This is a genomic window from Variovorax sp. P1_H2, assembly GCF_056405295.1.
In genome coordinates, this window is the sequence record NZ_JBFUCJ010000029.1 from 1 (window position 1) to 56,506 (window position 56,506).

The window sequence follows — 56,506 nt, forward strand, 5'->3', positions numbered from 1 at the left end:
GCATGGCAGGACAGTGTGTGAAGCCTGAATTCAGGTCGCATGCACAGTGCGAAGCTGTACGTCAGCGGCAACGGCTCGAAGAGGAAAAGCGGAACCCGATGGCACCGTAAGTGGCCCTGTTGGCTAGCTCACCCGGTTGTCCAGCAGCACGATGGCTTCCCCGACGAGCTTGCCGGCCGCGTTGATCCGGGGATTCCTCAACAAGCTGCCATCCGAACTCAACTGGTAGCCCGTCGCGAAGACCGAGTTCCGCACATTGCCTCCGATCGCCCACGCCACCTCGGGGCCCACGGCCACCACGATGTCGCAGTGGCTGGGCATCTCGGGATTCGTCGAGGCGTTGAGGTAGTCGTCGTAGGTCGCAGGCTTCTCGCGCCAGCTGCCGACGATGTCTCCTATGTGGGGCTTGGCCTGCCCGAGCCGCACGCCCCAGAACGGCGCCGCCAAGTCGCCGCTCGCGCTCTTCTTGATCGCGTCCCACATGTACGCGGCATGGCCGATCGACTGCCTGAAGGCCTTGTAGCCGTCGAACTGTTTTGCCGCCGTCCGGACCATCAGCGAGATCGCCACCGCCGACCAGGGTTGACCGGTGGTGGTTCCGGTATGCGGCTTGCCGAACGCCTTCCACATCTCGCCGATGAAGCCGCTGTAGGGCTCCGTGGTTTCCTTCCCGGCGCCCCGGTCGAAGCGCAACCATTGTTCGACCGCAGCGGCAGCCAGGGCCTCGCGTGCCGGCGTCGCCGGGTCKCGCAAGSTAGGCTGCTCCGGCGGCTGCCAGGCGAACTTGGTGATGGGCAGAGTCGCCTTGATGAAGCCCTCGCTAGCTTTGCCGTCGACGGCCGCTCGAACGTGATGCCATCCCTCGGGACCGTCTTCCAGGTCATCGACGGCCTGCCCGAGGAAAAGGGTTCGGACCAAGGTTTCGGGCGCAACTCTGGCCTCGGTTCGCAGGTTGATCGCCTCGACGTTGACGAGTTTCTGCATCGAAAGCTCCTTGTTTTTATGGCCAACCGAGTTGGCCACGATCCGGCGGGCCTCGCAAACGTCTTACAAGCGAGGCTCACAGAGGGTGAGATTGTCGGCGCCTGGCTTCTAGATCGGCGAACACATGGACAGTCAGGATGGTCATGGATTCTCTGCCTCCGGCCCCGCTGTGCTTCTTGTGCCTGGGTGGGACGACGACGATCGGCAGTACCCCCATTGGTCAGCACGAAACTGACCACGGGCTGCTGGATCGTGTTGGAATCGATCCTGCCGTCCCTATCGAGGCGTTTCGCCGCGGCGCGCGCGCCGGTGACAGGGTCGCCGTCTCTCGCGCGCCGCGCGCGTGAACCTTCAAGGAGTCGAATCATGACCAATGACGAAGCCCCACCTCCATTGGAGGATTTCTTGAACCGCGATCCGCTTAGCGGTACGCCTGGAGCACATATCGTCGGCACCGGTCTGGGAGCGGCGGGTGGTGCGATGGCGGGCGCAGCGGTAGGTTCGGTGGCAGGGCCCGGAGGCGTCGCTGCGGGCTTGGTGGTGGGCGGCATCGCCGGAGGTTTGTGTGGCAAAGCAGTCGCCGAGCGCGTGAACCCCACGGCCGAGATTGACTACTGGCGCGAGCGCTACGCCGCCGAGCCGTACTACGAAGMTGGCCGCAGCTACGAGGACTATCGCCCTGCGTACGAATTGGGCTGGTCCGCCCGCGCGGTAAGCGAGGGCGACTTCGACACGCTGGAGCCGTCCTTGGCCGCGGAGTGGAATGCCCGGCGGGGCACCTCCAGCTTGGAATGGGAGCAGGCGCGGCCTGCCACCCGCGCCGCCTGGGACCGTGCGGACAGCACCTACTTCGGCAATGGCGATCCGGACGACAGTGTCGAGCCGGGCCAGGTGCTGGACAACGACGATGTGGTGGACGTGCTCAACGACCTGCTGGAAACCGTGCGGGACGGCGAGTTTGGTTTCCAGGCCTGCGCGGACGAGGTGGGGGCCTCGAATCTGCAGCAGGTGTCCTACCACCGCGCCGAGCAGTGCCACCAGGCCGCCGACGCGCTGGTCCAGCTGATCTGGCGTTTCGGCGGCACACCCGCTGAAGGTGGCACCGTCAGCGGCGCGATGCATCGCGGCTGGGTTCACGTGAAAGGCGCCGTCGGCGCCAACAGCCAATTGTCAATGCTCGAGGAATGCGAGCGCGGAGAGGACGCCGCGGTGGCGCGCTACCGCAAGGCGCTGAAACAGAATTTGCCGCCCGAGGTACGCAGCTTTGTGGAACGCCAGGCACAGGGCGCTCAGCGCAACCATGACCATCTCCGCGATTTGCGCAATGAGGCACGGGCGCGCGGGTGATCGCGGTGCGATCCGCCGACCGGAATCTGGCCTGCATCGGCGATTCTTCACCGCTGAGCGCGGCGCCTGCCAGCGACTAGCCTCGCCATGCGAAGGTCCCTTTCCTGCGACAGAGCCGGCAAGCCGGCAGCGAGCCGGGTCCTGACGGTGCTTGTCCTTGGGGCGCTCAGCTTGGCCCCTTCGTACGCGCACCTCCTGGAGGCGGCGCCAAACATCGTGGCCGCCTCGCCGGTCGGGATCGGAAGGCTCTTTGAGGCGCGGTCTGCCAATTCAGGGGGCGCCTCGGATCGTCTGCCCGGAACCGGCCGTTGGATGCCGGGCCCATCCTTGCCGCCTGAGCTTTGCGCGTGAACGTCAGCAATCAATCTGCTGCCAACGGCGCGAGGGTCCGAAACTTGCCCTGAACGGCTGTACGGCCCGCTCCGAAACGGCTGTTCGTTTCCGCTCTGGATGCTGCCAATGTTCAGATTCCTGCCGCGGTCGTTCGGCAGCGAAGCGGGACTCTACGAGTCTTCCTACCGCCCTTCTTCCATGCCCGGAAGCCTGCCGACAGTGCCGCAAGCCCCCTGCGGCTGTTTGCGCATCTATTGCCTTGTTTGCGCATTTAATGACCTAGAACAACAGCTGTGAAGGCCCACTCTCACCCGGGAATACCCTCAGAGCATTTCCCGTGTTCTTGCCTACATTGCTTGTATGCAAGACAACGTGAAGCTTGCATACAAACCTTTACGGGGAATCTCCATGCCACGTTTCGCCAAATCGCTCTTCGGTCAGGTGGTCATTGCGCTGGTGCTCGGCGTCGCGGCTGGCCTGTTCTTCCCGGACTTCGCCGTCAAGCTCAAGCCGCTTGGCGACGGTTTCATCAAGCTGATCAAGATGATCATCCCGGTGCTGGTCTTCTGCGTCGTGGTGCACGGCATCGCGGGCGCCGGCGACCTGCGGCGGGTCGGTCGCGTCGGCGTCAAGGCGCTGATCTACTTCGAGGTCCTGACCACCATCGCGCTGGCGCTCGGCCTGGTGCTGGCCTTCGTCTTCCAGCCCGGCGTGGGCATGAACGTCGACCCCTCCAAGCTCGACCCGGCGGCCATGAGCGCCTACGCCTCGAACGCCGACAAGCTCACCAGCGGCGGCACGGTCGACTTCCTCATGAAACTGATCCCGACCACCGTGGTCAACGCCTTCGCCACCGGGGACGTGCTGCAGGTGCTGCTGTTCGCGGTGCTGTTCGGCTGCGCCCTGACCCTGCTCGGCGAACGCGGCCGGCCGGTGGCGGTGGTGGTCGACGCGCTGTCGCTGGTGCTGTTCAAGATCATGGGCATCATCATCAAGCTGGCGCCGCTGGGCGTGCTCGGCGCGATCGCCTTCACGGTCGGCCAGTACGGCATCGGCTCGCTCAAGCAGCTGGGCATGCTGGTCGCACTGTTCTATGTGGCGGTGCTGCTCTTCGTCTTCGTGGTGCTCGGGCTGGTCATGCGCCTGTCCGGCTTCAGCCTGGTCAAGCTGCTGCGCTACCTGCGCGAAGAACTCACGATCGTCTTCGCCACCACCTCGTCCGACAGCGTGCTGCCGCAGATCATGGCCAAGCTGCGCCACATGGGCATCCGCGACTCGACCGTCGGCCTGGTCATCCCCACCGGCTACTCGTTCAACCTCGACGCCTTCTCGATCTACATCACGCTGGCCGCGGTGTTCATCGCCCAGGCCACCAACACGCCGATCTCGATGGCCGACCTGCTGACCATCCTGGCGATCGCGCTGGTCACCTCCAAGGGCGCGCACGGCGTGCCGGGCTCGGCCATCGTCGTGCTGGCCGCCACGCTGCACGCCATTCCGGCGATCCCGGCCATCGGGCTGGTGCTGGTGCTGTCGGTCGACTGGTTCATGGGCATCGCCCGCGCGCTCGGCAACCTGATCGGCAACTGCGTCGCCACCGTCGCCATCGCCGCCTGGGAGGGCGACATCGACCGCGAGCGCGCCCACGCGGTGCTGAACGGCACCCACTCGCCCGAGGACGAGCCGCTGGCCGAGCCCGGTTCGCCGGCCGCGATCTCGGCGGCCCATTGAGCACACCGATGACCGACGTCACGCCCACCCACATCGCGGAGCGCGTGGTGGAAGCGATCCTGGCGCAGAAGCTGGCGCCCGGCGAACGGCTCGGCGAACAGGCGCTGGCCGAGAACTTCGGCGTCAGCCGCACCATGGTGCGCGAGGCCCTGATGCAATTGCAGGCGCGCGGCTTCGTCGAGGTCCAGTCGCGCCGCGGCTGGTACGTGGTGGAACCCTCGGCCGACGAGGCGCGCGACGCCTTCGCGGCCCGCCGCATCGTCGAGTCCGGCATCCTGGCCGAGGCCGGCCGGCCGCTCTCCAAGGTGATCCGCAAGCTGCGCGAGCACATCGCCGACGAGAAGCGCGCCATCGCCGGCGCCGATGCCGCCACCCGCGCCTTCCTGCTGGCCGACTTCCACGTTTGCCTGGCCGACCAGATGGGCCACCGTCTGCTGTGCGACGTGCTGCGCGACCTGACCGCGCGCACCACGCTGGCCGCCACCCTGTTCCAATCCCGCCACGAGGCGGCCGAGTCCTGCGCCGAGCACGCCGCGATCGTGGCCGCGCTCGAAGCCGGCGACACGCCGCGCGCCCGGCAGTTGATGCTCGACCATATCGGCAACGTCGAGCAGGCGCTGCAGGTCGAGGTCCAGGCCGCCCCCGGTGCCGACGAACGGCTGCGGACTTCGCTGGCGCCGCTGACATGGCCCGTCGGCGGCCGGCGGAGCCCGGCCCGCTCGTAACACCGCGGAACCGGCTTTGCCGGGCCGTTGCTGTTGCCCCCGGCGAGGGGGTGGACGGCTGCACGCAGTGAGCCGACCTGGGGGTGATACATTCAATTCGCCTATGAATTCACCAGCCCTGCAGCGCGGCACCTTTCTCTTTCTGCTTGCGGTCGTCACGGTTGCCTTCGGCTGGATCCTGTTCCCCTTTTTCGGTGCCGTGATGTGGGGCGTCGCCCTGGCCATCCTGTTCACCCCGATCTACCGGCGGCTGGTCAGGAAGATGGGAGGCCGGCGCAACCTGGCCGCCCTCACCACGCTGCTGATGGCGATGGTGGTGGTGATCATTCCGCTGGTCGCGGTCACCGTTTCGCTGGTCGAGGAGGTGTCGGTGCTGTCGCACAAGATCCGATCCGGCGACATCAGCTTCGCCAGCTATTTCCAGCAGGTCGTCGACGTGATCCCGAAATGGGCGTTGAGCCTGCTCGACCGTTTCGGACTCGGCAACGTCGAGGGCCTGATCAAGCAGCTGTCGCTGGCCGCCGCCCGCGGCAGCCAGGCGATCGCCGCCCACGCGGTCGCGATCGGCCAGAACACCTTCGAATTCATCATCAGCTTCGGCCTCATGCTGTACCTGCTCTTCTTCCTGCTGCGCGACGGCGCGGAGCTGTCGAAGACGGTGCGTGCGGCCCTGCCGCTGGCCAGGCCGCACACGCACCACCTGCTGAACAAGTTCACCACCGTGATCCGCGCCACCATCAAGGGCAACATCGCGGTCGCAGCGGCGCAGGGATTGATCGGCGGCGTGACCTTCTCGCTGATGGGGCTGCAGGGTTCGCTGCTGTGGGGCGTGCTGATGGCCTTCCTGTCGCTGCTGCCGGCGGTTGGCGCGGCCCTGATCTGGGGCCCGGTGGCGATCTATTTCCTGGCCGTCGGCGCGGTGGGCAAGGGCCTCGGGCTGATCTTCGTCGGCGTCTTCGTGATCGGTCTGGTCGACAACATCCTGCGGCCGCTGCTGGTCGGCAAGGACACCCAGATGCCCGACTACGTCGTGCTGATGTCGACCATCGGCGGGATCGCGCTGTTCGGCATCAACGGCTTCGTGATCGGGCCGGTAATCGCGGCGCTGTTCATGGCGGCCTGGGATCTTTTCGCCTCTTCCGACGAGGTCGATGACAACGCTCCCCCGCTGCGCTGACGAAAACGCGCGGTTCCGCGGTGTTTCACCAACGGGCTGCGCCGGCCGGGGCTGCGCTCGTTCTTCGGCTGCGCGCAGCGCACGCCTGTTCGTGGGCAGTCGCGGAACCGGCTTCGCCGGGCCGCTGACTGCGCCCCCGGCAGGGGGTGGGCGGCTACACGCGGTGAGCCAACCTGGGGGCGAGCCTATTGCCTCCACCACTGCTCACCGAATCGCCCTTGCAGGAAGGCGATGAAGCTGGACACCTTGCCCGGCACCAGCTTGGGCGACGGAAACACCGCATGGATTTCCTGCTCGGCGAGCGCGTGGTCGGCCAGCACCTCCACCACCTGCCCTGAAACGAGCGAATCGCTCGCCACGTAGCGCGGCATCAGCGCGATGCCGAGCCCGGCGCGGGCTGCGGCCAACACGGCCGAGACGTTGTTGGAGCGCAGCCGGCCCGACACCGGCACCGTGACCGGCTCGCCCTTCGGCGTGTGCAGGTGCCAGACATCGTCGCCGACCACGCTGCTGTAGATCAGCGCCACGTGGGCGCTCAGTTCCTGCGCCTTCTTCGGCGTGCCGTGCTCGCGCAAATAAGCCGGCGCGGCCACCATCACCCAGGGATTCATGCCGAGGAAGCGCGCACCCAAGGACGAATCGGCCAGCTTGCCCATGCGGATCGCGACGTCGATGCCCTGCGCCACCAGGTCGACATAGCGGTCTTCGAAACTGAGGTCGACCTGCACCTGCGGATGCCGCGCCATGAATTCCAGCGCCAGGGGCACCACGATACGGCGGCCGAAGGCGGTCGAGGTGCCGATGCGCAGCAGCCCCTGGGCCTGCGACTGCCGCAGCTTGACGATGTTCTCGGCTTCCTCGGCGTCGCGAACGATCGCCTTGCAACGCTCGTAGTAGAGCGCGCCCGACTCCGTCAGGCTCACGCCGCGCGTATTGCGGTTGAGCAGCCGCGCCTTCAACCGCGCCTCGGTGGCGGCCACCTGCTTGGTCACGGTGGGCTGGGTGGTGTTGAACTCGCGCGCCGCCTTGGAGAAGCTGCCGGTCTCCACCACGCGCACGAACATCTCCATCGCCAACAGTCGGTCCATCCGCGCATGCTACTCACTTATTCCACCCAGGAATAGGCTTTATGGCTGTACGCCCTCTTCTGCCGGAAGCGCTGAATTCCTACAGTCGAGTCCAAACCCAAGGAGACTCGCATGGCAAAGATGACCGCGGCGCAAGCCGCCGTGCTCGTGATGGAAAAAGAAGGCGTGACCCAGGCCTTCGGCGTCCCCGGCGCCGCCATCAACCCGTTGTATTCGGCGCTGCGCAAGCAGGGCAGCATCGCCCACATCCTGGCGCGCCACGTCGAGGGCGCCTCGCACATGGCCGAGGGCTACACCCGCGCGGTGGCCGGCAACATCGGCGTCTGCATCGGCACCTCGGGGCCGGCCGGCACCGACATGATCACCGGCCTCTACTCGGCCTGGGCCGATTCGATCCCGATCCTCTGCATCACCGGCCAGGCACCGCGCGCCCGGCTCTACAAGGAAGACTTCCAGGCGGTCGACATCGAATCGATCTCCAAGCCGGTCACCAAGTGGTCGGTCACGGTGCGCGAGCCGGGCCAGGTGCCGCAGGTGTTCCAGCAAGCCTTCCACCTGATGCGCTCGGGCCGCCCGGGCCCGGTGCTGATCGACCTTCCCTTCGACGTCCAGATGGCGCAGATCGAGTTCGACATCGACAGCTACGAGCCGCTCCTGCCCTACAAGCCGGCCGCCACGCGGGCCCAGGTCGAGAAGGCCATCGCGATGCTCAACACGGCCGAACGGCCCTTGATCGTGGCCGGCGGCGGCGTCATCAATGCCGATGCCAGCGATCTGCTGGTGCGCTTCGCCGAAGCCACCGGAGTGCCGGTGATCCCGACCCTGATGGCCTGGGGCGCGATCCCCGACGACCATCCGCTGATGGCCGGCATGTGCGGCCTGCAGACCAGCCACCGCTATGGCAACGCGACCATGCTGGCCTCCGACTTCGTGCTCGGCATCGGCAACCGCTGGGCCAATCGCCACACCGGCTCGGTCGAGGTCTATACCAAGGGCCGAACCTTCGTCCACGTCGATATCGAGCCGACCCAGATCGGCCGCGTCTTCACGCCCGACTTCGGCATCGTCTCGGACGCCAAGGCGGCGCTCGAACTGTTCGTACAGGTGGCCGAGGAAATGAAGGCAAAGGGCCAGCTGCCCGACCGCGGCAAATGGGCCGGCGAGTGCCGCGGGCGCAAAAAGACCATGCTGCGCAAGACCAACTTCGCCGACGTGCCGATGAAGCCGCAGCGCGTGTACCAGTGCATGAACAACAACTTCAGCCACGACACCTGCTACGTCAGCACCATCGGGCTCTCGCAGATCGCGGCGGCGCAATTCCTGCACGTCTACAACCCGCGCCACTGGATCAACTGCGGCCAGGCCGGGCCGCTCGGGTGGACCATTCCGGCGGCCCTGGGCGTGCGCGCAGCCGACCCGACGCGCAAGATCGTCGCGCTCTCGGGCGACTACGACTTCCAGTTCATGATCGAGGAACTCGCCGTGGGGGCGCAGTTCAAGCTGCCCTACATCCACATCGTGGTCAACAACTCCTACCTCGGGCTGATCCGCCAGGCGCAGCGCGGCTTCGAGATGGACTACTGCGTGCAGCTCGGCTTCGACAACATCAACGCCGCCGAGGACGCCGGTGTCGAGCGCAGCTACGGCGTCGATCACATGAAGGTGGTCGAGGGCCTGGGCTGCAAGGCGATCCGCGTCTACAAGCAGGAACAGATGACGCCGGCGATCCAGCGTGCCGAAGAGCTCATGGCCGAGTTCAAGGTGCCGGTGGTGATCGAGGTGATGCTCGAACGGGTGACCAACATCGCGATGGGCACCGAGATCGATGCCATCAACGAGTTCGAGCCGCTCGCCGAAAGCACCGAAGACGCGCCGACGGCCATTGCGGTCGCGATGCTTGACTGAAACCTTGCGGGACAGATCAAGAAGCTGCGCAGCGGTTTTTGCTTTGTCCTCGACCTACTGAAACCTTGCAGGACAGACCAAGAAACTGCGCAGCAGTTTTTGCTCTGTCCTTAACTGAGACCTTGCGGGACAGACCAACAAACTGCGCAGCAGTTTTTGCTCTGTCCCCAACTGACTAGAGAGACACACATGCCCAAGTTCGCAGCCAATCTGACGATGCTGTTCAACGAGCTGCCTTTCATGCAGCGCTTCGAGGCCGCCGCCAAGGCCGGCTTCAAGGCCGTCGAATACCTGTTCCCCTACGCCTACGAGAAGAAAGAACTGGCGGCCGCGCTGCGCGACAACGGCCTCGCTCAGGTGCTGCACAACCTGCCCGCCGGCAACTGGGAGGCCGGCGAGCGCGGCATCGGCTGCCACCCGGACCGGGTGGCCGAGTTCCGCGAAGGCGTGGCGCGCGCCATCGACTACGCCACGGCGCTGGGATGTCCGCAGGTCAACTGCCTGCTCGGCAAGCTGCCCGAGAGCGTCACGCCTGCCGATGCGCGCAAGGTCGTGGTCGACAACCTGCGCTTCGCGTCGAAGGAGTTGCTGGGTGCCGGCATCCGGCTGCTGATCGAGCCGATCAACACCTTCGACATTCCGGGCTTCTACCTGAGCCGCACCGACCAGGCGCTGGCGCTGATCGACGAAGTGGGCTCGCCCAACCTGCGGCTGCAGTACGACATCTACCACGCGCAGCGCATGGAAGGCGAACTCGGCAACACGCTGACGAAGAACATCGCCCGCATCGGCCACATCCAGCTGGCCGACAACCCCGGGCGCGGCGAGCCGGGCACGGGCGAGATCAACTACCCGTGGCTTTTCAAGCACATCGATTCGCTGGGCTATGCCGGCTGGATCGGCTGCGAATACAAGCCGCGCGGCACGACGGTCGACGGCCTCGGATGGCGCACGGCGCTCACCCAGTAATTCAGGACAAGGACAACTCGCGAAATGACGCAAACCAACGCACAGAAAATCGGTTTCATCGGCCTCGGCATCATGGGTGCGCCGATGGCAGGCCACCTGCTCGACGCGGGCCATCAGCTCTGGGTGAACACGCGCGGCGACGTGCCGCAGCCGCTGGCTTCGCGGGCGGAAGTCTGCGCGTCGGCCACGGAGGTGGCGCGGCAGGCGGACATCGTCTTCATCATGGTCCCGGACACGCCGGACGTGGAGCAGGTGCTGTTCGGCGAAGGCGGCGTGGCCGAGGGATTGTCCAAAGGCAAGGTGGTGGTCGATTGCAGCTCGATCGATCCGATCGCGACCAGGGGCTTCGCGCAGCGGATCATCGGCCTGGGCTGCGGCTATGTCGATGCGCCGGTCTCGGGCGGCGAGGTGGGCGCGAAGGCGGCGAGCCTCACGATCATGTGCGGCGGCGACGAAGGCACCTTCGGGCGCGTGCGGCCCCTGCTCGAGAAGATGGGCAAGAACATCACGCTGGTCGGCAACGTCGGCGACGGCCAGGTCTGCAAGGTGGCGAACCAGATCATCGTGGCACTCAACATCGCGGCGGTGGGCGAGGCCCTGGTGTTCGCCTCCAAGGCCGGCGCGGACCCGGCGAAAGTGCGGCAGGCGCTGATGGGCGGCTTTGCGTCATCGCGCATCCTCGAGGTGCATGGGGAGCGCATGATCAAGCGCACTTTCGCGCCGGGCTTCCGCATCGCACTGCACCAGAAGGACCTGAACCTGGCACTGCAAGGAGCGCGCTCGCTGGGAGTGGCGCTGCCGCAGACCGCGAGCGCGGCGCAGTTGATGAACGCCTGCGCGGCACTGGGGCATGGCCAGGAAGACCATTCGGCGCTGGTGCGTGCGCTGGAGGCGATGGCGCAGCATCCGGTGGCTGGTGAGCTATAGGGCCTGTTCTCCCTAGTTCCTGGGATCGCGGAAATAGGGAGGCCCTACCTCATTTCCTCTATCGCCTCGCGCACGCAGCGCGTGATGCTGCGCACCGCCACCGAATCCGGCCGCCCGGCGACGCGCAGGGCGCGGATCGGCACCGGGATGTGCGGCTCGAGGGTCAGCACATCGACCTTGCCGCGGTCCGCCGAGCCCGCGGTGCAGCCGTCGACCAGCGCCACGCCCAGGCCATGGTGCGCCATCGCCAGCGCCGCATGGTAGGTCTGCACCGTGACCACCGCCTGCTGGAAGCCGACGCCTGCCTGGCGGCAGGCCTGGCTCAGGCTGGTGCCTACCGGGTCCCGGCTGTCGAGGCCGACCACCGGCAGCTTGACCAGGTCGTGCAGGGCCACCGAGCCGTTGCGCAGCAGCGCCCGCGGCAGCAGGCCCTTGGGCGCGATGCAGACCATGCGGCTGTCGGCCAGCGCCTCCTGCGTCAGCGAGGGATGGACCGCCGGGCTGAAGGCAAAGCCGACATCGGCCTCCTGCAGCAGCAAGGCCGACATGATCTGCGGCGAATGCAGCGATTCGAGCGTCACCGCGATCGACGGGTGCTGCTCCCGGAAGCGCTTCAGCGCCCGCGGCAGCACCTCGTAGCTCAGCGCCAGCACGCTCAGGATGCGCAGCTCGCCGGCATCGCTGGCCGTGCGCAGGTTGGCAGCCAGCCGCTGCACTTCGTCGAGCTGCGCGAACAGCCGCTCGATGTGCGGGTAGAGCGCCAGCGCTTCCGTGGTCGGCGTGAGCCGGCCCTTGGCACGCTGGAACAGCGGAAAGCCGAGCTGGATCTCGGCATGCTGCAGCGTGCGGCTGACCGCAGGCTGCGTGATGTTGATCAGCCGCGCCGCCGCGCTCACGCTGCCCGTGAGCATGATGGCGTTGAAGACCTCGATGTGGCGCAGGCGCATGGATCAGGCCCTCAGGGGAGCCTGCGCCCCCTCAGAGGGGCGTGACCCACAGCGGATGGAGCCGGCGCAGCGAAATGCCAGGGATACCGCGGAACCGGCTTTGCCGGGCCGCTGGTATTGCCCCCTCGAGGGGCTGAGGTCCGCGGCTCCAAGCCTGCCTGCGCAGGCTTGGACGGACCCGAAGAGCCGCTGCCTCTGGCAGCGACTCGGGGCGCCGCAGGCGCTTCGGGGGTGTTTCATTCTTACGGCGCAGCGACCTTGCCGCGCGAGATGTCCATGATCAGCTGCGCCGACAGGGTCAGCCGCGGCTCGATCGAATCGACCAGCACGTACTCGGCGTCGGCCGAGTGGGCGCCGAAGCCCTGCAGGCCGAAGCGCTCGACCACCGCCGCCTTGGTCTTGAGCGCCGCGAACGCCGCATCGGTGCCGCCGCCGGCAACCTTGTCGTCCGCGCCCAGCTCCCGGCCCAGCGCCTTGTAGATCTGCTGCGCATGCTGCGCCAGCGCACGCGAGGCATCGTTGGCCTCGAGCGGCGGACGGCGGCGCTCGAACTTCATCTCGACCTTGGCCTGCGGGATCAGCTGCTTCTTCACGCGCTCCTGCACCTGCTGTTCGATGCGGTCGTAGTCGCTGACCTTCAGCACCCGCACGTCGGCGCCGGCCGTGGCGCTGGCCGGGATCACGTTGCGGTTGCTGCCCGCGCGCGAAATGGTCCAGTTCATCTTGAGACCGGTCGCCGGGTCCGACAGGTCGCGCATCTGCAGGATCTGGTGGGACAGCTCGTACAGCGCATTCACGCCCTGCTCCGGCGCCGAGCCCGCATGCGAGGCCTTGCCCGTGACGTTCAGCGTGACCGAAGCGATGCCCGCGGTGGCCAGCGAGAGCTTGTCGCCCTGGACCGGGGCGCCTTCGTAAGACATCACGACGTCGTGCTCGCCGCCCAGCCGCGTGATCAGTTGGCGGCCGCCGGGCGAACTGATCTCCTCGTCGCCATTGATCAGCACCGTGAGCGTGCCGTACTCCTTGAAGTCCATCGCCTTGAGCAGCGCCAGCGTATGGGCGATCACCGCGATGCCCTGCTTGTCGTCGGCGATGCCCAGGCCATAGGCCTTGTCACCCTCGACGCGGAAGGGCTGCTTGTTCAGCATGCCGATCTGGTAGACCGTGTCCATGTGGGCGATCAGCATGATCTTCTTCGTGCCCGTGCCCTTGAAGGTCGCGCGCATGACCTTGCCGATCTTCTCCGGCGTATCTTCCATGCGGTAGGCCTCGGCCGAGGGATCGATCAGCTCGACCTGGCCGCCGAGCGCCCGGAACCTGTCGGCGATCAGGTTGGCGATCTTGCCGAGGCCCTCGAGATCGCGGCTGCCGGATTCGATCGAGACCAACTGGTTCAGCGTCTCGAGCAGCGCGGGCTTCTCCTTGGCGGCCAGCGCGGCGATTCGTTCATCGGGGGCGGCCGACGCCAAGGTGCATGCGGCGGCGAGCGCAGCGAGCGCGAAGCCCCCGCGAGCGAAAGCGATTGCATTCTTCATCAACTCAGTCTCCAAAAAAACAATTCCAGAAACACCGCGGAACCGGCTTCGCCGGGCCGCTGGTGTTGCCCCCGGCAGGGGGTGGGCGGGCTACACGCAGTGAGCCCAACCTGGGGGCGAGCCAGATCTAGTGCGCCTTGTCCCAGTTGGGACCAAAGCCGATTTCCGCGAGCAGCGGAACCCTGAGGTCCGCCACGCCCGCCATGAGGCGCGGGATCTCGGTACGGACCCACTCGACTTCCTCTTCGGGAACCTCGAACACCAGTTCGTCGTGCACCTGCATGATCATCTTCGTGCCGCGCTGCTCGGCGTCGAGCACCTGCTGCACCTTGACCATGCTGAGCTTGATCAGGTCGGCCGCGGTGCCCTGCATCGGCGCGTTGATGGCAGCCCGCTCGGCGCCGCCGCGGCGCGGACCGTTGGGCGAGTTGATCTCGGGCAGGTAGAGCCGGCGGCCGAACACGGTCTCCACATAGCCCTTCTGCTTGGCCAGCGCCTTGGTCTCGTCCATGTAGATCTTCACGCCCGGGTAGCGCGCGAAGTAGCGCTCGATGTAGGAGGCTGCGGCCTTGGTCTCGATACCCAGGTTGCGCGCCAGCCCGAAGCTGCTCATGCCGTAGATCAGCCCGAAGTTGATCACCTTGGCGTAGCGGCGCTGCTCGCTCGACACCTGGTCGACCGGCACGCCGAAGACCTCGCCCGCGGTCGCGCGATGGACGTCGATGCCCTCGGTGAAGGCCCGCAGCAGCGATTCGTCGCCGCTGATGTGGGCCATGATTCGCAGTTCGATCTGCGAGTAGTCGGAACTCGCGATCACGCGGCCGGCCGGTGCCACGAACGCCTCGCGCACGCGCCGGCCTTCAGGCGTGCGGATCGGGATGTTCTGCAGGTTCGGGTCGTTGCTCGACAGCCGCCCGGTCACCGCCACCGCCTGCGCATAGTGCGTATGCACGCGGCCGCTGCGCGGATTGGCCAAGAGGCCCAGCTTGTCGGTGTAGGTACCCTTGAGCTTGGACAGCCCGCGATGCTCGAGGATCTTCGCCGGCAGCGGGAAATCCTCGGCCAGCTTCTCGAGCACCTCCTCGTCGGTGCTCGGGGCGCCGCTCGGGGTCTTCTTGACGACCGGCAGGCCGAGCTTGGTGAAGAACACCTCGCCGATCTGCTTCGGCGAACCGAGGTTGAAGGGCTGGCCCGCCAGCTCGTAGGCCTCCTGCTCGAGCGCCATGATGCGCTTGCCGAGCTCGTTGCTCTGCGACGCCAGCGTCGGCGCATCGATCAGCACGCCGTTGCGCTCGATGCGGTAGAGCGTCTCGCTGGAGGCCATTTCGAGCTCATAGATGAAGCGCAGCTTCTCGTCGGCTTCGAGCCGCGGCCACAGCACGCGGTGCACGTCGAGCGTCTGGTCGGAGTCCTCGCAAGAGTATTCGGCCGCCTTGTCGATCGCCACCTGGCTGAAGGAAATCTGGTGCGCGCCCTTGCCGCACAGGTCCTCGTAGTCGATGCCGCTGCGGCCCAGGTGGCGCTCGGCCAGGCTGGCCAGGCCATGCGGCTTGTGGACCTCGAGCACGTAGCTCTGCAGCATGGTGTCGTGCGCATAGCCCTGCACCTCGATGCCGTGGTTGGCGAACACATGGCGGTCGTACTTGACGTGCTGGCCCAGCTTCTTCTTCGCGCCGTTTTCCAGCCAGGGCCGGAGCTTCTCGAGCACCGCCTCGCGCGGCAGCTGCGCCGGCGCGTCGGGGTAGTTGTGGGCCACCGGAACGTAGGCCGCCTCGCCGGGCTTGACGCTGAAGCTCAGGCCGACGATCTCGGCGCGCATCTCGTCGAGCGAGGTGGTCTCAGTGTCGAGCGCGACCAGCTCGGCGGCCTCGATCTTCGCCAGCCAGGCGTCGAAGGCCTCCCAGGTCATGACCGTGTCGTAGGCCAGGTTGCTGACCTTCTCGGCGGCCTCGAAGGCCGGGTCGCTGAACAGGTCCGGACCGGCCTCGGCGCCCTTGCGCTTCGGGGTCTGCCCGACCAGCTCGGGCGGCACCGCATGCGCCTCGAGCGTCTTCACCAGGCTCTTGAAGCCGTATTGCTCGTAGAACTCCTTGAGCGCATCGGTCTGCTGCGTGCCGATCGCGATCGCATCGAGCGCCGGCAGGCCGCTCACGTGCTCGCCGAGCTCGCAGTCGGTGCGGATCGTGACCAGGCGCCGGCCCTGGGGCAGCCATTCGAGCGCCTTGCGCAGGTTCTCGCCGGCCTGCCCCTTGACCTCGGCGGCGCGGGCGATCAGGGCTTCGAGCGAGCCGTATTCGAGCAGCCACTTGGCCGCCGTCTTCGGGCCGACCTTCTCGACGCCGGGCACGTTGTCCACGGTGTCGCCCACCAAGGTCTGGTAGTCGATCATCAGGCTCGGCGGCACGCCGAATTCGGCCGTCACGCCCGCCACGTCGCGCTTCTTGCCGTTCATGGTGTCGATGATCGTGATGTGCTCGTCGACCAGCTGGCTCAGGTCCTTGTCGCCGCTCGAGACGATCACCTCGATGCCCTGGCTCGCCGCCGTCCGGGCCAGGGTGCCGATCACGTCGTCGGCCTCGACGTCCGGCACGCAGAGCACCGGCCAGCCGAGCATCCGGACCACCCGGTGGATCGGCTCGACCTGGCTGCGCAGGTCGTCCGGCATCGGCGACCGGTTGGCCTTGTACTCGGGGTACCAGTCGTCGCGGAAGGTCTTGCCGGGGGCGTCGAAGACGCAGGCCGCGTAGTCGGCCCGCACCTCGCGCCGCAGCGCCTGCATCATGTTGATCATTCCGCGGATGGCCCCGGTGGCCGGGCTGCTGTTGTCGCCGGGAACGGCGCGCAGATCGGGCATCGCGTGGAAGGCGCGATAGAGGTAGCTCGATCCGTCGACGAGCAGCAGCGTTTTCTTGTCGGTCATCAAGGCATTTTGCCGTGCCGCGCGGCCTGCTCCCGAAGACGGAAAAGTTCGGCACATGCTTCTATCCCCCAACCGGTCACGGACCTACAATCCAAAACATGTCCTCCTCCCTGCTCCTCGTTCGCCGCGCAAGCCTCGCCACGCTGGCGCTGGCCTGCGCCGCGCCCTCGGCTGTCGTTCTTGCGCAGAATCCGGCGCCCCCGGCCCCGGCGCCCGCCCAGGAACAGCAAGACCCGGACAAGGCGGCCGGCCGCCAGAACCAGCGGATCCAGCGCATCCGCACCGAGGACAGCGGCGCCACCATCGACGAGCTGCGCGTCGGCGGCCAGACCCAGGACATCACGGTCAAGCCCAAGAACAACGCGCCGGCCTACCAGGTCATGCCCAACGCGGAGGAACGCGTGCGCAACCAGGGCCAGTCCGACTCCAGCGCGGGCGAAGGCGGCTCGCGCGTCTGGTGGAACGTCTTCAAGTTCTGAGCGCGCAGTGGCGGTTTTCACGGAAGTCGGATTCGACGAGGCGGACGCGCTCGTTCAGCGCCTGGGCCTGGGGCCGCTGACCGCCCTCAAGGGCATCGAGGGCGGCATCGAGAACACGAACTATTTCGCCAGCACCGAGTCCGGCGAGTTCGTCCTGACCCTGTTCGAGCGCCTGGGCGCCGAACAGCTCCCCTACTACCTCTGCCTGATGAAGCACCTGGCGGCCCGCGGCATCCCGGTGCCCGAGCCGGTGGCCGATCCGGCCGTCGCGCCGCCCCAGGGCCATCCGCTGTCGATCCCGGCCAACGCCCCCTGCGAGCTGCTGCACACGGTGGCCGGCAAGCCGGCGGCGGTGGTCCAGCGCCTGAACGGCAAGAGCGAACTGGCCCCGTCGGAAGCGCACTGCGCCGAACTCGGGCGGCTGCTGGCCCGCATGCACCTGGCGGCCCGGGATTACCCTCGCATCCAGCCCAACCTGCGCGGCCTGGCGTGGTGGAACGACACCGCACCGGTGGTGCTGCCCTACCTTGGCGCCGCCCAGAGCTCGCTGCTGCGCAGCGAGTTGGCCTACCAGAACCACGTGGCCGAATCCTCAGCCTATGCGGCGCTGCCGCGCGGGCCGGTGCATGCCGACCTGTTCCGGGACAACGCCATGTTCGACACCCACGCCAGCGCCGACGCGCCGCGGCTCACCGGCGTGTTCGATTTCTATTTCGCCGGCGCCGACAGCTGGCTGTTCGACCTCGCCGTGTGCCTGAACGACTGGGCGATCGAGCTCTCCACCGGCCGCCACGATGCCGCCCGCGCCGACGCCCTGCTGGCCGCCTACGGCACCGTGCGTCCGCTCACCGGCGCCGAGCGCGCACTGCTGCCCGCCATGCTGCGGGCCGCGGCGCTGCGCTTCTGGATCTCGCGGCTGTGGGATTTCCACCTGCCGCGCGAGGCCAGCATGCTGAAGGCCCATGACCCGACCCACTTCGAGCGCGTGCTGCGGCAACGCGCCCACGCCACTTTCGACATTGCGCCCGGCGCCAACGCGCTGGCTGCCTGACCGGACCCGATGAAACTCAACCTCGTACCGGCACGCACCGGCGTGCTCTGGGTCCGCGCGGGGCTCAAGGCCTTCGCGAAGCAGCCGCTGGCCTTCATCTCGCTGTTCTTCTTCTTCATGGCGATGGTGTCCATCGCCTCGCAACTGCCGCTTATCGGGGCCGCCCTCGCGCTGATGCTGCTGCCGACCATGACGCTGGGCCTCATGGCGGCCGCGCAGCAGGCCTCCGGCCCCGAGAAACCGCCCGCGGGCACCGTGTTCCTGGCGGCGCTGAATGCGGTGCGCGCCGACATCCGGCCGATGGCGGTGCTGGGTGCCCTGTACGCGGGATTGTTCCTGGGCGTGATGGCGATCTCGGCGCTCGCCGACGGCGGCCAGTTCGCCCGCGTCTACCTGCTCGGCGGCCCGCTCACGCGGGAGCTGGCCGAATCGACCGAATTCCAGGTCGCGCTGTGGATCGCCATGGGCCTCTACCTGCCCCTGTCACTGGCCTTCTGGCATGCGCCGGCGCTGGTCCACTGGCACCGCGTGCCGCCGGCCAAGAGCCTGTTCTTCAGCTTCGTGGCCTGCTTCAAGAACTTCGGCGCCCTCACCGTCTTCGGCCTGGCCTGGTTCGGCGTCTTCATCGGCGCCGGCATCGTGCTGAGCCTGCTCGCAAGCCTGCTGGTGGCGGTCGGCGCCATGGCCAGCGAAGGCGCCGCGGCGATCGGCGGTGCGCTGATGATCGGCGGCGCGCTGGTGATGGCCGCGATGTTCTTCACCAGCACCTGGTTCACCTTCAGGGACAGTTTCACGGAATAGGCTCGCCCCCCAGGTTGGCTCACTGCGTGTAGCCGCCCACCCCCCTACCGGGGGGCAACACCAGCGGCCCGGCGAAGCCGGTTCCGCGGTGTTTCACCAACGGGCCTGGCTGCGCCGGCCGGGGTCAGACGGGCGTGAGCTTGGCCACCGACAGGGCCAGCCACTTGATGCCGTGGCGCGGGAAATTCACCTGCGCGCGGGCGTCGTCGCCGCTGCCTTCGAGCGCGGTCACGGTGCCTTCGCCGAACTTGTTGTGGAAGACCTGCATGCCCGAGCGCAAGCCGTGCGAAGGTGCGGCCTTCTGCGGCGGGACCGGCGGGCTGGCGAAACTGTCCTTGCTGAAAGCTCCGGCGCCGCCCCGCGTGGTCGCGTAGCCGCCGCCGTAGCCGAAGGCCGAAGGCGTGAAGCCCATGTTCTTCGGCGTCAGCCATTTGAGCGCGCCCTCGGGTAGCTCGTCGAAGAAGCGGCTCTTGAGGTTGTAKCGGGTCTGGCCGTGCAGCATCCGGGTCTGCGAGTGGCTCATGTAGAGCCGCTGGCGCGCGCGCGTGATCGCCACGTACATCAGCCGCCGTTCTTCCTCGAGGCCCTCGTTGTCGCTCATCGAGTTCTCGTGCGGAAACAGGCCCTCTTCCATGCCGGTAATGAATACGCAGTCGAACTCGAGGCCCTTGGCCGCATGCACCGTCATCAGCTGCACAGCGTCCTGGCCGGCCTGGGCCTGGTTGTCGCCCGATTCCAGCGCCGCATGGGTCAGGAAGGCGGCCAGCGGGCTCAGGGTTTCGCCGGTCTCGGCGTCGGGAGCCAGCGGCTCGTCGAGCAGCGGCCGGTTCGGGTCCAGCCCCTGGCTGGCCGGCGACTGGCGCAGCTCGTCGACCGGCAGCGCCACCGCGTCGCGGCCGAAACCCTCCWGCGTGACGAAGCTTTCGGCCGCATTCACCAGTTCTTCCAGATTCTCGATCCGGTCGGCGCCCTCGCGATCGGCCTTGTAGTGCTCGATCAGGCCGCTGTGGTCGAGCACCAGCTCGATGATCTCGCGCAGCGACAGGCCCTGCGTCTGCTCGCGCAGCACGTCGATCTTTGCCACGAAAGCCGTCAGGTTGCTGCCGGCCTTGCCGCCGACCGCACTCACGGCGTCGTGCATCGACCGTCCGGCGGCGCGGGCCGCGTCCTGCAATTGCTCGATGCTGCGTGCCCCGATGCCGCGCGGCGGGAAGTTGACGATGCGCAGGAAGCTGGTGTCGTCGTCCTTGTTCTCGAGCAGGCGCAGGTAGGCCAGCGCGTGCTTGATCTCGGCCCGCTCGAAGAAGCGCAGGCCGCCGTACACGCGGTACGGCACCGCGGCATTGAAGAGCGCCGTTTCGATCACCCGGCTCTGGGCATTGCTGCGGTACAGCACGGCCATTTCCTTGCGGTCGATGCCGTCGCGCACCAGCTGGCGCATCTCCTCGACCATCCACTGCGCCTCGGCGAAATCGCTGGTCGCCTCGTAGACGCGCACCGGCTCGCCCGGGCCCTGGTCGGTGCGCAGGTTCTTGCCCAGCCGCTTGGTGTTGTGGCTGATCAGCGCATTGGCCGAATCGAGGATGTTGCTGTAGCTGCGGTAGTTCTGCTCGAGCTTGATCTGGTGCGAAACGTCGAATTCGCGCACGAAGTCGGCCATGTTGCCCACCCGCGCGCCACGGAAGGCATAGATGCTCTGGTCGTCGTCGCCGACCGCGATCACGCTGTTGTCGCCCGGCGTGAAGCGGCCCTCGGCCGTGGTGCCCGAGAGCATCTTGATCCAGGCGTACTGCAGCCGGTTGGTGTCCTGGAACTCGTCGATGAGGATATGGCGGAAGCGCCGCTGGTAGTGCTCGCGCACCGGGTCGTTGTCGCGCAGCAGCTCGTAGCTGCGCAGCATCAGCTCGCCGAAGTCGACCACGCCCTCGCGCTGGCACTGCTCCTCGTACAACTGGTAGAGCTCGATCTTCTTGCGGTCGTCGTCGCTGCGGGCCTCGACGTCGCGCGGACGCAGGCCGTCTTCCTTGGCGCCGGCGATGAACCACTGGGTCTGCTTGGCCGGAAAGCGCTCGTCGTCGACGTTGAACTGCTTCATCAGCCGCTTGATGGCCGAGAGCTGGTCCTGCGTATCCAGGATCTGGAAGGTGGACGGCAGGTTGGCGAGCTTCCAGTGGGCGCGCAGGAAGCGGTTGCACAGGCCGTGGAAGGTGCCGATCCACATGCCGCGCACGTTGACCGGCAGCATCGCGCCCAGCCGGGTCATCATTTCCTTGGCGGCCTTGTTGGTGAARGTGACRGCCAGGATGCCGCCCGGCGACACCTGGCCGGTCTGCAGCAGCCAGGCGATGCGGGTGGTCAGCACCCGGGTCTTGCCGGAACCGGCGCCAGCCAGGATCAGGGCGTTGCCGGCCGGAAGCGTGACGGCGGCACGCTGCTCCGGGTTGAGGTTGTGAAGCAGCGGCGACGCGGCTGGCGCGTGGCCCGTGGCCTCGGGCGCGCCGGAAAACAAATCATGGGGGAGCATGCGCCCATTGTAGGAAGCTGCCCCTGCCAGCGGCAGGTCTAGGTCCGGAGGCGCCTGCCGCGGGTCGGCGATGCCGCGTGGCGCAGGCCGTCGACGGCGTCGGACTCGAAGCGCTGCCACAGCGCATCCTGCCGCTGCAGCGCTTCGCCGACCTCGACCTGCCGGCGCTGCGCCACCGCCGACACCAGTGCATTGCAGAGGAAGAAGGCTGCCGTGTACGAATCGAAGGGCGACGCATTGGCCGTGCCCACGATCAGGCAATGCTCCGCGTGCGCGACCACCGGGGCGGCTGCGCTGTCGGTGATCGCCAGCACTGTGCAGCCCTGTTCGCGGAACTGCTGGGCCGCCAGCAGCGCGCCGCTGGAATAGCGGCGGATGCTGAACACCAGCAACATGTCGGTCGGCTCGATCCATAGCAGTCGATCGACCGCGAACGGCGCGCCTGAACCGAGTTCTTGCACGCGCGGGCGACACAGGTTGAGATGGGTCGTGAGGTAGGTCGATACCGGGGCGCTGTTCTTCTCGGCGAGCACGAACAGCCTTCCTTCGCTGCGGCCGATCGCGTTCACCATGCCCTCGAACGCCACCATATCCAGGGCCTGGCGCGTGGCGGTGATGTTGTGCTGGTCGTGCAGCAACGCATCGTCGACGCATTCCGCCAGGTTCCGATCGCCGCCGATCGTGGCGGTGGCGCGCTGCGCAGGAGTCTGCAGCAGTGCAGTCACCTCGGATCGCGCCTCGCGCCGGACCTCCGCCAGGCTGTCGTAACCGAGCTTGGAAACGAGGCGCACCACGGTGGATGCGCTGGTGCCGGAACGCGCCGCAATCACGGCGGCCGGGTCCAGCAGACCGTCCGGGTAGTGACGCAGAACGTCGTCGGCCAAGGCACGCTCGCTGGCCGTGAGGGAGGAGGCGTGGAGCACCAGCCGTTCAGTCAGCAGCATGAGAGCCATCCATGAAGACGTTTTTCGGAAATGTCTGAGTATGCAAGGCATTGCAATGTATGTTGCAAGAAAATATCATCATTGGCATATCTATTTCAGAAAGGGCTATGTCCATGCAGGTGCAAGACGGAGCGCACACGACCGCGATCCAGGCCCAGTTGGTCGACTGGCTGGCAGCGCAGGAAGGCGCCATGCGGGCCTTGTTCCAGCAGATCGTGGACATGGACAGCGGCAGTGGCCATGTCGAGGGAGTGAATCGGGTGGCCGCTACGCTGGCGGCACGGCTCGAGGCAGCGGGCATGCACGTGCGGATGGCCGATCTGCCCGGCTACGGCAACTGCCTGCACGCGCGCGTGCCGCAGGAACCCGACACCGGACCTGGCCACATCCTCCTGCTGGGCCACATGGACACCGTGTTTCCCGTAGGAACCGCCGCCAGCCGCCCATGGCGCGTGGAAGACGGACGCGCCTACGGACCCGGCGTCGCCGACATGAAGTCGGGCCTGGTCATGAACACCTTCGTGGCAGAGGCCTTCGCGCGCTTCGGCGGCCATCCGGCTCCCTTGCAGTTGTTCTTCACATGCGACGAGGAAGTCGGCTCCCCCGCCTCGCGCGAGATGATCCGCGAGGTGGCGGCTGGCGCCCGCGCAGTACTGAATGCCGAGCCTGGCCGCATCAGCGGCAACGTAGTGACGGCCCGCAAGGGCTCCTATCACATCGAATTCGAAGTGATGGGCGTTGCGGCCCATGCCGGCGTAAACCCGGCCCAGGGCGCCAGCGCCATCGCCGCGCTGGCGCACAAGACGCTGGCCCTGCACGCGCTGACCGAATCGCAACCCGGCGTGCTGTTGAACGTGGGCTTTGTCGAGGGCGGCATGGCCGCCAACGTCATCGCACCGCACGCGCGGGCGCAGCTCGACCTGCGCTATGCCGCCGAAACCGACATGGACTCGCTGCTCGGCCAGGTGAAGAAGATCATCGAGGCCGAATCACTGCCCCGCACCAGCGGCCGCATCGTCAGGCAGACCGGCACGCTGCCGATGAGCCGCACGCCGGATGCGCTGCTGCAGCTGTACCAGCGCTGCGCCCGGCGATCCGGCTTCTCGGTCGAAGGCGAATTCACCGGCGGCGCGGCCGACAGCGGCATCACTTCGTCGATGGGCATCCCGACGCTGTGCGCGCTGGGGCCGGTCGGCGGCTATCCGCACAGCGAGCGCGAGTTCTGCGACCTGGCGACCTTGGTGCCGCGAGCGCAGGCCCTGGCCCGGACCATCCTCGCGCTGGACTGACCTGCGCCACACCTCCTGTTTTGATCTTTCACCTGCATCGGAGAGCAACGACATGAACCATCGACGATTCCCCGCGACCGCCACACAGCCCTTGACCCGCCGCCGAATCCTCGGCGCCGGAGTGACCCTGGCCGGCTTGTCGGCCTGGCCCGCATTCGCCAACACGAGGTACCCATCGCGGCCGATCACGCTCGTGGTTCCCTTCCCGCCCGGCGGCTCCGTCGACGTGATGGCGCGCCAGTACGCCGACCCCTTGGGCCAGTTGCTGCGCGTGCCGATCGTCATCGAGAACAAGGCCGGCGCCGGCGGTTCTATCGGCGCCCAATTCGTGGCGCGCGCCAAGCCCGATGGCTACACGCTGGTCGTGTCATCGCAAAGCAGCCACCTGGCCAATCCGCTGGTCCAGCCCAACCTGGCCTATGACCCGATCAAGGACTTCGACAACATCGCGCTGCTTGGCCGCCAGCCGAACGTCCTGCTGGTGCACCCCAGCCTGCCAGTGCGCAACTTCGCGGAGTTCGTGGCCTACATGAAGGCGAATCCGGGAAAACTCAACTTCTGTAGTGCCGGCGCGGGCAGCATGGGCCAGCTGAACGTGGAGATGATGCAGCTGGCGCTAGGCACCCAGGCCGTTCACGTGCCGTACCGAGGCGGCTCGCCGCTGATCACGGCGGTGCTCGGCAACGAAGTCCAGTTCGCGCTCGACAACCTGGTGATCTTCCTGCCACACATCCAGGCCGGCAAGCTGCGCGCGCTGGCCGTGGCGTCGCCCACGCGCATCGCGCAGCTGCCGGATGTGCCGACCTTCGCCGAACTGAGCCATCCGAAGCTCAACCAGACCTCCTGGACCGGCATCGCCGCCCCCGCTCATACGCCACATGCCGTGGCGCAGGCCCTCCACAAGGCGATCCGCAGCGCCGCCACGCAGCCTGCCATGATCGAGGCACTTCAGTCGCGAGGCGTGATCCCGCCCGAAGAGATGACGCCCCAGGGGCTGGAGCAGATGATGTCCGAACGGCTGGTCGCCTACGGCGAAGTCGTGCGGCAAGCCAACGTGCGCCCCGAATAGACTTTGGCGGCCCGGCCCTTTGGCCATGCAAGGGTCGGGGGAGCGGGTAGAATCAATCACCGGGCCCAAGTTTCTTGACGTCCGGTTTTTTTGCGCCTGCGCACCGCGGGGCACGGCAGCGCCGCCACGGCGCGCCCGCAAATCCGGTCTCCAAGCCAAGCGCCCCATCGCCGCCGAAATCCTTCGGCGACGACCTTTTCAGGAGCTTGGAATCTCATGCAAATCTTCGACTACGACAACATCCTCTTGCTGCCCCGCAAATGCGTGGTGGAAAGCCGCTCGGAGTGCGACGCCAGCGTCACGCTGGGCGGCCGCAGCTTCCGCATCCCGACGGTGCCCGCCAACATGAAGACGGTGGTCGACGAGACCATCTGCACCTGGCTGGCGAAGAACGGCTACTTCTATGTGATGCACCGCTTCGACCTCGACAACCTCAAGTTCGTCAAGGACATGCACGCCCAGGGCGTGTTCGCCTCGATCTCGCTGGGGGTCAAGAAGCCCGACTACGACACGGTCGACCAGATGGTCGCCGCCGGCCTCGAGCCCGAGTACATCACGATCGACATCGCGCACGGCCATGCCGACGGCGTGAAGAACATGATCGGCTACCTCAAGAAGAAGCTGCCCAAGGCCTTCGTGATCGCGGGCAATGTCGGCACGCCCGAGGCCGTGATCGACCTCGAGAACTGGGGCGCCGATGCGACCAAGGTCGGCATCGGCCCGGGCAAGGTCTGCATCACCAAGCTGAAGACCGGCTTCGGCACCGGCGGCTGGCAGCTGTCGGCGCTCAAGTGGTGCGCGCGCGTGGCGACCAAGCCGATCATTGCCGACGGCGGCATCCGCGACCACGGCGACATCGCCAAGAGCATCCGCTTCGGCGCCTCGATGGTGATGATCGGCTCGCTGTTCGCGGGCCACGAGGAATCGCCCGGCAAGACGGTCGAGGTCGACGGCGTCCTCTTCAAGGAGTACTACGGCTCGGCCAGTGACTTCAACAAGGGCGAGTACAAGCACGTCGAAGGCAAGCGCATCCTGGAGCCGATCAAGGGCAAGCTGGCCGACACGCTGATCGAGATGGAACAGGACATCCAGAGCTCCATCAGCTATGCGGGTGGACGCAAGCTGATGGACATCCGCAAGGTCAACTATGTCATGCTCGGTGGGGACAACGCCGGCGAACACCTTCTGATGTAGAGCGCGCGCGCCCACTTCGTGTGGGTCGCTGCCCCCCGAGGGGGCCGCAGGCCACCTTGGGGCGGCCCGGCGCCGGCCTGGATCGCCCCCACGCGCCCCCACTTCGTGTGGGTCGCTGCCCCCCCGAGGGGGCCGCAGGCCACCTTGGGGCGGCCCGGCGCCGGCCTGGTCCCCTCAGGCCTCGAGCAGTTGCACCGCCAGCCGGTGCAGCCGATGCGCCGGATCGGCCAGCGCGTCCAGGATGCTGAAATGGTGGCGCCCCGGCATCAGTTCGCACACCGGCACCGTGCGCGCGCCCCAGGCGTCGCGGATCAGCGCGTTCTGGCGCTTGAACTCCTCGCTCTCGTCGCCACCGGCGACCGCCCAGAGCCGGCCGTGCGCCGGTGCCGGCCACAGCGCCGGGCTCAGCCGCCGCGCCGATGCGTCCGTCAGGCGCAGTACGTCGGCGATGAAGGGCGCGTGCTGAAGAGGCCGCAGGTCGTGCACGCCCGAGATCGACAGCGCGTTGCGCACCAGCTGCGCGGGCAGGTCCGGCGCCACCGATTTCCAGTCGCAGCCCAGCAGCATCGCCGCCAGGTGCCCGCCGGCCGAATGGCCCGCGACCGTGATCCGCGACGGATCCCCGCCGTGCGCCGCGATGTGGCGCCAGGTCCATGCCAGCGCGCGCACCATCTGCAACGCGATGTCCTCGATGCCGACCGGCTGCTCGGGCGTCCCCGGGCACAGCGCATAGTTCGGCAGCACGACGCAGACGCCGCGGTCGTGGAAGGCGCGGACGATGAAGGAATGCTGGCTCTTGTCGAGCGAGCGCCAGTAGCCGCCATGGATGAACACCAGCACCGGCGCATTCGGCGCCGGCGCCGGGAACACGTCCAGGGTCTCGGCCGGCCCGTCGCCAAAGCGCAGGTCGAGCTGGCAAGGCAGCGCGCCGCGGGTCGCGGCGGAATCCGCCGCCCAGCGCTCGAAATAGGCGGGATGGTCCGGCACCAACGCGCGATTGTTGTACATGCGGTCCAGCCAGGCGGGATCGTACGAGGCCATCGGTTCATGCTCCAGGGTTTGCGAGGCGCGCATCTTGGCACGGCCACGCGGTCGTGCAAACGGGTGCCGGTTCTGGTTAGAATTCAACTTGCGTTGGGGGGGTAGCTCAGCTGGGAGAGCGCCGCGTTCGCAATGCGGAGGTCGTGAGTTCGATCCTCATCCTCTCCACCAACATTTCAGCATTCATGCGGGTTCCGGGACCACTTGGCCCCATTGCCGCCGTATGGAACCCCTCTTTCGTGCAATGTGATCCTCCTGGTGCCCTCAGGGCACCAGCGACGCGGTGCGACCACGGGACAGCCGGTCAGTGCGAGGCATCGGCGGCTCCCTCCACTTCGGGCGAGGCGTGCCTCGCCGGATCGGCTTTCGGCTTCTTCGCCGCCGAGAGAGGACCGCCGCGACCAGGGCGATGACGAAGGTGCGCAGGGCGATCCCGCGCAGCACCTTCTCGTCGAGACCGTGGGTGAGCCTGGCGAAGGGCCCGATGATCTTGAGCGGCCCGAGCATGACGAACAACACGGTGAAGATGCCACCCAGGCCCAGAAGCGAATGGGTCTCGAGCATGGCGGCCTCCCCGGCGCTAATCGCGCTCGCCGCGGACCACCGCCGGCGGCGTCCAGCGGCCTTCCATCGCCGCGGGCTCCGGCCAGTAGGCGCGGATGTAGAGCGAGAACTCGCTGGCGTTCCCGGCCGGTGCCGGCAGCCAGTTGCTTTCGTTCTCGGCGCCCGGCGACGTCGACTGCACATGGATCGTCAACGAGCCATCGGCGGCGAAGCGCAGCGCCCGGCTCTTCGTCCCCACCGAGCAGCGCCCGAGTGCGTTGGGCTCGAAGAAATGGTGGCCGTTGTAGAGCGTCAGCGACCAGAAGCCCTTGACCGGCGGCAGCGCCCCGCGCGCGAAAGTCAGGGTGTAGCGCCCGGCGCCGCGCAGGCGCATGCCGTCCCGGTCCAGGTCCTGGTAGTAGTACTGGGTCTCGTTGGGCTTGTTGACGAAGATGTTCGACTTGGCAACGGCCGTGCGCGTGAAGTAGTCGGCGCCGAAGCAGGCGCCATTCGAAATCGTCGACCAGTGGTGCGGCAACGGCCGCCCGTAGTTTCGGAACTCGAACAGCGGCTCGACCAGTTCCCGTTCGGCCGCCACCACCGCCTGGTCGAAGACCTGCTTGAGGCGGGCATCCCTCGCAGCCGCAGCCGCCACTGCCAGCAYCTGCGCATAGCGCGCCGATTCGCCCGGCAAGGGCCTCGCATCGGCCAGCGCGGCGGGCAGGTCCTGCAGGAAATTCTCCGGCGGCACCCAGCGCGTCTCCGCGTCCCCGGGATCCGCCGCGCTCGGCAGCACCGGGAGCTTGCGCCAGTCGGTGATCTTCATCCGGCCGTCGAACTCGGCCACCGGGTAGAGGCCGATCCGGTTGATGACCGACTGCACCGCCTGCAGGTCTTGCGCCGTGTCGTCGCGGAACACCCGCGGGATCACCACCCCGGTGCCGGTCTGCGAGACGAACACGCGGCGAATCCCCGGCGGCACCGTGCCGATCCAGTTCGGCCCGACCAGCAGATAGAAGCCGGGCGCGGTGCCGTACATGCTGCCCAGCTCGGCGAAGCTGTCGGTGCGCGAATCCACCACCTGGAAGACCCAGAAGCGATCGCCGAAATCGGGCACCTGCAGCACCACCGGCGACCGGTCCAGCGCGACGATGCCGTTGCCGTACACGACGTCCTGGTTCGGGCAGGCCACCGCGCGCTCGGCCGGATCAACGTAGTCGCTCAGCATGGTCAGGCTGTTGTTCGGCCCGACCGGCAGCACGCCGCCCAGCAGCATCGGATGCGGCAGGCGTCCGAAGGCGACGCGGCGGTTGTACACGTTGACGATCGGCCAGGCCCAGAAGAACGCATCGCGCGCCACCAGACGCACGTAGTCGTCGCTGAGCCGGGTCTCGTGGTCGGGCCCCGGAACTGCCTGCGGCATGCTCATCTCCTGCAGCGGGAAGCACTCGATCCGGCCTCGCTGGAAGCTCGGGCTGGCCCGGCTGCCGAGGCGGGGACGCGGTTTGGCCCGGCTCATGGCGCTGGCCTCGATTCGACCGCGCTCGTTCAGGTCGAACCGCCCACCGACGCTTCGGCCATCTTCGCCAGCGCGTCGTCGATCGTGAAGGTGTTGGGCTTCTGCACCGGCGGGAACTCCTTGAAGGTGGCCGCGAATTTGTCGGCGATCGCATAGGCGCCGTACAGGATGTACGCGTGGTACAGCATCCACTCGTAGTAGGAGTTGGAGGTGATGTCGGCGCGCTCGAACGGATCGGTTCGCAGGTTGAATATCTTCGGCAGCCGCAGGCGTACGAAGGGCTCGGCCCAGACGCCCAGCGTGCCGGCCAAGCGCTGCTCCATGAAGACCACCTTCCAGTTGTCGTAGCGCAGGCCGAGGATGTCGCCGTCGTCGCTGATATAGACGAAGAGCTTGCGCGGACTCTCCTTCTCCTTGCCCGTGATGTGCGCCAGCAGGCTGAAGCCGTCGATGTGGTTCTTGTATTTGCGCCCGATCGCGGTCACGCCTTTCTTGAGCTTCTCGACGATGTCGGGCTCGCCCGCCATTTCGAGAAAAGTCGGCAGCCAGTCGTGGTGCTGCACGATGCCGTTCGACACGCTGCCGGCGGGAACATGGCCCGGCCAGCGCACCACCATCGGAACGCGGAAGGCGCCTTCCCAGTTGGTGTTCTTCTCGCTGCGGAAGGGCGTCATCGCGCCGTCGGGCCAGCTGTTCATGTGCGGCCCGTTGTCGGTCGAATACATCACGAAGGTGTCTTCGCTGATGCCGAGCTCGTCGAGGTAGTCGAGCATCTCGCCCACGTTCTTGTCGTGGTCGATCATCGTGTCGTGGTAGGGCGACTGCCAGCGCCCGGCCTGACCCAGGCTCTCCTTCTTGGTGTGCGTGAACATGTGCATGTGGGTGAAGTTGAGCCAGACGAAAAAGGGCTTGCCGGCCTCATGCTGCTTACCGATGAACTTCTTGGCCTCGGCAGCGAAGTCGTCGTCGCAGGTCTCCATGCGCTTCGTGGTGAGCGGACCGGTGTCCTCGATCTTCTGCTTGCCGACGCGACCCCAGCGCGGCTCCTCGGTCGGGTCGTCGACATCGGTCGCATAGGAGTGGACCACGCCGCGCGGGCCGTAGTTCTTCTTGAAGTTGGGGAAGTCCTTGTCCGGGTAGTAGTCGTACATCTCCGGCTCTTCCTCGGCATTCAGGTGATAGAGGTTGCCGTAGAACTCGTCGAAGCCGTGGTTGGTGGGCAKATGCCCGTTGCGATCGCCCAGGTGGTTCTTGCCGAACTGGCCGGTGGCATAGCCCTGGTTCTTGAGCAGCGCCGCGATCGTGACGAGCTCCGTGTTCATGCCGATCGGGGCCGCCGGAATGCCGACCTTCGAGAGGCCGGTGCGGTAGACGCTCTGGCCCGTGATGAACGACGAGCGGCCCGCGGTGCAGGACTGCTCGCCGTAGGAATCCGTGAACTTCATCCCCTCCCTGGCCAGGCGATCGATGTTCGGCGTCTGGTAGCCCATCAGGCCATGCGTATAGCAACTGAGATTGGCGATGCCGATGTCGTCGCCCCAGATCACGAGGATGTTGGGCTTCTTGGCACCGGATGGACTGGCAGCGGGCTTCTTGGACGCCATGTCGGACTCCTGGTTGGGGTTTGCGTACAGGCGCGGGCGACGATGCCGGGCGCCGGAAGGAGCCCACAGCATGCGCATCCCGGAAACAAAGCGCACTTGTCCCAAGGTGCCGTGCCGCTTGCCCCTTGGTGCAAGTCCGCCCGGCACCGGGGCATGCGCCGCTCAGGCGTCGAGCGTGAGGTGCTGCCCGTGCAGCGCGGCGGCGGCCGGCGAGGCCAGGAAGGCCACGGTCTGTGCCGCCACCGCGGTCGGCACCCACCGGTCCGGGTTGGCAGCCGGCATGGCTTGCCGGTTGGCCGGCGTGTCGAGCACGCTGGGCGCGATGCTGTTGACCGCGATGCCGTGCGGCGCCAGCTCGGCCGCCGAGGCCTCGACCAGGCGCTGCAGCGCGCTCTTCGAGGCGATGTAGGCGGCCATGGCGGCGGCGCCGCGGGCGGCGGTCTTGGCGGAGACCGCGACCACCCGGCCGGCCTTGCGCGCGATCATCGCGGGCACCAGCGCCTGCGTCACGGCGACGAAGGACCAGGCGTTGAGGTTCATCATGCGGTCCCAGGCCGCGCGGCTCAGGGCATGCACCGGCTCGCCCATCTCGAAGCCGCCGGCGATGTGCACCAGGGCGTCGACCTGCCCGCCGAAGGCGCCGAGCACCCGCTGGCCGGCCGCGGCCATGGATTCCAGCGAACTGACGTCGGCCTCGAGCAGCAGGTGCTGCGCGTTGTCCAGCCCCGGGAAGGTGCCGGCCAGGTGCTCCAGCCGATGGTCGATCAGGGCCAGGCGCACGCCCTGGTCGAGGAACTGCTGCACCACGGCACGCCCCAGCGCACCGGCGGCCCCCGTGACCACCACATGACGGGGAAGAACGGCTTCGACCATCGGAAGGCTCCTGGTTGGGAAAGGAATGGTAACGCCGGCGTCACCCGCGCGGCGGCCGGGCTGGCATCATCGGCGCTTCGTTTGCCAAGGAGAAAGTCATGAAGGAAGTGGTTGTCGTCAGCGGCGTTCGCACCGCCATCGGAACCTTCGGGGGAAGCCTCAAGGACGTGCCGCCCACCAAGCTCGCGGCGCTGGTCACCAAGGAAGCGCTGGCGCGCGCCAAGGTCGACGGCAAGGACGTTGAACACGTGGTCTTCGGCCACGTCATCAACACCGAGCCGCGCGACATGTACATGGCCCGCGTGGCCGCGATCGAGGGCGGCTGCGCCCAGGAGACGCCCGCGCTCACCGTCAACCGCCTCTGCGGCTCGGGCCTGCAGGCCATCGTCAGCGCGGCACAGAGCATCCAGCTCGGCGACGCCAAGGTGGCGGTCGGCGGCGGCGCCGAAAGCATGAGCCGAGCGCCCTTCGCCTCGCTCACGGCGCGCTGGGGCGCCCGCATGGGCGACAGCAAGATGGTCGACATGATGCTCGGCGCGCTGCACGACCCCTTCCAGACCATCCACATGGGCATCACGGCCGAGAACATCGCCAAGAAGTGGGGCATCAGCCGCGAGACCCAGGACCAGACCGCGCTGACCAGCCACCAGCGCGCCCAGAAGGCGATCGAGGGCGGCTACTTCAAGACGCAGATCGTTCCGGTGCCGCTCGAGAGCCGCAAGGGCACCACCTACTTCGACACCGACGAGCACGTGCGCCACGACGCCAAGATCGAGGACATGAGCAAGCTCAAGCCGGCCTTCCTGAAGGAGAACGGCACCGTGACCGCGGGCAATGCCTCGGGCGTCAACGACGCGGCCGCGGCCGTGGTGCTGATGGAGAAGGAAGAAGCCGCGCGGCGCGGCCTGAAGCCGCTGGCGCGCATCGTGGCCTACGCCTTCGCGGGCGTGGATCCGGCCTACATGGGCATCGGCCCGGTGCCGGCCTCGCGCAAGGCGCTCGAGAAGGCGGGCCTGAAGGCCTCCGACATGGACGTGGTCGAGGCCAACGAGGCCTTCGCGGCCCAGGCCTGCGCCGTGACCCAGGACCTGGGCCTGGACCCGGCCAAGGTCAACCCCAACGGCTCGGGCATCTCGCTGGGCCACCCGGTCGGCGCCACGGGCGCGCTGATCACGGTCAAGGCGCTGTACGAGCTGGAGCGCATCCAGGGCCGCTACGCCCTGGTGACCATGTGCATCGGCGGCGGCCAGGGAATCGCCTGCATTTTTGAACGGACCTGAAAAACGCCGCCAAAGTTGTGGCTATAATCGTAGGATTGCCTGAAACGACAAAGCAGTCGTTCCTCAGGGGCTCTTAGCTCAGTTGGTAGAGCAGCGGACTCTTAATCCGTAGGTCGAGTGTTCGAGTCACTCAGGGCCCACCACCAACAAGCCCGCATGGGCACTAGAAAGCCTGCTATCAGATCGGTAGCAGGCTTTTTTCTTTCCTGCTGTCGTTTCGTTGCCTGTAGGCAATCTGTAGGCAACTTGCCCAAATGCAGCCCTCCCGAAACGGCAAACCCGGCGCAGTGTCCGGGCTCGTTTGCTGATTTGATTCCACAGGGGCGATTTTTTCTGCGCGTGAGATACCGAGCGGTTTCCAGCCGGCGGGCACTACAGACTTTTCGGCCCCCGCCCGCCCCCTCTGCGTGCGTCCGCACCAGCAACGCGGACAACGATGCGGAGCGCCCGACTCCCGCGCGCCCACTCCTCCCCAACCGTTGCGAGTTGCGGCAGCCTCGCCTTATCACTGCGTGGCCAGGTTGACCGGAAGTTCCCGACTATCGCCGGCTACGTGGACCCATCAACCTCGGGGTTGACGACTGTCATACCAAAGCGCTCAATCAATCTTTACCCGACATCGACAGGGGGGCGACATGAAGACAACTTCTGTCGCGGCAGTGGTCGCAGGTTGCACACTGGTTCTTGGCTGCGACTTGGAGCCTCAAGTCCTGTTCGTGACGGACGGCATTCAACCCCTGCAGTTGACCGATGCCCAAGACGGATGCGTCGCCCCCTATCGCGCTGCCTACCTCACTTCGTTCTATGGCGGGGCATCTAGGGGATGTTGGGTTCGGGAAGGGCCCCACATCCGCACTCACTTTCCGAAATTGGATGACAAGCTCATACCGGTGGGTGAGTTCCGGCGCACGACGTTGGCCGAGTATCGGAACGCCTCGTTGGACTAGCGAAAGGCTGTTACGCCATATTTCGGCGAGTACGTCCCTTTGGTCCCTGATCGCGCGGGCAAGTTCGCGCATTGAGAAGGCGCCGTAGTGGTTCGCACGTTGAGAGCAGGACCAGCATGAGTGCCAACGTCGCACACCATGGCAAAKGCCCTGGCCCGTGCCACGCGCACTGCTGCTGCGGCAGCCGCACGACCGGCTATGTCCCCGGCCCGCGACGACGAGGAGGCCTGAACCGATGACCCTTGCTCGCTTCAAACCAGCACTGGCGCATGGGCCGTACGAGCGTGAACCCACTTCATGGCTTGCGCTTCAGCATGCCGGATTGCTTCCGCCTCGGTTCGACAAGTATCGGAGTCACTCAGCAAAGACACTCGCCCTTCGCTGGGCCAAGGAAGCCTGCGCACGAGGACCGGCCGGTACAAGGCACGGCCCAGACGCTCTGCCGAGCAGAAAAATTGATAGCCCTCGTATACGAACAACACGCTTCTCGCCATGGTCGGCTCCCGATAGCCAACTCTGATTGGACATCGTGCACCCCATAAATGTTCCCGAACGTAACACTGGCGATCAGGCCTGCGATTGGTCGCGCAACCGCTTCGGATAGAGCCGTGAGCGCCCTTCCCTTCCTCTCCGACGTGGAGTTTGATGCGATCAGCGAGCCTCTCGAGCGTCCGTCCACTCTCAGCTCCGCTCCGTATAGCCGAACGGTTCGAAGCCCTGTCGGTCGGCCGGGGTCGGCGATGATTCTTGCGGCGGCGAACTGGGTGGCGGTGGCGGTGGACCCAGTTCGGACGGCGTTGGCGAATCGGTATTCATGGCGGTCTCGTTGAGTTGCTCGGCCACTTAGTTCGTCTCGGCTGGCCCCTCTGCGCTCGTCGCTCCATTCGAGGCAATAGATGTTAAGCGCCTTGAGCGCATCCCGGGAACTGAGGCGGAGGGCAATATCCTCGATCGGCGTCTCGGGCCTCAGCCGACCCGCGCTGAGCAAGCCCCGGGCGCCTCGAGGGTGCCAATTGAAAGCCATGCGGTGCCGAAACCTGTTCCACTTGAGGAATATGCTTCCCCCTATGAGGTCGCACCATGAGAGACGCCTCCGCCGACCATGACCATCTGGAGCGACTTGCTCGCCGTCGCGCGAGCGCCAAGATGGGCTGGTACATCCATGCGTTCGTGTACGTTCTGGTGAACCTGCTCCTCATTCTGCTGGCTACCTCGCGCGGGCAGAACTGGTATGTGTATCCGCTTCTCGGCTGGGGCCTGGGCCTCCTGATACACGGCGCGGTGGTATTCCTTGTCGCGCCGGGCGGGGGCCTCTACGACCGGCTGCTTGAGCGCGAGCGCAAATCGCTGCGGGGCGGTGACCGTCGGTGATGGGTCGACCGTAGCCGGCCGAATCTTGTTCTTTTCAAGATCCAAGTGACCTCCACACATTTGAGGAGGGCCTCGCAGCCGAGGCGTGTCCCTGCGGGGCGCGCGTGCAAATAATGGCTTCCGGTGGGTGACTGACCGGGCGAGCGCTGGTGCTGGTAGGCCCCTCTCGTGGCTTTGCGCTTCGACGATCTGCGGACGATGACCGCGCACCGTCGGCACGCTGCCAGCCGAAAAGCCAGCGCGCTCTGATCTGGTAGCGCACCATGCACGTCCTGTCCGACTTCTCGAGCGCTGGCGGTCTGCCATTCATGCTCGCCCTTGCCGCGATTTACGCGACGGCGGCAGTCTTCAGTGGCTTGTCTGGCTTTGGCTTCTCGGCCATCGGCTCCCTGAGCCTGATGGTCCTGCCTCCACAACTCGGCGTGGCCGTCCTGATGGGGTTGTCTCTGCTGACGCAGGCTTTCAGCGTCGGCAGTCTTTGGAGCGAAATCCGACGCCATGTCGGCCTGCGGAACTGGCGCGCCGGAGTTGCCCCCTACCTCGCCGGCGGCATGGCCGGCATGCCCGTCGGACTGACGATCCTCTACGCCTTTGGACCCCGCGACTTGACGGTATCGCTTGGCCTGTTGCTCATGGCGTATTCGACATGGTCGTTGCTCAAACCCGCGACGCTGCGACTGAAGAGCAGCGCGCCCAGTCTGAAGCGCTCGTTTCTTGTCGGCGCCGTGGGCGGCGTCGTCGGCGGCTTCTCGGCCTTTCCCGGCTCGGCTTTGGTCGTGTGGAACGGCCTGGTCGGGGTCAACAAGGAAGAAAGCCGCGCGCTGACGCAAACCTTCATCCTGTGGATGCAGTTCGTTGGCCTGACGCTTCTGGCCGCCGCGCGACCTCAGCTGTTCGATCGTCCGTTCTGGATGATCTTTCTACCGGCGTTGCCATTGGCGCTGCTCGGAAACGCATTGGGCATCGCCATCTACAGGAGGACGGGCGATGTGGGCTATCGCAACATCACTCTCGTCGCACTGGGCGTCTCCGGGCTGGGGCTGTTGCTCAAGGTCGTCTTGGTGTGACGGAAGTTTTTCCGCACGATGCCACGCCTCATGCGCGCCGTGATTCAAGCAGCGCGGCGATCCCGAGCAGATAGCGGTCGTCGTGCCAGCGGCCGGCCAGTTGAAGACCGATCGGAAGTCCGATCGAACTGCGGCCACAGGGCATCGACAGCGCGGGATGCCCCGTCAGGTTCATCGGATAGGTGTAGGGATACCAGGCGCCGCGAACCGTGCCCGCCGGCTTTCCGGCGATCTCGATCTCGCCGCTGACGTCCATGTCGATCGGCAGCGGCGGCGCGGACAGCGTGGGCGACACCAGCAGGTCGAAGGTCTCGAAGAGCGCCTGAAGCCTGGCGAAACATTGCGTTCTGGCGAAGCCCGCTTCGTTGAGCGCCACCGCGCCGAGCTGGCGACCTTTGAGCACGGTGTCGATCAAGGTCGGGTCCAGGCGCGAACCGAAGCGTTCGAGATTGGCGCCCACGCGGGCGGCCAGCATCGACTGCAGGACCACCAGGAAGTGCCGCTCCAGGGCCACGAAGTCGAGCTCGACGGTTTCGACGATGGCGCCTTCCCGCTCCATCGCCCGCACGGCGGCCTCGGTGATGCGCGCCACCTCGGGGTCGACCCGATTGCCTGCCGTGGGAAGCCACGCCACCTTCAAGCCGCTCAGGGTGAGCGGCACCGGCCGCCCCGCAGGCGTCGAGCCCTGGCCGTAGGGATCGCGCGAATCGAAGCCGCGGATCACGTCGAACAGGAGGGCCGTGTCCGCCGCGTCGCGCGCCATCGGTCCGACATAGGAATTCACCGAGAACAGGTCAGGTGCCTGGAGATGCGGCACCACGCCGAGAGTGGGCTTCAGGCCGACGATGCCGCAGCACGATGACGGGATGCGGATCGAGCCGCCGCCATCGGTCCCCAAGGCCAGCGGCCCCATGCCGGCGGCGACAGCCACGGCGGCGCCGCTGCTCGATGCGCCCGGCGTGTAGAGCGGATCGATCGGGTTCAGCGTGCGGCCGAAAATCGGTGCCGTTGCGACGGGCTTGTGGCCGAATTCCGGCGTGGTGGTCTTGCCGATCAGGATCGCGCCCGCGGCTTTGGCCCGCGCAACCGCCACGGCGTCCTCCTTCGGGACGAAGTCCTGGTAGATCGCCGAGCCCATGGTGGTCCGCACCCCCGCCGTCGCCGTCAAGTCCTTGACCGAATAGGGAATGCCATGCAACGGCGGCAGCACGCCACCGGCCATGACCTCGGCCTCCGCCTTGCGCGCCGCTGCCATCGCCTGTTCGCCCGTGACGGTGATGAAGGCATTGAGGTCGCTGCGGGCATCGATGCGATCGAGTGCCGCCCGCACCACTTCCACCGGGGACACCTGCTTGCGCCTGATGAGGGAGGCCAGCTCCCGGGCGCTGCGGTTCATCAAATCCATTGCCGATCCTGAGTAAAGAGGCCCTACACCATCCATCGGCCGCCGTCGATCAGCAGCGTCTGGCCGGTGATGAAACGGGCGTCGTCGCCCGCAAGGAAACTGACCGCGGCGGCCACGTCTTCGGGTGACCCGATGAAGCCGGCGGGGGTATCGGCCACGATCCTGGCCAGCACCTCGGGCTTGAGCCGGTCGTGCGCGCGGGTGCGAATCGCACCGGGACAAACCGCATTGACCGTGACGCCATGCGGCGCCAGCTCTCGCGCCAGCGAGCGGGTAAAGCCGACCACGCCCATCTTGGCTGCCGCGTAGTCCGCCAGCCCCACGTCGCCGACGAAGGCCGCGTCGGTGCTCATGTTGACGATCCGGCCAAAGCCGCGGTCGCGCATCCCCGCCGCGACACGTCGCGACGCGCGCATCGCCGTCAGCAGCGAGACCTCGAGCACGAAGCGCCAGGTCGATTCTTCCGATTCGGCGAAGGGTCCGCCGCGTTCGCGCGCGCTTTGTCCGACGTTGTTGAACAGGATGTCGACCGGCCCCAGCCCGGACTCGGCCCGATCGAAGAATGCCGACACGAGCTTCGGATCGGTGCAATCCCCCGACACGCAGATGCAGCGGCCGGCCGCGCCGGGAACGGCGCAAAGCTGCTGTACCAATGGCGCACAGTCGAGATCCAGAACGGCCACCCGGGCGCCGTTGGCCAGGAAGTTCAGTACCGCGGCGGCGCCGATGCCCTGGCCACCCCCGGTGACGACGGCGACCCTGTTGTCGAATTTCATGCGGCGGCCCGGCACTCAGTGGAAGGTACGGCCGCCATCGACGGCCAGCGCCGTGCCGGTGATGTAGCTGGATCCGGGCCCGCTGAGGTACAGCACGGCCTCGGCCAGCTCCTCCGGCGCCGCGATGCGGCGCATGGCATAGCGCTGGCGGATCGCATCCAGCTCGCGCGCGGGATCGTCGCTGTGCTCGTAGCTGGAGCGAAACAGCGGCGTATCGACCGCCCCCGGGCACACCGCGTTCACCCGGATGCCATCCACCGCCGCCTCGATCGCCAGCGCCTTGCCGAACATGATGACGCCGGCCTTCGCGGCGCAATAGGCCGTGCGATGCAGCAGCGGGCTGAGGCCGGCCGCCGACGACACGTTGACGATCGTGCCGCCTCCGGCACGGCGCAGATGCGGCAATGCGGCGCGGCAGACCAGCATCGGCCCGGTGAGATTGACCGCCAGCGTGCGCGCCCAGTCTGCATCCTCCAGCTGCTCGAGCGGCACGCGCGAGTCGACGCCGGCGGAATTCACCACGGCGTCGATCCCGCCCAGCCATCTCGCCGCCTCCTCGACAGCGGCGTTCACGGCAGCCGCATCGGCGACATCGCAGACGATCGGCCAGACGGCCTCGCCCAATGCCTGCGACGCCGACGCCAGCGCCGCCTCATCCCGATCCAGCAGGCCGCAGCGCGCACCGCGCGCCACCGCCAGGCGCGCCACGGCCAGGCCGATTCCGCTGGCCGCGCCGCTGACCAGAAAACGCGGCGCTTGTGCGTGGCTCATCGCGCAGCCGCCTGGAGCCGTGGACGCATGTCGTCCGAGATCCTGTCGCAGCGATCGATCCAGACGTCGGCGTGCGCGAGCGCGTGCTCGATCAGGCCTTCGAGCACCTTGATGCGCGACGGCTGCCCGATGATCTCCGGATGCATGCCGACCATCATCATGCGGCCCTCTGCATAGAGGACATCGAATTCGCTCTTCCAGGCTTCGAGCACGGCCGACGGCGCCTGCAGGGTGCGCCCCGGCAGCACGATCGAATACTGGAAGAAGGGCGCGTCGTCGAGCACCCAGCGAAACGGCAACTCGACGATGTCGGTGCGCTCGCCGCCGATTTCCAGCAGGTAGGGCGAATCGTCGTCGAAGAAGTTCGACGAATAGTCGAAGCCGTATTCCTTGATCAGGTCGAGCGTGATGCTGCTGAACTCCGCCGCCGGCGAGCGCCAGCCGCGCGGTCGACTGCCGGTGAGTGCGGTGAGCACCTCCATGCCACGGCGCATTTCCTCGCGCTCTTCTTCCGGGCTGAGGTTCACGATCCAGCGATGGCTGTAGCTGTGATGCGCCACCTCGTGGCCCTTGGCTATCACTTCGCGCACCAGGTCCGGCTGCCGCTCGGCGACCTCGCCGGGGATGAAGAAGGTCGCCTTGAGGCCGTAGCGGTCGAGCAGCGCGAGCACGCGCGGCATGCCGACCTTCCAGCCATAGGCACCTTGCGACATGAGGATCGGCCGCTTGACATTCGCGGGATCGCGCCCCGTCCACATGGTCTCGGCGTCCAGATCGAAGGTCAGCATCAGGGGGAAGCCTCTGCTGGTCACGGGCATGGGGAACTCCTTGAATCAAACGTGTTTGTGGAAGCCGGTCCAACGCTCGGCCAGCAGCAGCGCGATGCCGGTGCTCACGATGAGCAGGGTCGAGACCGCCGCGACGCTGGGATCGACGCCCTGMTCCACCGACGTGAAGATCTTCACGGGCAGCRTCGTCTGGCTGGCCGACAACAGGAAGACCGAGACGGGCACGTTGTCGAGCGAGGTGATGAAGGCGAACAGCCCTCCCGCCACCAGCCCCGGCTTGACCAGCGGGAATGTGACCAGCCGGAAGCTGGTGAAGCCGCCGGCGCCGAGCACGCGGGCCGCGTCTTCGAGCGCCTCGTCCACCGAGGACAGGCTCGACAGGCTCGCGCGTACCACGTAGGGCACCGTGATGACGACGTGAGCCAGCCAGAGCCCGAGCGGATTGCCGCGCGTGCCGGTGAGCGTGTAGTACTGCAGCAAGGCCACGCCGAGCACCACGGAGGGCAGGATCAGCGGGGCCATGAACAGCGAAGTCAGCGCGCCCGCGGCCGGCACCAGGCGCCGATGGATCGCGTAGGCCGCGATCAGGCCCAGCACCAGTGCCGCGGCCGTCGACCCGGCGGCGAGCCAGAGGCTGGTCCAGGCGGCGCTCAGGTACTCGGGGTCGCGCAGCACCACCTCGAACCAGTGCAGCGTCAGGCCCTTGGGAGGAATCGTCAGATAGGCCGTCTTGCTGAAGGCCGCGAGCACCACGACCAGCACGGGAATCTGCAGGAACACCACGACACCGACGGCYGCAGTGGCCAGCCCGCGCCCTGGTCCACGCGCTTCGTTCATGACGTGCCTCCCCAGCGCCTGAGCACGCGGCTCGACAGTGCGATGACCAGCAGCGTCAGTCCCGTCAGGGCGAACGACATCGCGGCGCCGGCGGGCCAGTCGAGCGTCTGCAGGAAGTCGTCGTAGATCAGCGTGGCCATCACCTTGTAGGTCGGCCCGCCGAGCATGCGCGGGGTCACGAGCGCGCTGATGGTCAGCACGAAGACCAGGATCGAGCCTGACAGGATGCCCGGCGCGCTCATCGGCAGCGTGACCGACCAGAACACCCGCGCGCGGCTCGCGGCCAGGGTGTAGGCCGCCGCCTGGACGTCCTTGGAGATGGCCTGGATGGCGGGCACCAGCATCAGCACCATGAAGGGCAGGAAGATGTGGGACATGCCGACCAGCAGGCCGAAGAGATTGAACATCATCTTGATCGGCCGTTCGATCAGGCCGATGTCGATCAGCAGGTTGTTGACCAGGCCGCGGTTGGCGAGCAGCGCGATCCAGCCGAAGGAGCGCACCACCAGGTTCAGCAGCATCGGGAAGATCACCAGCATCGTCAGGGTCAGCCGCATCGCCGGTCCGGCGTTGGCGATGTAGTAGGCCAGCGGGTAGCCCATCACGAGGCAGATCGCGGTGACACCGAAGCCGAGCACCAGGGTGCGGACCACCACCTCGCGGTAGTACGCGTCGGTCAGGATGCTGGTGTAGTTGGCCAGGGTCCAGTGGGCCGAGATGCCGGTGCCCGGCACGTATTCGTGCAGGCTCAACGGGGCCATCAGCACGACCGGCGCCACGAACACCAGCAGCAAGACCAGCAGCAGCGGCGAGACCAGCAGGAAACCCGGGAGCTTCCCTTGGCTCATGCGGCCTCCGGCGCCCGTGCCGCGTTGACATGGACATGTTCCGGCTCGACCGCGATGCGGACGGCCATGCCCACCTCCAGCCCTGCGTAGGCGCCGTTGGTCGGTGCTTCGGCGATCACCTCGACGCCGCCCAGCGCGACCACGTACTGGACGCGCGAACCGACGAAGGAGCGCAGCGCGACGCGGCCCTCGATGACGGTCGAAGCGCCGTCCTGCGGGCCGACGAAGCGCAGGTCCTCCTGGCGCACCACCACATCCACCGCCGCACCGTCGTCGAGGCCGTCGGCCGATGCGACCGCCAGCACCGGACCGTCCTGTATCCGTACCGACGCCGCCTGGCCGGCCGCGCGCAGCAGACGGCCGGAGAGGCGATTGGGACGACCGATGAAGCCCGCGACAAATCCGGTGGCGGGACGGTGATAGATCTCCTCCGGCGTCGCGAACTGCTGCACCACGCCGTGCGCGAGCACGCAGACCCGGTCGGACATCGACATCGCCTCGCCCTGGTCATGGGTGACGAACAGGGTCGTGATGCCCACTTCGCGCTGCAGGCGCTTGAGTTCGATCTGCATCTCGTCGCGCAAGGATGCATCGAGATTCGACAAGGGCTCGTCGAACAGCAGGATGCTCGGGCGCGGCGCGATGGAGCGCGCCACCGCGACGCGTTTCTGCTGGCCGCCGGAGAGCTGCCGCGGCATCCGGTCGCCGTACGACGCCAGCCGCACGCTGGCCAGCGCCTGCGCCACGCGCTGCTTCAGCTCGCTGCCCTCGATGCCCTGGCGCCGGAGGCCGAAGGCGACGTTGTCGAACACGCTCATGTGCGGGAACAGCGCGTAGGACTGGAAGACCAGCCCGATCTGGCGCTTGTTGGTCGGCAGCTGCGTCACGTCCCTGCCGTCGATGAGGATCCGGCCGCTGGTCGGCTGGATCAGCCCCGCCACCATCCGCAGCACCGTCGTCTTGCCGCAGCCGGAAGGGCCGAGCAGGGAAATGAACTCGCCGTCCTTGACGGCCAGCGAAATCGAAGCGGCGGCCGTGTGCCCTGGATAGCGCTTTTCGAGACGCTCGAGCGTGAGTGCTGGCATGGCGGGTCCTGTGTCGGCGCGTTCAAGGCGTCAGCGCGCGACTTCACGTTGCCAGCGCTTGGTCCAGTCCGGCAGCGACTTCGCCACCGCCTCCGGGTCGGGCAGCCACAGATTGTCGAAGCTCTCCTTGTAGGGAACGATCTTCGCGGCCTTGTCGCTGAGCACGACCCGGGTGTTGACCGGACCCGCGTACTTGCGCTCGGCGAAGCAGGTCTGCCCCTCCTTGGACAACACCTCGTCGATGTACTTGAGCGCCAGCGCCGGCGACTTGGCGCCCTTCGGGATCACCAGCGCCGGCAGGATGCCCACCGCGCCTTCCTTGGGATAGACCACGGCCAGGGGCAGGCCCTTGTCGATGGCGGAGCCCGCACGGTCCGGGTACCAGACGGCGATCGCGATTTCCTGGCGTTCGAACAGCGACACGATCTGGTCGGCCTGGGTGTAGAGCGTCACCGACGACTTGGCCAGCGGCTTGACGGCCTCGAAGCCCGCATCCATGTTGCCGAGCGTGCCGCCCTTGGCGCGGTTGAGCGCCATCAGCAACTGCGAGCCCGAGGTGCCGCTGATGTCGCCGATGGCCAGCTTCCCGGCGTACTCCGGCTTCGACAGGTCGGCCCACGAGGTCGGCGGCGTCTTGATCTGCTGGGTGTCGTAGACGATCACGGTGGCGCCGGTCATGAAGACCACATACTGGCCGTCCTTGTCGAAGGCCTTGGGGGACACCTCGCCGGCATTGGCCAGCCGGGTCTTGTCGATCACCTCCAGCAGCTTCTCGTTCTTGAGTTGCGCGGCCAGCGCGTTGTCGATGTAGACGATGTCGAAATCGGACTTTCCTCCCGTGGCCCGGATCGAGGCGGCGAACTGCGAGGAACTGCCGAGCTTCAGGGCCACCTTGGCGCCGGTCTTCTTCTCGAAGGCGGCAATGTGGCAGGCCTTCGAATCGTCCGCGAACGATCCGCCGAAGATGCCGATCACCAACTCTTCGGCCTGCGCGGCGCACGACATGAGCGTGGCGGCGAGACCGGCAGCCAGACAACGTGAGAACTTGGGGTTCATGGAAGCTCCTGATGAGGACAAGCAACGGACGATGGCACTTTATCTTTCGCAAAAGATAAATGCAAGGCATTTAAGATCGCGAGGCAAAACCTTGGAGAACCAGTCGATGAAGCACGGAAATGAAGCACCGAAGCCCGCAGCCGTCGCCGCGCTGCCGGTCCCGGTGAATGGCCATGCCGTCGAGGACGACCTGGTCGGGCGGGGCATCCGGCAGTGGCGCAGCGAGCGCCCCGACCTCGACAGCAGCGGCAAGGCGGTGGTCGGCCGCCTGCTGCGTCTCGAAGAGGTCGTGCTCCGGACCATCAACGCCGCACTGCAGCCCTTCGGATTGAAGTACCAGGAATACGCGGTGCTGGCGACGTTGCGGGTGTCGGGGCCGCCCTATCGCCTGTCTCCCTCGCGCCTGCAGGCGACCCTGTTGTTCACCTCCGGCGGCCTGTCGAACCTGTTGAAGCGCCTCGAGCACGAAGGCCTGATCAAGCGCTCGACGGATCCGAAGGATGGACGCGGCGTGCAGGTCAAGCTGAGCCTGAAAGGCCAGCGCCTGGTCGACGAGGCGATGCCCAAGCACGCTGCCGCGGAGCTTCACCTGCTGCGCATGTTCGACGCCCAGCAGCGAGAAGCGCTGTCGCAGCTACTGAGCCTGATGATGGTCGGGAACGATCCCGAACTGGGCCCCGAGCCCGCCTGACGGCGCCGGGCGCACGGCCTCCAGGTAGGCCCAAGCCCAAGGATCAACAGACAACTCTTCGGTCGTCCGGCAGGCCCTGGCCTTGCAGAGCCTCGTCATGCGGTCTCTGCTTCCTCGGCGCGCGGCTTGATTTCCTTTGCGATGGCCTTGCCGTCAGCCTTTGCCGCCGTCTTGAGGTCGTACTCGGCCTGCAGGTTGAGCCAGCCCTTGGCATCGGCTTCATCGCCTCCGAAGTAGCGGCTCAAGCGCAAGGCCGTATCCGCCGTCACGCCGCGCCGCGCCAACAGGATGTCACCGATGCGGGAGGCAGGCACATGCAGCGCCTTCGCCAACGCGTTCGCGCTCAGTTTGAGCGGCTTGAGATAGTCTTCCCGCAGCACTTCACCGGGGTGGACAGGGCGCATTCCGTTCTTGAACATCATCGCACTCCATTGCTAGAAAAATCCCGGCGAAGCCGGTCAGTGTGGGTCTTCGATCAGCACGTCGTAGGGGCCGCTGTCACCCCATTTGAACGTCAGGCGCCATTGCTGGTTGATCCTGATGTGCCAAGCGCCGTCGTACTCCTTCAGATCGTTGCCAGGGGGCATCCGCAGAAAGCCCAGAGTCGGCGCCGCATTCAACTGGGTCAACTTGCGCACCGCCACGTCTTTGATATTGGCGAAGCGGGCACTCTTGCCCGTCTCGAAGAGGGTCTGGGTGTCGGCGCAGGAGAACGACTGAACTGCCATCATGCAATTTTATACCGTTTATCGGTAAACGATATACGAGGCTCGTGAAACGGCCCGCACGGCGGCGGGCGCAAGTCGACAACCGCGACGACGAGCGCCTGCTGCGCGAGAAACCCTAAAAAGATCCTCGGCATCCCCCACAGCAAGCCGCACTTCGTGCTGCGGATGCTGAAGGAAGCCAGCGTGCCGCTGGGTCGCCGAGCCGCGCGCTTCAGCGCAAGGCCTCGAGGTAGGCGTTGATGGCGAGGCGGGTCTGCCGCGACAGGGCCTGCAGGTCGGGCGCGCCGACGGCGCTGATGTGGACGTGCGAGACCAGTCCGTACATCACGGTCTGGCACACCCGCGCAGCGTCCCGCAGCGCACCTCCCGCGGGCAGGTCCGAGGCGGCAGCCAGCGCGTCGGACCAAGCGTCGACGAAGCGCTCGTACATCTTGCGATAGGCATCGGCGCCCGACAGGTGGCGTTCGAGCAGATAGTGCGCGCCCCACTCCTCGGGGCGCTCGCGATGGGCCTCGATCTGCGAGTCGATCAAGGCATCGACGATCTCGCGCAGCGGGCGGTCCGCGTGTTGCGCGAGGGCGTCCTGCATCGCCAGCAGCAGCGCCTTGGAGCGCAGGTGCAGGCAGACGCGCGCCAGGTCTTCCTTGCTCGCGAAGTACTCGTAGAAGCTGCCCAGGCCGGTGCCGGCCACCATCACGATCTCGCGGATCGTGATGCCCGCGTAGCCGCGCTCGACCAAAAGCCGAACAAAGGCCTCCTGCAAGGCCTGCGAGGTGTGGAGAGCGCGCGACTGGCGCGGCTTCCTCCTCGGGGGAGAAGTCGGGGAACGAGTGATCCTGGCCTCCCTGTCGCGGAACCCGAACACCTGGGGCGGCCGTTGTTCCTAGAATTTTTCGAGCTGGCAAGACTGCATTTTGCAGTGGCAAGGCAGCAGGTCCCGGCCTCGCGCAGGCCCATGACAAGGGAGACATGACAACCATGAAAACCATCGCTTCGACCGCTCTGGCCGCACTCGCACTGGCCGCCGCAGCCGCGTCGGCCCAACCCGCCTCGACCGTGAGGATCGCCTCCCTGGACGCGATGTCCGGGCCGATGGCCGGCCTCGGCCTGAACGTGCTCAAGAGCTTCCAGTACACGGTCAAGATGGCCAACGACGAAGGCTGGGCCGGGCCGACCAAGTTCGAGATCGTGGCCTTCGACAACAAGCTGTCCGCGCAGGAGGCGCTGAGCCTGCTCAATTCGATCGTGGCGCAAGACATCCGCTACGTGGTGCAGGGCGCCAGTTCCTCGGCCGTCGGCATCGCCCTGCTTGGCGCCATCGACAAGCACAACAGCCGCAATCCGGGCAAGGAGATCGTGTACCTCAACTATGCCGCGCAGGCGCCCGTCATGACCAATGCGCAGTGCAGCTTCTGGCACTTCCGCACCGATGCGAATTCCGACATGAAGGTCGCGGCGATGACGACGCACATCGCGACGCAGCCCGGCGTGAAGAAGGTCTTTCTGCTGAACCCCAACTACGCCTACGGCCAGGAGGTCTCGAAGGCGGCGCGCGAGCAGTTGACCAAGAAGCGCCCCGACATCGAGGTCGTCGGCGACGACTTCCATCCGCTGGGCCAGGTCAAGGACTATTCGCCCTACATGGCGAAGATCAAGCGCGCCGGCGCCGACACGGTGATCACGGCCGACTTCGGCGCCGACCTGGCACTGATCGTGCGCGCCGCGCGCGATTCCGGCCTGGGCGTCGACTTCTACACGCTCAACGGCAACAATTTCGGCGTGCCGAGCGCCATGGGGGCGGCGGGCGAAGGCCGCGTCAAGCTGGTCTCGGCCTTCAGCCCGAACGACCCGCGCCTGGCGTCCCAGCCGCTGCTGGGCGGCTTCAAGCGCCAGGTCAACGAGGACTTCATCAACGGCCTGGGCCACAACGCGATCGTGATGCTGGCGCAGGCGATGCGCGAGACGAAGTCGACCGACCCCGCGGTCGTGGCCGCGAAGATGGAAGGCATGCGCTTCGAGGGCCTCAACGGCCCGGTCGAGATGCGCCGTGCCGACCACCAGGCCCAGCAGCCGATCTACGTGCTGAGCTGGGAAAAGGTCGACGGCAAGACCGTGGTGCACGACCAGGAGAACACCGGCCTGGGCTGGAAGCAGGTGGCGGTGGTCGATGCCAAGGCGGCCGAGCAAGCCACCACCTGCCAGATGAAGCGCCCAGCGGGCGGCTGAGCCCGCACCCCCATTCACCTCCGAAAGGCACACCATGACCGGCATCCATCCAGACAACCAGGTTCCCGAACTCAAGGACTACAACCTCTACACCAGCGACCCAGCGCTGCGCCGCGCGGTGGCGCGCGGCGGCGCCGGCTGGCGCGACGACGAGCTGGTGCGCCAGGGCGCGGAGTACGGGGCCGAAGCGACCCTGCGTGCCGCCGAGGACGCCAACCGCTACGAGCCCGACCTGCATACGCACTCTCGCACCGGCGAACGCATCGACTTCGTCAAATTCCACCCTTCGTGGCACGCGATGATGATCATCGCGCGGCGCAACGGCATCGCCAACCTGCCCTTCTTCGACCCGCGCCCCTCGGCCTGGACCGCCTACGGCGCCTCGCTCTACATGCACAGCCAGATCGAGTCGGGCTCCACCTGCCCGACCACGATGACCAAGGCCTGCATCCCGGTGGTGCGGCTCAACCCGGCGCTGTTCGACGCCGTCGGACCCAAGTTCAGAGCCATGGAGTATGACGAACGCGATCTGCCCTTCGCCGACAAGCGCTCGATGAACGTCGGCATGGGCATGACCGAAAAGCAGGGCGGCAGCGACGTGCGCAGCAACACCTCGCGGGCCGTGCCTGCAGGCCAGGGCCCCTGGGGTGACGAGTTCCTGATCACCGGGCACAAATGGTTCATGTCGGCGCCGATGTGCGATGCCCACCTGGTGCTGGCCAAGACGGACGAACACGGCCCGTCCTGCTTCTTCGTGCCGCGCTGGCGACCCGACGGCAGCAAGAACCCGATCCATATCCAACGCCTGAAGGACAAGGTGGGCAATCGCTCCAACGCGAGCAGCGAGGTCGAGTTCCAGGACGCCTGGGGCGTGCGCGTGGGCGAGGAAGGCCGCGGCATCCCGACCATCATCGAGATGGCGACCTACACCCGGCTCGACTGCGCGCTCGCCAGCGCCGGCTTCATCCGCCAGGCCTTCGCGCAGGCGCTGCACTACACGCGCAACCGCCACGCCTTCGGCAAGGCCCTGGTCGACCAGCCCGTGATGACCGAGCTGCTCGGCGACATGGCGCTGGAGTCCGAGGCCGCGACGCTGCTGGCGATGGACCTGACCTCGCACTTCGGCTCCACCGAGCCGCTGGACGTGGCCTGGCGCCGCCTGATGACACCGGCGGCCAAGTTCTGGAACTGCAAGCGCGCGGTGGCGCTGACCGGCGAAGCGATGGAAGTCTTCGGTGGCAACGGCTATGTCGAGGACGGTCCGATGGGTCGCCTGTTCCGCGAAGCCCCGGTGAACTCGATCTGGGAAGGCTCGGGCAACGTGATGAGCCTGGACGTGCTGCGCGCCGTCTCGCGCAACCCGAACGACGCGCATCGGGTGCTCGATCACCTGCAGGAAGTCGCCTCGCAGGACACCCGCCTGCGGGCCCAGACGCAGGCGCTGCGCGATGCGATCCTGCTGCCGCCGGCCGAACTCGAACGCCAGGCACGCCGCTTCACGCAGCGGCTGGTGCTCACCGCCCAGGCCTGCCTGATGCTCCAGCATGCGAGCCCCGAGGCCTCGGCCGCCTTTATCGGCAGCCGCTTCGACCCCGACTGGGGACCGGTGACGGGCATCACTGCCGGCACCAGCGATCCCGCCGCACTGTTGCGCGCGGCCTGGCAGTGAGGCACAGCACGCATGACTGATTTCGTCACGGTGCTCGACCAGCACGCCCGCGTGCAGCCGGCCAAGGAGTTCCTGCGCGCCGCGGGCCGCTCATTCAGCTATGGCGAGTTCGCCGAGCTCACGCGCCGCGCTGCCACCGTGCTGCGTGGCCAAGGCGTGGGTGCGGGCGACAGGGTTGCGCTGTGGTGCTTCAACACGCCGGGCTTCGCGATCGCGCTGTTCGGCGCCTGGCGGCTCGGCGCGGCCGTGGTGCCGGTCAACCACAAGCTGCAGGCGCCCGAAGTCGACTACGTGCTGCGCCATTCGGGCAGCAAGCTGTGCGTGGTGGACGGCGCGCTGGCAGCGCTGGCGCAGAAGATCGCGCATGCCACCGCATGGCTCTCGACCGACAGCGCCGGCGCCGACATGCCCTCCTTCGACGACCTGCTCGAGCAGGCCGTGCCGATCGACGATGACGCGCCGCCGACCGGCGATGCGCTGGCCGAGATCCTCTACACCTCCGGCACCACCGGCAAGCCAAAGGGTTGCCTGCACACGCACACCAACGTGTTCCTCGCCGCCGTCTGCGTAGCCGCCAGCACCTCGATCACCCGCAACGAGCGCACCCTGATCGCGATGCCGGTGTGGCATTCGTCGCCGCTCAACAACTGGCTGCTCGGCACCTTGCTGATGGGCGGCAGCGCGGTGTTCCTGCGCGAGTACGCGCCCAAGGCCTTCCTCGACACGCTGGCGCAGGAGCGCATCACGTTCACCTTCGGTGCGCCGATCGCCTTCCTGGCGCCGCTCTCGGTGGTGCCGGACGTCAAGGCCTACGACTTCAGCACCATGCGCATGTGGGCCTACGGCGGCGGCCCGCTGGGTGCCGACATGGCGCGCAAGCTGGCCGACAGCTACGGCAGCGATCGCTTCGTGCAGGTCTACGGCATGACCGAAGCCGGCCCGCTGGGCACGGTGCTCTATCCCGAGGAGGCGATTGCCAAGGCGGGCTCGATCGGCCGCGCGGGCGTCCCCGGCGTCGCCGTCGAGGTGCGCCGCGCCGATGGGCAGCGCTGCAGCGCCGGCGAGGTCGGTGAGATCCACCTGCGCTCGCCCGCGATCATGACCGGCTACCTCGACAACCCGGAGGCCTCGGCAACCGCCTTCGACGCGCAAGGCTGGTACCGCACCGGCGACCTGGCGCGGATCGACGAGGACGGCTACCTGTTCATCGTCGACCGGCTGCGCGACATGATCGTCACCGGCGGCGAGAACGTCTACTCGAAGGAGGTCGAGGACGTGCTGGCGATGCATCCCGACGTGCAGGACGTCGCCGTCATCGGCCGGCCGCATCCGGAATGGGGCGAGACGGTGACGGCGGTGGTGGTGCCACGCGCCGGGCGGGTGCTCGACACCGACGCCTTGCGCAAACACCTCAAGCCGCAGCTGGCGCGCTACAAGATCCCGCGCACCTATGAAATCCGTGACACCCTGCCGCGCACGGCGACGGGCAAGCTGCTCAAGCACCAGCTGCGGTAACAATGCGGCGATGAATCACTCCGCGACCGCATCCGAACGCCGCGCCGCCGTCTTCACGCGCGAGGGCGAGGTCTGGCAACCCAGCGAACTCGCGCGCGGCCCCTGGGACCCCCGCGCCCAGCACGGCGGCGCGCCCAGCGCCCTGATGGCGCATGTGGCCGAGAGCGCCATGGCCGAGCCCGGTTGGCAGCTTGTGCGCCTGACCGTCGAGCTGGTCAAGCCGGTGCCGGTCGCGCCGCTGGCCACCCGTTGCAGCACGCAGTCCGCACGTTCGACCACGCGCCTGACGATCGACCTGCTCGCCGGCGAAACGCTGGTGGCACGCGGCCATGCGCTCATGCTGCGCGGCCAGGCGCTGGCCCTGCCCGATGGCCTGCCCGGGCCGTCGCCTGCGCGACTGCTTCCACTGCCGCGCGATTGCAGCGAGCCGCTGCGCATCCCGGGCCTGCCCGAGGGCATCTCGTTCTACGCCACGGCGGTCGACACCCTGGCGGCCCAGGGCGACGTCTCGCGGCCGGGTCCCGGCGCGGCCTGGTTCCGGCTCGCGGTGCCGATGGTGCGGGGGGCGCCCAACTCACCCGCGATGCGCGCCGCCGCCGCGGCCGACTTCGGCAACGGCCTCAGCTGGGTGCTGCCGCCCGATCGGTTCCTGTTCTCCAATGCCGACCTGAACCTGCACCTGCACCGCCAGCCGGTGGGCGAATGGATCGGCCTCTCGTCGGAAACCCAGGCCGACACCAGCGGCGCCGGCACCACGCTCTCGCGGCTCTACGACGAACAGGGACCGATCGGCGTGGCCGTTCAGACGCTGGTGCTGCGCGAACGCTCCGCCTAGCCCGGGCCGAAGCCCCTCTTTCGGAATGCCGAAGCACGGGCAGCGCCGGCCGTGGCATTCTGCGGGGGCTATTCCGCACGCAAGCTTCTGGAGAGATCCGATGGTCGAAGGCAAAGTGGTTCTGGTCACCGGCGCAGGAGGCGGCATCGGCCGCGACATCGCGCTGGCCATGGCGCGGCACGGTGCCCGCGTGGTGGTCAACGACATCGGCGCCGCGGTCGACGGCGCCGGCCACAGTGCCGGGCCGGCGCAGCAGGTGGTCGACGAGATCCATGCGCTCGGCGGCGAGGCCGTGCCCAACACCGACAGCGTGGCCGATGCCGCTGCCGCAGCCCGCATCGTGCAGTGCGCGGTCGACAACTTCGGCCGCATCGACGCGGTGGTCAACAACGCGGGCATCCTGCGCGACCGCTTCTTCCACAAGATGTCGGTCGACGAATGGGATTCGGTGATCAAGGTGCACTTGTACGGCAGCTACTTCGTGAGCCGGGCGGCGGCAACCTTCTTCAAGGAACAGAATTCGGGCGCGATGGTGCACATGACCTCGACCTCGGGCCTGATCGGCAACTTCGGCCAGGCCAACTATGCGGCCGCCAAGCTCGGCATCGCGGCGCTGTCGAAGTCGATCGCGCTCGACATGCTGAAGTTCAACGTGCGCTCCAACTGCATCGCGCCCTTCGCATGGAGCCGGATGATCGGCGCCATACCGACCGACACCGAGGAGCAGAAGGCGCGCGTGGCCAAGATCCAGCAGATGACGCCATCGAAGATCGCGCCGCTGGCGGTCTACCTGGCCAGCGATGCGGCGCACGAGGTCAACGGCCAGATCTTCTCGGTGCGCAACAACGAGATCTCGCTGATCAGCCAGCCGCGGCCGGTGCGCTCGGTGCACCGCTCCGAAGGCTGGACGCCGCAGACCATCGCCGAGCACGCGATGCCGGCGATGCGCGCGAGCTTCTACCCCCTGGACCGCTCGGCCGACGTCTTCAGCTGGGACCCCATTTGAGCGTTCGCGGCCTCGGCGGATTTAGCGGGACAATCCGCCCGTGAACCTGCATTTCGACCTTTTCGATCTCAAGCTCTTCGCCTTCGTCGCCGAGGCCCGCAGCCTGACGCGCGGCGCCGACAAGGCCTGCATCTCGCTGGCGGCCGCTTCGACCCGCATCAAGCAGATGGAAGAAGCCATCGGCGGCAAGCTGCTGCACCGCACCGCCCAGGGCGTGAACCTCACGGCCGCGGGCGAGGCCCTGCTCTACCACGCCAAGCGCGTGATGCAGCAGATGGAGCACCTGCGCATCGACATGCAGGACTTCGGCAAGGGCATCAAGGGCCACGTGCGGGTGTTCGCCAACACCACCTCGATCACCGAGTACCTGCCCGAGAAGCTGGCCGGCTTCCTGACGCAGCATCCGGCAGTGCAGGTCGACCTGCGCGAATACCTCAGCGAGGAGATCGTGCGCTCGGTGGCCGACGGCGGCGCCGACATCGGCATCCTCGCGGGCGACGTCCACACCGGCGACTTCGATGCCCGCCCCTTCGGCCGCAACCAGCTGGTGCTGGTGGTGCCGGCCGCCCATCGCTTCGCCGAGGCGAGCGCGATGGCTTTCGTCGACACGCTCGAGGAGCAGCACGTCGGGCTCCACCATGGCAGCGCGATCCACCGCTTCCTGCTGCGCAAGGCCGAGCTCGCCGGCCGCGGCTACGCACCGCGGATCCAGGTCGGCAGCTTCGAGGCCATCTGCCTCATGATCGAAGCCGGCGTCGGCGTCGGCGTGCTGCCGGCCTCGTCGGCACGGCGCCTGTCGCGCGCGCTGCGCATCAAGACCCTGCCGCTGACCGATGCCTGGGCCGAGCGCGAACTCAAGATCATCGCCCGCAACCGCGAGCAGTTGCCTGCGTCCGCGCGCGAACTCTTCGACTATCTCGCACAGCCGGCGGAATCTCGCTGACCCGATGTCAGCCGACCTGAAATCGTTGCGCCTGTTCGTCGCCGTGGCCGACCACGGCAGCATCAGCGAGGGTGCCAAGCGCTGCCACATCGCGCTGGCCGCCGCCAGCAAGCGCATCTCCGACCTCGAGGCGCGGGCCCGCCTGCCGCTGCTGGTGCGCCATGCGCGCGGCGTCACGCTGACCTCCGCGGGCCACGGCCTGCTGCTGCATGCGCGCGCCGTGCTGTCGGCCATGGACCGGCTGGGCGCCGAGCTCGACGACTTCCAGAACGGCGTGACGGGCGTGGTCAGCATCACGGCCAACGCCTCCACCATCGCCCAGTTCCTGCCGGCGCAGATCGGCTCCTTCCTGCGGCTGCACCCGGTGCTCAAGATCGACCTGCAGGAGCGCGCCAGCACCGAGGTGGTCAAGGCGGTGCTCGGCGGACTGGCCGACATCGGCGTGATCGAGGGCCAGACGCCGGCCGAGGGGCTCGAATGCCTGGCCTACCGCAACGACGAGTTGGCCGTGGTCGTGGGACGCGACCATCCGCTGGCCCGGCGCCGGCGCATCGGCGTGGACGAGGTGCTGCGCCACGACCATATCGTGGTCCGCGAAGGCACGGCGCTGCACCGCGTGCTGCTGAGCGCCGCGCTCGAGGCGCAGGTGCCGCTGAAGGTCCGCATGCAGGTCGGCAGCTTCGACATGGTGTGCCGCATGGTCGAGCAAGGCGTCGGCATCGGCGTGCTGCCCTTCGCGGCGATCCTGCCCCAGCTGCAGATCCTGCGCCTGCGCTGCCTGCGGCTCGACGCCCCCTGGGCGGTGCGCCAGCACCTGCTGTGCGTGCGGCGCGAGCAGGACCTGACGGCGGCGGCGCGCTCGGTGCTGGAGCACCTTCGAACCCCGGACCCGGCCTGACTGGCCCCCACGCTCCCCACTTCGCCGCTCAAGTCAACTCAGGGCAGCGTGAAGTTGGTCGCGAAGGTTGCGTCCCCCGCGAGCGTCGGCGAGGACGCCGTCTTCACCGAGCCGGCCCCGCTGGCTTCCACCACGTACTTGCCAGCCGCAGCCGTGTTCGGCACAAAGTTCAGCGCCGTCGGCGCGACTGCGTAGGGCGCCACCAGCGGCGCATTCACCGGCACCGCGTAGGTGTAGGCGCCTGTGTCGCCGTCCGCCGCACGGTCGGCCACGACGATGGTCGGGCCGCCGGACAGCGGCTGCAGGGCACGCACCTGCGCCTCGATCGGCGAGCTCGCGGTACTCACGGCGCCGGACAGGGTGGCCGTCGGCGAAGTGGACACGGCGAGCGCCGACGTCGACGCATTGAGCGCGGTCACGGTTTCGGCGGCGACGGGCACGCCGGTCACCACCGCGGTGGAGCGGCCGGGCGCCGTCAGCACCAGGTGATAGCTTCCGGCAGGCACCGGCTGCAGCAGGAACTTACCCGTGCTGTCCGGCACCGTCGCCTTGACGATGACCCCGTTCTGCTGCAGCGAAACGCTGGTCCTCGGATCGACCAGGCCGACGTCCACATAGCCAAGCACGCCAGAGACCAGGCGCGGCACCACGCTCAGTACCGGCTTGAGCAGGTACTGTCCGGACTTGCCGGCTTTCACCACTGACTTGCAGGCGTCGAAGTCGATCACGAAGTCCGCCATCTGGTTGGCCGCCACATCGATGCTGGCATTCGCCTTCAAGCCCGATTCCTGGCCGCTGGGCGTCTTCAGCGCGATTTCCTTTTCGCCAGTGGGAATGACCGAATTGGCCAGCGGCGTGCTGCCGCCGTTCTCAGCCAGGACCAGGCGCAGCTGGGTGTATTTGCCCACCGGCAGTGGCAATTGCCCGAGTTCGAACAGCACACCGTTGGTCAGCGACAAGAGGTCGATGCGCGCCGGCGGGTCCACCGCCAGGTCCTGCCAACCAGCTTCGCTTTCTGCCGCATTGGCGGCCTGGTGGACGCGTACCTTGGTGACGGTCACGTTGACGGCGTCATAGCCGCAGGCCGGCGCGTCGGTCATGGCCAGCCGCAGCGTGCCTTTCTCGGCGGTGGGGGTAGGGGTCGCGCCGACGGGAATCGAGCCCCCGCCGCCGCCGCCGCCGCCGCAGGCCAGGAGGGAACCCAGCACTACCGCGGATAACGCGGCACGTATGCAGGCGAAGGTTTTCATTTTTCTATCTCCAAGATGGAATATGGGAATAGCTCACATTTTGTACACGCGCAAACGCTCCGAGCAAGGGCCCGCATGCAGATCGCGGCGTCGTTGCAACGCTGCTGGCGCGATCTCAAAACACGGCAGTTATGCTCGAATTCCAACGATGCAAAAGGACATTCCATGAAGAAGCTAGTCGCAGCACTCTTCGCAACGGCCATGCTCGGGGGGTGTGTTGTCTACCCCGAGGCCCCAGGCAATTCAGGCGGCGGGTACGGAAAGCAATGCCCGCCAGGACAGGCAAAAAAAGGAAACTGCTAGTCCCCGTTTTCAACAGGTGGCCAACTTCGGCTGGCTGTTAAAAAGATTCGGCAGGCCGTCGCGACCGTCGCTTGACGGCGCTCGGTGGGCGCTCGGACCTCGCGTCGGGCTCAGTAGCTGCTTGCCCCGCTGACCTCGCCGCGCTGGCGGCCCGGCGCCGGCCTGAGCCTTCGCGAAACGCGAAGCCTCGCGCCCGCCACAAACGAATTGTTCTCCTCGGCCCGCGCGTCAAGAATCGCGAAGCCGAACAAGCCAAGGAGACATTTCTTGAAGATCATCCGCGTCAGCGCCACGCCGCTGAACATCCCGGTCACCATCGACGTGTTGGGCCTCGACAAAAAGACCTCGCTGTCGCTCTGCCTGACCGAGATCGAGACCGACACCGGCCTCGTCGGCCATGGCATGACCGCCATCACCGAAGAGGAAATCATCGCCGCCGCGGTGCGCGAAGTGGCCGGCCCGGCGCTGATCGGCGAAGACCCGATGGCCACCGAGCGGCTCTGGGAAAAGCTCTACTGGCTGCTGTCGCCGCGCGGGCAGACCGGCTACGCCAGCCATGCCATCGCCGCGCTCGACATCGCGCTGTGGGACCTCAAGGCCAAGGCGCTCGGCCAGCCGCTGTGGCGACTGCTGGGCGGCGCGCGCTCGCGGGTCCCGGTCTACGCGACCTTCGGCTTCGGCTTCTTCGAGCG

At 67.2% G+C, this 56,506-nt stretch carries 49 protein-coding genes and 2 tRNA genes (1 of these 51 cut by a window edge); 27 read left to right on the forward strand and 24 right to left on the reverse strand.

All coding sequences use genetic code 11. The features are described from left to right. Positions 1–123 precede the first annotated feature (123 nt). Positions 124–1,023 carry a DUF2272 domain-containing protein gene (locus AC1D2E_RS12625; protein WP_478197718.1) on the reverse strand — a complete coding sequence of 300 codons (900 nt, stop codon included), beginning with the start codon at positions 1,021–1,023 and terminating at the stop codon, positions 124–126. Positions 1,024–1,350: 327 nt separating this feature from the next. Between AC1D2E_RS12625 and AC1D2E_RS12630 the strand changes: the two genes are divergently transcribed. From AC1D2E_RS12630 to AC1D2E_RS12645, 4 genes are all read left to right on the forward strand, one after another. Next, positions 1,351–2,331, forward strand: a complete 981-nt coding sequence (locus AC1D2E_RS12630) for a ferritin-like domain-containing protein (RefSeq protein ID WP_478197719.1) — start codon at positions 1,351–1,353, stop codon at positions 2,329–2,331. Between the two features lie 741 nt (positions 2,332–3,072). Beyond that, entirely contained in the window at positions 3,073–4,395 is a 1,323-nt protein-coding gene (locus tag AC1D2E_RS12635) for a C4-dicarboxylate transporter DctA (protein ID WP_478197720.1), read from the forward strand. Between the two features lie 8 nt (positions 4,396–4,403). Next, a complete protein-coding gene (locus AC1D2E_RS12640; RefSeq protein ID WP_478197721.1) occupies positions 4,404–5,120 on the forward strand; it encodes a GntR family transcriptional regulator in 717 nt (238 codons plus the stop codon). 103 nt (positions 5,121–5,223) lie between these two features. Further along, positions 5,224–6,297, forward strand: a complete 1,074-nt coding sequence (locus tag AC1D2E_RS12645) for an AI-2E family transporter (protein ID WP_478197722.1) — start codon at positions 5,224–5,226, stop codon at positions 6,295–6,297. 185 nt (positions 6,298–6,482) lie between these two features. Here AC1D2E_RS12645 and AC1D2E_RS12650 read toward each other — a convergent pair whose 3' ends face one another. Continuing rightward, positions 6,483–7,385, reverse strand: coding sequence for a LysR family transcriptional regulator (locus AC1D2E_RS12650; protein WP_478197723.1), 903 nt, complete (start codon positions 7,383–7,385; stop codon positions 6,483–6,485). Positions 7,386–7,496: 111 nt separating this feature from the next. Between AC1D2E_RS12650 and gcl the strand changes: the two genes are divergently transcribed. The 3 genes from gcl to AC1D2E_RS12665 all read left to right on the forward strand — a co-directional run bounded on the left by gcl (position 7,497) and on the right by AC1D2E_RS12665 (position 11,186). Continuing rightward, entirely contained in the window at positions 7,497–9,290 is a 1,794-nt protein-coding gene (gene gcl, locus AC1D2E_RS12655) for a glyoxylate carboligase (protein ID WP_478197724.1), read from the forward strand. Between the two features lie 189 nt (positions 9,291–9,479). Next, positions 9,480–10,259 carry a hydroxypyruvate isomerase gene (hyi, locus tag AC1D2E_RS12660; RefSeq protein ID WP_478197725.1) on the forward strand — a complete coding sequence of 260 codons (780 nt, stop codon included), beginning with the start codon at positions 9,480–9,482 and terminating at the stop codon, positions 10,257–10,259. Between the two features lie 24 nt (positions 10,260–10,283). Beyond that, positions 10,284–11,186 (forward strand): 2-hydroxy-3-oxopropionate reductase, encoded by a 903-nt coding sequence (locus tag AC1D2E_RS12665; RefSeq protein WP_478197726.1) that lies wholly within the window; start codon positions 10,284–10,286, stop codon positions 11,184–11,186. Between the two features lie 44 nt (positions 11,187–11,230). Here the strand turns inward: AC1D2E_RS12665 and AC1D2E_RS12670 are convergent, their stop codons facing one another. The 3 genes from AC1D2E_RS12670 to polA form a co-directional block, all read right to left on the reverse strand. Next, positions 11,231–12,133 (reverse strand): LysR family transcriptional regulator, encoded by a 903-nt coding sequence (locus AC1D2E_RS12670; protein WP_478197727.1) that lies wholly within the window; start codon positions 12,131–12,133, stop codon positions 11,231–11,233. A 242-nt stretch (positions 12,134–12,375) separates the two neighbouring features. After that, positions 12,376–13,668, reverse strand: coding sequence for a M20/M25/M40 family metallo-hydrolase (locus AC1D2E_RS12675; protein WP_478197728.1), 1,293 nt, complete (start codon positions 13,666–13,668; stop codon positions 12,376–12,378). A 127-nt stretch (positions 13,669–13,795) separates the two neighbouring features. Further along, the gene (polA, locus tag AC1D2E_RS12680) at positions 13,796–16,588 is read right to left on the reverse strand and encodes a DNA polymerase I (RefSeq protein ID WP_478197729.1); all 2,793 of its coding nucleotides are present in this window, start codon (positions 16,586–16,588) and stop codon (positions 13,796–13,798) included. A 98-nt stretch (positions 16,589–16,686) separates the two neighbouring features. Between polA and AC1D2E_RS12685 the strand changes: the two genes are divergently transcribed. From AC1D2E_RS12685 to AC1D2E_RS12695, 3 genes are read left to right on the forward strand one after another with little or no spacing between them, the layout of a single operon-like run. Then, positions 16,687–17,067: a hypothetical protein gene (locus AC1D2E_RS12685; RefSeq protein WP_478197730.1), complete on the forward strand. Its 381-nt coding sequence runs from the start codon at positions 16,687–16,689 to the stop codon at positions 17,065–17,067. A 7-nt stretch (positions 17,068–17,074) separates the two neighbouring features. After that, positions 17,075–18,118 carry a homoserine kinase gene (locus AC1D2E_RS12690; RefSeq protein ID WP_478197731.1) on the forward strand — a complete coding sequence of 348 codons (1,044 nt, stop codon included), beginning with the start codon at positions 17,075–17,077 and terminating at the stop codon, positions 18,116–18,118. A gap of 9 nt (positions 18,119–18,127) precedes the next feature. Then, positions 18,128–18,919, forward strand: a complete 792-nt coding sequence (locus tag AC1D2E_RS12695; RefSeq protein WP_478197732.1) for a BPSS1780 family membrane protein — start codon at positions 18,128–18,130, stop codon at positions 18,917–18,919. 124 nt (positions 18,920–19,043) lie between these two features. Here the strand turns inward: AC1D2E_RS12695 and AC1D2E_RS12700 are convergent, their stop codons facing one another. Both AC1D2E_RS12700 and AC1D2E_RS12705 read right to left on the reverse strand, forming a co-directional pair. Beyond that, the gene (locus AC1D2E_RS12700) at positions 19,044–21,443 is read right to left on the reverse strand and encodes a UvrD-helicase domain-containing protein (protein WP_478197733.1); all 2,400 of its coding nucleotides are present in this window, start codon (positions 21,441–21,443) and stop codon (positions 19,044–19,046) included. A 38-nt stretch (positions 21,444–21,481) separates the two neighbouring features. Further along, the gene (locus AC1D2E_RS12705; RefSeq protein WP_478197734.1) at positions 21,482–22,387 is read right to left on the reverse strand and encodes a MurR/RpiR family transcriptional regulator; all 906 of its coding nucleotides are present in this window, start codon (positions 22,385–22,387) and stop codon (positions 21,482–21,484) included. Between the two features lie 113 nt (positions 22,388–22,500). On the opposite strand from AC1D2E_RS12705, the gene AC1D2E_RS12710 reads away from it, so the two are divergent. The 3 genes from AC1D2E_RS12710 (at position 22,501) to AC1D2E_RS12720 (ending at position 25,939) form a co-directional block, all read left to right on the forward strand. Next, the gene (locus AC1D2E_RS12710; RefSeq protein ID WP_478197735.1) at positions 22,501–23,676 is read left to right on the forward strand and encodes a M20 family metallopeptidase; all 1,176 of its coding nucleotides are present in this window, start codon (positions 22,501–22,503) and stop codon (positions 23,674–23,676) included. A gap of 52 nt (positions 23,677–23,728) precedes the next feature. Beyond that, positions 23,729–24,745 (forward strand): Bug family tripartite tricarboxylate transporter substrate binding protein, encoded by a 1,017-nt coding sequence (locus tag AC1D2E_RS12715; protein ID WP_478197736.1) that lies wholly within the window; start codon positions 23,729–23,731, stop codon positions 24,743–24,745. Positions 24,746–24,961: 216 nt separating this feature from the next. Next, positions 24,962–25,939, forward strand: coding sequence for a GMP reductase (locus AC1D2E_RS12720; protein WP_478197737.1), 978 nt, complete (start codon positions 24,962–24,964; stop codon positions 25,937–25,939). Positions 25,940–26,113: 174 nt separating this feature from the next. Here the strand turns inward: AC1D2E_RS12720 and AC1D2E_RS12725 are convergent, their stop codons facing one another. Further along, positions 26,114–26,980, reverse strand: coding sequence for an alpha/beta hydrolase (locus AC1D2E_RS12725; RefSeq protein WP_478197738.1), 867 nt, complete (start codon positions 26,978–26,980; stop codon positions 26,114–26,116). A gap of 95 nt (positions 26,981–27,075) precedes the next feature. On the opposite strand from AC1D2E_RS12725, the gene AC1D2E_RS12730 reads away from it, so the two are divergent. Beyond that, positions 27,076–27,151: transfer RNA gene (locus tag AC1D2E_RS12730), tRNA-Ala, on the forward strand. Between the two features lie 93 nt (positions 27,152–27,244). Here the strand turns inward: AC1D2E_RS12730 and AC1D2E_RS12735 are convergent. The 4 genes from AC1D2E_RS12735 to AC1D2E_RS12750 all read right to left on the reverse strand — a co-directional run bounded on the left by AC1D2E_RS12735 (position 27,245) and on the right by AC1D2E_RS12750 (position 31,519). Beyond that, on the reverse strand, positions 27,245–27,544 hold the full coding sequence (locus AC1D2E_RS12735; protein WP_478197739.1) for a hypothetical protein: 300 nt from the start codon (positions 27,542–27,544) through the stop codon (positions 27,245–27,247). Positions 27,545–27,560: 16 nt separating this feature from the next. Continuing rightward, positions 27,561–29,042 (reverse strand): DUF1254 domain-containing protein, encoded by a 1,482-nt coding sequence (locus AC1D2E_RS12740; RefSeq protein WP_478197740.1) that lies wholly within the window; start codon positions 29,040–29,042, stop codon positions 27,561–27,563. 29 nt (positions 29,043–29,071) lie between these two features. Continuing rightward, the gene (locus tag AC1D2E_RS12745; RefSeq protein WP_478197741.1) at positions 29,072–30,646 is read right to left on the reverse strand and encodes an arylsulfatase; all 1,575 of its coding nucleotides are present in this window, start codon (positions 30,644–30,646) and stop codon (positions 29,072–29,074) included. A 162-nt stretch (positions 30,647–30,808) separates the two neighbouring features. Next, entirely contained in the window at positions 30,809–31,519 is a 711-nt protein-coding gene (locus tag AC1D2E_RS12750; RefSeq protein WP_478197742.1) for an SDR family NAD(P)-dependent oxidoreductase, read from the reverse strand. A gap of 98 nt (positions 31,520–31,617) precedes the next feature. Here AC1D2E_RS12750 and bktB point away from each other — a divergent pair, with 98 nt between their 5' ends. The 4 genes from bktB (at position 31,618) to AC1D2E_RS12770 (ending at position 36,184) form a co-directional block, all read left to right on the forward strand. After that, entirely contained in the window at positions 31,618–32,799 is a 1,182-nt protein-coding gene (bktB, locus tag AC1D2E_RS12755) for a beta-ketothiolase BktB (protein ID WP_478197743.1), read from the forward strand. Between the two features lie 67 nt (positions 32,800–32,866). Then, positions 32,867–32,942: transfer RNA gene (locus tag AC1D2E_RS12760), tRNA-Lys, on the forward strand. Between the two features lie 1,884 nt (positions 32,943–34,826). Then, positions 34,827–35,117, forward strand: coding sequence for a 2TM domain-containing protein (locus tag AC1D2E_RS12765; protein ID WP_478197744.1), 291 nt, complete (start codon positions 34,827–34,829; stop codon positions 35,115–35,117). A gap of 263 nt (positions 35,118–35,380) precedes the next feature. After that, positions 35,381–36,184, forward strand: a complete 804-nt coding sequence (locus AC1D2E_RS12770) for a TSUP family transporter (protein WP_478197745.1) — start codon at positions 35,381–35,383, stop codon at positions 36,182–36,184. Positions 36,185–36,212: 28 nt separating this feature from the next. On the opposite strand, the gene AC1D2E_RS12775 is transcribed toward AC1D2E_RS12770, so the two are convergent. From AC1D2E_RS12775 to AC1D2E_RS12810, 8 genes are read right to left on the reverse strand one after another with little or no spacing between them, the layout of a single operon-like run. Beyond that, entirely contained in the window at positions 36,213–37,589 is a 1,377-nt protein-coding gene (locus tag AC1D2E_RS12775) for an amidase (RefSeq protein ID WP_478197746.1), read from the reverse strand. Positions 37,590–37,612: 23 nt separating this feature from the next. Beyond that, positions 37,613–38,365, reverse strand: coding sequence for an SDR family NAD(P)-dependent oxidoreductase (locus AC1D2E_RS12780; protein ID WP_478197747.1), 753 nt, complete (start codon positions 38,363–38,365; stop codon positions 37,613–37,615). 15 nt (positions 38,366–38,380) lie between these two features. Then, positions 38,381–39,136, reverse strand: coding sequence for an SDR family NAD(P)-dependent oxidoreductase (locus AC1D2E_RS12785; protein WP_478197748.1), 756 nt, complete (start codon positions 39,134–39,136; stop codon positions 38,381–38,383). Then, complete coding sequence (locus tag AC1D2E_RS12790; RefSeq protein ID WP_478197749.1) at positions 39,133–39,954, reverse strand: polysaccharide deacetylase family protein; 822 nt, start codon at positions 39,952–39,954, stop codon at positions 39,133–39,135. The genes AC1D2E_RS12785 and AC1D2E_RS12790 overlap by 4 nt, the downstream gene beginning before the upstream one ends. 15 nt (positions 39,955–39,969) lie before the next feature. Next, on the reverse strand, positions 39,970–40,761 hold the full coding sequence (locus AC1D2E_RS12795) for an ABC transporter permease (protein ID WP_478197750.1): 792 nt from the start codon (positions 40,759–40,761) through the stop codon (positions 39,970–39,972). Then, positions 40,758–41,609 carry an ABC transporter permease gene (locus AC1D2E_RS12800; protein ID WP_478197751.1) on the reverse strand — a complete coding sequence of 284 codons (852 nt, stop codon included), beginning with the start codon at positions 41,607–41,609 and terminating at the stop codon, positions 40,758–40,760. The genes AC1D2E_RS12795 and AC1D2E_RS12800 overlap by 4 nt, the downstream gene beginning before the upstream one ends. After that, positions 41,606–42,694 carry an ABC transporter ATP-binding protein gene (locus tag AC1D2E_RS12805; protein ID WP_478197752.1) on the reverse strand — a complete coding sequence of 363 codons (1,089 nt, stop codon included), beginning with the start codon at positions 42,692–42,694 and terminating at the stop codon, positions 41,606–41,608. The genes AC1D2E_RS12800 and AC1D2E_RS12805 overlap by 4 nt, the downstream gene beginning before the upstream one ends. Positions 42,695–42,724: 30 nt before the next feature. Continuing rightward, on the reverse strand, positions 42,725–43,750 hold the full coding sequence (locus AC1D2E_RS12810) for an ABC transporter substrate-binding protein (RefSeq protein ID WP_478197753.1): 1,026 nt from the start codon (positions 43,748–43,750) through the stop codon (positions 42,725–42,727). Here AC1D2E_RS12810 and AC1D2E_RS12815 point away from each other — a divergent pair. Further along, the gene (locus tag AC1D2E_RS12815) at positions 43,749–44,441 is read left to right on the forward strand and encodes a MarR family winged helix-turn-helix transcriptional regulator (protein WP_478197754.1); all 693 of its coding nucleotides are present in this window, start codon (positions 43,749–43,751) and stop codon (positions 44,439–44,441) included. The two genes, AC1D2E_RS12810 and AC1D2E_RS12815, sit on opposite strands and share 2 nt — an antisense overlap. Before the next feature lie 95 nt (positions 44,442–44,536). On the opposite strand, the gene AC1D2E_RS12820 is transcribed toward AC1D2E_RS12815, so the two are convergent. From AC1D2E_RS12820 to AC1D2E_RS12830, 3 genes are all read right to left on the reverse strand, one after another. Further along, positions 44,537–44,860: a HigA family addiction module antitoxin gene (locus AC1D2E_RS12820; protein WP_478197755.1), complete on the reverse strand. Its 324-nt coding sequence runs from the start codon at positions 44,858–44,860 to the stop codon at positions 44,537–44,539. Between the two features lie 39 nt (positions 44,861–44,899). After that, positions 44,900–45,169 (reverse strand): type II toxin-antitoxin system RelE/ParE family toxin, encoded by a 270-nt coding sequence (locus AC1D2E_RS12825; protein ID WP_478197756.1) that lies wholly within the window; start codon positions 45,167–45,169, stop codon positions 44,900–44,902. Positions 45,170–45,380: 211 nt separating this feature from the next. After that, on the reverse strand, positions 45,381–45,932 hold the full coding sequence (locus AC1D2E_RS12830; protein WP_478197757.1) for a TetR/AcrR family transcriptional regulator: 552 nt from the start codon (positions 45,930–45,932) through the stop codon (positions 45,381–45,383). A 206-nt stretch (positions 45,933–46,138) separates the two neighbouring features. Here AC1D2E_RS12830 and AC1D2E_RS12835 point away from each other — a divergent pair, with 206 nt between their 5' ends. The 7 genes from AC1D2E_RS12835 to AC1D2E_RS12865 all read left to right on the forward strand — a co-directional run bounded on the left by AC1D2E_RS12835 (position 46,139) and on the right by AC1D2E_RS12865 (position 54,261). After that, positions 46,139–47,395 carry a branched-chain amino acid ABC transporter substrate-binding protein gene (locus AC1D2E_RS12835; protein ID WP_478197758.1) on the forward strand — a complete coding sequence of 419 codons (1,257 nt, stop codon included), beginning with the start codon at positions 46,139–46,141 and terminating at the stop codon, positions 47,393–47,395. A 34-nt stretch (positions 47,396–47,429) separates the two neighbouring features. After that, positions 47,430–49,064: an acyl-CoA dehydrogenase family protein gene (locus tag AC1D2E_RS12840; protein WP_478197759.1), complete on the forward strand. Its 1,635-nt coding sequence runs from the start codon at positions 47,430–47,432 to the stop codon at positions 49,062–49,064. Positions 49,065–49,076: 12 nt separating this feature from the next. After that, positions 49,077–50,579: a class I adenylate-forming enzyme family protein gene (locus AC1D2E_RS12845; protein WP_478197760.1), complete on the forward strand. Its 1,503-nt coding sequence runs from the start codon at positions 49,077–49,079 to the stop codon at positions 50,577–50,579. Between the two features lie 10 nt (positions 50,580–50,589). Continuing rightward, positions 50,590–51,414, forward strand: coding sequence for a thioesterase family protein (locus tag AC1D2E_RS12850; RefSeq protein ID WP_478197761.1), 825 nt, complete (start codon positions 50,590–50,592; stop codon positions 51,412–51,414). A gap of 100 nt (positions 51,415–51,514) precedes the next feature. After that, positions 51,515–52,420: an SDR family NAD(P)-dependent oxidoreductase gene (locus tag AC1D2E_RS12855; RefSeq protein WP_478197762.1), complete on the forward strand. Its 906-nt coding sequence runs from the start codon at positions 51,515–51,517 to the stop codon at positions 52,418–52,420. Positions 52,421–52,460: 40 nt separating this feature from the next. Continuing rightward, on the forward strand, positions 52,461–53,363 hold the full coding sequence (locus tag AC1D2E_RS12860) for a LysR family transcriptional regulator (RefSeq protein ID WP_478197763.1): 903 nt from the start codon (positions 52,461–52,463) through the stop codon (positions 53,361–53,363). A 4-nt stretch (positions 53,364–53,367) separates the two neighbouring features. Then, positions 53,368–54,261 carry a LysR family transcriptional regulator gene (locus AC1D2E_RS12865; protein ID WP_478197764.1) on the forward strand — a complete coding sequence of 298 codons (894 nt, stop codon included), beginning with the start codon at positions 53,368–53,370 and terminating at the stop codon, positions 54,259–54,261. Positions 54,262–54,299: 38 nt separating this feature from the next. Here AC1D2E_RS12865 and AC1D2E_RS12870 read toward each other — a convergent pair whose 3' ends face one another. After that, positions 54,300–55,511, reverse strand: a complete 1,212-nt coding sequence (locus AC1D2E_RS12870) for a DUF4382 domain-containing protein (protein WP_478197765.1) — start codon at positions 55,509–55,511, stop codon at positions 54,300–54,302. A gap of 570 nt (positions 55,512–56,081) precedes the next feature. Between AC1D2E_RS12870 and AC1D2E_RS12875 the strand changes: the two genes are divergently transcribed. Then, positions 56,082–56,506, forward strand: partial view of a mandelate racemase/muconate lactonizing enzyme family protein gene (locus AC1D2E_RS12875; RefSeq protein ID WP_478197766.1) — the beginning only. The gene runs 730 nt beyond the window's last position; 425 of the gene's 1,155 nt are visible here — the first part of the coding sequence; its start codon is at positions 56,082–56,084; its stop codon lies beyond the right edge, outside the window.

What these genes read in the sequence shown, in the direction of transcription:
- AC1D2E_RS12750 (WP_478197742.1), bottom strand. Translation starts at nt 31,519, where the DNA reads ATGGTCGAAGCCGTTCTTCCCCGTCATGTGGTGGTCACGGGGGCCGCC.
- AC1D2E_RS12685 (WP_478197730.1), top strand. Translation starts at nt 16,687, where the DNA reads ATGTCCTCCTCCCTGCTCCTCGTTCGCCGCGCAAGCCTCGCCACGCTG.
- AC1D2E_RS12705 (WP_478197734.1), bottom strand. Translation starts at nt 22,387, where the DNA reads ATGCTGCTGACTGAACGGCTGGTGCTCCACGCCTCCTCCCTCACGGCC.
- AC1D2E_RS12870 (WP_478197765.1), bottom strand. Translation starts at nt 55,511, where the DNA reads ATGAAAACCTTCGCCTGCATACGTGCCGCGTTATCCGCGGTAGTGCTG.
- AC1D2E_RS12820 (WP_478197755.1), bottom strand. Translation starts at nt 44,860, where the DNA reads ATGTTCAAGAACGGAATGCGCCCTGTCCACCCCGGTGAAGTGCTGCGG.
- AC1D2E_RS12695 (WP_478197732.1), top strand. Translation starts at nt 18,128, where the DNA reads ATGAAACTCAACCTCGTACCGGCACGCACCGGCGTGCTCTGGGTCCGC.
- AC1D2E_RS12710 (WP_478197735.1), top strand. Translation starts at nt 22,501, where the DNA reads ATGCAGGTGCAAGACGGAGCGCACACGACCGCGATCCAGGCCCAGTTG.
- AC1D2E_RS12780 (WP_478197747.1), bottom strand. Translation starts at nt 38,365, where the DNA reads ATGAAATTCGACAACAGGGTCGCCGTCGTCACCGGGGGTGGCCAGGGC.
- AC1D2E_RS12635 (WP_478197720.1), top strand. Translation starts at nt 3,073, where the DNA reads ATGCCACGTTTCGCCAAATCGCTCTTCGGTCAGGTGGTCATTGCGCTG.
- AC1D2E_RS12670 (WP_478197727.1), bottom strand. Translation starts at nt 12,133, where the DNA reads ATGCGCCTGCGCCACATCGAGGTCTTCAACGCCATCATGCTCACGGGC.
- AC1D2E_RS12770 (WP_478197745.1), top strand. Translation starts at nt 35,381, where the DNA reads ATGCACGTCCTGTCCGACTTCTCGAGCGCTGGCGGTCTGCCATTCATG.
- AC1D2E_RS12855 (WP_478197762.1), top strand. Translation starts at nt 51,515, where the DNA reads ATGGTCGAAGGCAAAGTGGTTCTGGTCACCGGCGCAGGAGGCGGCATC.
- AC1D2E_RS12800 (WP_478197751.1), bottom strand. Translation starts at nt 41,609, where the DNA reads ATGAGCCAAGGGAAGCTCCCGGGTTTCCTGCTGGTCTCGCCGCTGCTG.
- gcl (WP_478197724.1), top strand. Translation starts at nt 7,497, where the DNA reads ATGGCAAAGATGACCGCGGCGCAAGCCGCCGTGCTCGTGATGGAAAAA.
- AC1D2E_RS12835 (WP_478197758.1), top strand. Translation starts at nt 46,139, where the DNA reads ATGACAACCATGAAAACCATCGCTTCGACCGCTCTGGCCGCACTCGCA.
- AC1D2E_RS12840 (WP_478197759.1), top strand. Translation starts at nt 47,430, where the DNA reads ATGACCGGCATCCATCCAGACAACCAGGTTCCCGAACTCAAGGACTAC.
- AC1D2E_RS12810 (WP_478197753.1), bottom strand. Translation starts at nt 43,750, where the DNA reads ATGAACCCCAAGTTCTCACGTTGTCTGGCTGCCGGTCTCGCCGCCACG.
- hyi (WP_478197725.1), top strand. Translation starts at nt 9,480, where the DNA reads ATGCCCAAGTTCGCAGCCAATCTGACGATGCTGTTCAACGAGCTGCCT.
- AC1D2E_RS12640 (WP_478197721.1), top strand. Translation starts at nt 4,404, where the DNA reads ATGACCGACGTCACGCCCACCCACATCGCGGAGCGCGTGGTGGAAGCG.
- AC1D2E_RS12735 (WP_478197739.1), bottom strand. Translation starts at nt 27,544, where the DNA reads ATGCTCGAGACCCATTCGCTTCTGGGCCTGGGTGGCATCTTCACCGTG.
- bktB (WP_478197743.1), top strand. Translation starts at nt 31,618, where the DNA reads ATGAAGGAAGTGGTTGTCGTCAGCGGCGTTCGCACCGCCATCGGAACC.
- AC1D2E_RS12775 (WP_478197746.1), bottom strand. Translation starts at nt 37,589, where the DNA reads ATGGATTTGATGAACCGCAGCGCCCGGGAGCTGGCCTCCCTCATCAGG.
- AC1D2E_RS12725 (WP_478197738.1), bottom strand. Translation starts at nt 26,980, where the DNA reads ATGGCCTCGTACGATCCCGCCTGGCTGGACCGCATGTACAACAATCGC.
- AC1D2E_RS12815 (WP_478197754.1), top strand. Translation starts at nt 43,749, where the DNA reads ATGGAAGCTCCTGATGAGGACAAGCAACGGACGATGGCACTTTATCTT.
- AC1D2E_RS12850 (WP_478197761.1), top strand. Translation starts at nt 50,590, where the DNA reads ATGAATCACTCCGCGACCGCATCCGAACGCCGCGCCGCCGTCTTCACG.
- AC1D2E_RS12715 (WP_478197736.1), top strand. Translation starts at nt 23,729, where the DNA reads ATGAACCATCGACGATTCCCCGCGACCGCCACACAGCCCTTGACCCGC.
- AC1D2E_RS12675 (WP_478197728.1), bottom strand. Translation starts at nt 13,668, where the DNA reads ATGAAGAATGCAATCGCTTTCGCTCGCGGGGGCTTCGCGCTCGCTGCG.
- AC1D2E_RS12790 (WP_478197749.1), bottom strand. Translation starts at nt 39,954, where the DNA reads ATGCCCGTGACCAGCAGAGGCTTCCCCCTGATGCTGACCTTCGATCTG.
- AC1D2E_RS12645 (WP_478197722.1), top strand. Translation starts at nt 5,224, where the DNA reads ATGAATTCACCAGCCCTGCAGCGCGGCACCTTTCTCTTTCTGCTTGCG.
- AC1D2E_RS12845 (WP_478197760.1), top strand. Translation starts at nt 49,077, where the DNA reads ATGACTGATTTCGTCACGGTGCTCGACCAGCACGCCCGCGTGCAGCCG.
- AC1D2E_RS12720 (WP_478197737.1), top strand. Translation starts at nt 24,962, where the DNA reads ATGCAAATCTTCGACTACGACAACATCCTCTTGCTGCCCCGCAAATGC.
- AC1D2E_RS12785 (WP_478197748.1), bottom strand. Translation starts at nt 39,136, where the DNA reads ATGAGCCACGCACAAGCGCCGCGTTTTCTGGTCAGCGGCGCGGCCAGC.
- AC1D2E_RS12765 (WP_478197744.1), top strand. Translation starts at nt 34,827, where the DNA reads ATGAGAGACGCCTCCGCCGACCATGACCATCTGGAGCGACTTGCTCGC.
- AC1D2E_RS12865 (WP_478197764.1), top strand. Translation starts at nt 53,368, where the DNA reads ATGTCAGCCGACCTGAAATCGTTGCGCCTGTTCGTCGCCGTGGCCGAC.
- AC1D2E_RS12650 (WP_478197723.1), bottom strand. Translation starts at nt 7,385, where the DNA reads ATGGACCGACTGTTGGCGATGGAGATGTTCGTGCGCGTGGTGGAGACC.
- AC1D2E_RS12805 (WP_478197752.1), bottom strand. Translation starts at nt 42,694, where the DNA reads ATGCCAGCACTCACGCTCGAGCGTCTCGAAAAGCGCTATCCAGGGCAC.
- AC1D2E_RS12825 (WP_478197756.1), bottom strand. Translation starts at nt 45,169, where the DNA reads ATGGCAGTTCAGTCGTTCTCCTGCGCCGACACCCAGACCCTCTTCGAG.
- polA (WP_478197729.1), bottom strand. Translation starts at nt 16,588, where the DNA reads ATGACCGACAAGAAAACGCTGCTGCTCGTCGACGGATCGAGCTACCTC.
- AC1D2E_RS12665 (WP_478197726.1), top strand. Translation starts at nt 10,284, where the DNA reads ATGACGCAAACCAACGCACAGAAAATCGGTTTCATCGGCCTCGGCATC.